This window comes from Pseudomonas sp. GW821-FHT01D09, from assembly GCF_059422465.1.
In genome coordinates this window covers 1-57,671 of record NZ_JBWKWY010000008.1, presented here as the reverse complement: position 1 = coordinate 57,671, position 57,671 = coordinate 1, and the positions used below count along the sequence as shown (strand labels likewise).

General features: G+C 55.5%; 51 protein-coding genes (1 of these 51 running past the window's edge). 12 read left to right on the top strand and 39 right to left on the bottom strand.

Going from position 1 to position 57,671, the window contains the following annotated elements:
- From AC07W7_RS10835 to AC07W7_RS10825, 3 genes are all read right to left on the bottom strand, one after another.
- Positions 1-318: the beginning of an acyl-CoA thioesterase gene (locus AC07W7_RS10835; RefSeq protein WP_495039300.1), read on the bottom strand. 480 nt of this gene lie to the left of the window's left edge; 318 of the gene's 798 nt are visible here — the first part of the coding sequence; the start codon lies at positions 316-318; its stop codon lies off the left edge, out of view.
- A 102-nt stretch (positions 319-420) separates the two neighbouring features.
- Positions 421-1,182 carry a CHAD domain-containing protein gene (locus tag AC07W7_RS10830; protein ID WP_495039299.1) on the bottom strand — a complete coding sequence of 254 codons (762 nt, stop codon included), beginning with the start codon at positions 1,180-1,182 and terminating at the stop codon, positions 421-423.
- A gap of 95 nt (positions 1,183-1,277) precedes the next feature.
- On the bottom strand, positions 1,278-1,556 hold the full coding sequence (locus AC07W7_RS10825; protein WP_065942600.1) for a hypothetical protein: 279 nt from the start codon (positions 1,554-1,556) through the stop codon (positions 1,278-1,280).
- A 216-nt stretch (positions 1,557-1,772) separates the two neighbouring features.
- On the opposite strand from AC07W7_RS10825, the gene AC07W7_RS10820 reads away from it, so the two are divergent.
- A complete protein-coding gene (locus tag AC07W7_RS10820; RefSeq protein WP_099169495.1) occupies positions 1,773-2,810 on the top strand; it encodes a patatin-like phospholipase family protein in 1,038 nt (345 codons plus the stop codon).
- 124 nt (positions 2,811-2,934) lie between these two features.
- On the opposite strand, the gene AC07W7_RS10815 is transcribed toward AC07W7_RS10820, so the two are convergent.
- The 6 genes from AC07W7_RS10815 to kdpF are packed head-to-tail and all read right to left on the bottom strand — an operon-like array spanning position 2,935 to position 10,846.
- Positions 2,935-3,630: a response regulator gene (locus tag AC07W7_RS10815; RefSeq protein ID WP_495039298.1), complete on the bottom strand. Its 696-nt coding sequence runs from the start codon at positions 3,628-3,630 to the stop codon at positions 2,935-2,937.
- A gap of 49 nt (positions 3,631-3,679) precedes the next feature.
- Positions 3,680-6,331, bottom strand: coding sequence for a DUF4118 domain-containing protein (locus AC07W7_RS10810; protein WP_495039297.1), 2,652 nt, complete (start codon positions 6,329-6,331; stop codon positions 3,680-3,682).
- A gap of 52 nt (positions 6,332-6,383) precedes the next feature.
- Entirely contained in the window at positions 6,384-6,929 is a 546-nt protein-coding gene (kdpC, locus tag AC07W7_RS10805) for a potassium-transporting ATPase subunit KdpC (RefSeq protein ID WP_099169492.1), read from the bottom strand.
- 55 nt (positions 6,930-6,984) lie between these two features.
- On the bottom strand, positions 6,985-9,048 hold the full coding sequence (gene kdpB, locus AC07W7_RS10800; RefSeq protein WP_495039296.1) for a potassium-transporting ATPase subunit KdpB: 2,064 nt from the start codon (positions 9,046-9,048) through the stop codon (positions 6,985-6,987).
- A gap of 5 nt (positions 9,049-9,053) precedes the next feature.
- On the bottom strand, positions 9,054-10,748 hold the full coding sequence (gene kdpA, locus AC07W7_RS10795) for a potassium-transporting ATPase subunit KdpA (protein WP_495039295.1): 1,695 nt from the start codon (positions 10,746-10,748) through the stop codon (positions 9,054-9,056).
- 8 nt (positions 10,749-10,756) lie between these two features.
- A complete protein-coding gene (gene kdpF, locus AC07W7_RS10790) occupies positions 10,757-10,846 on the bottom strand; it encodes a K(+)-transporting ATPase subunit F (RefSeq protein ID WP_032863112.1) in 90 nt (29 codons plus the stop codon).
- 400 nt (positions 10,847-11,246) lie between these two features.
- Between kdpF and eat the strand changes: the two genes are divergently transcribed.
- The 3 genes from eat to AC07W7_RS10775 all read left to right on the top strand — a co-directional run bounded on the left by eat (position 11,247) and on the right by AC07W7_RS10775 (position 13,615).
- The gene (eat, locus tag AC07W7_RS10785; protein ID WP_495039294.1) at positions 11,247-12,611 is read left to right on the top strand and encodes an ethanolamine permease; all 1,365 of its coding nucleotides are present in this window, start codon (positions 11,247-11,249) and stop codon (positions 12,609-12,611) included.
- A 111-nt stretch (positions 12,612-12,722) separates the two neighbouring features.
- Positions 12,723-12,890 carry a DUF2897 family protein gene (locus AC07W7_RS10780; RefSeq protein WP_003172675.1) on the top strand — a complete coding sequence of 56 codons (168 nt, stop codon included), beginning with the start codon at positions 12,723-12,725 and terminating at the stop codon, positions 12,888-12,890.
- Positions 12,891-13,024: 134 nt separating this feature from the next.
- Positions 13,025-13,615, top strand: coding sequence for a TetR/AcrR family transcriptional regulator (locus tag AC07W7_RS10775; RefSeq protein WP_099169105.1), 591 nt, complete (start codon positions 13,025-13,027; stop codon positions 13,613-13,615).
- A 17-nt stretch (positions 13,616-13,632) separates the two neighbouring features.
- Here AC07W7_RS10775 and AC07W7_RS10770 read toward each other — a convergent pair whose 3' ends face one another.
- The 21 genes from AC07W7_RS10770 to rfaH form a co-directional block, all read right to left on the bottom strand.
- Positions 13,633-13,968, bottom strand: coding sequence for a ComEA family DNA-binding protein (locus AC07W7_RS10770; RefSeq protein WP_170042796.1), 336 nt, complete (start codon positions 13,966-13,968; stop codon positions 13,633-13,635).
- Between the two features lie 107 nt (positions 13,969-14,075).
- A complete protein-coding gene (locus AC07W7_RS10765; RefSeq protein ID WP_495039293.1) occupies positions 14,076-16,070 on the bottom strand; it encodes a polysaccharide biosynthesis protein in 1,995 nt (664 codons plus the stop codon).
- Between the two features lie 85 nt (positions 16,071-16,155).
- A complete protein-coding gene (locus AC07W7_RS10760) occupies positions 16,156-17,184 on the bottom strand; it encodes an MraY family glycosyltransferase (protein ID WP_495039292.1) in 1,029 nt (342 codons plus the stop codon).
- Positions 17,185-17,200: 16 nt separating this feature from the next.
- Positions 17,201-18,172, bottom strand: a complete 972-nt coding sequence (locus AC07W7_RS10755) for an NAD-dependent epimerase/dehydratase family protein (protein ID WP_495039291.1) — start codon at positions 18,170-18,172, stop codon at positions 17,201-17,203.
- On the bottom strand, positions 18,169-18,918 hold the full coding sequence (locus AC07W7_RS10750; protein ID WP_495039290.1) for a glycosyltransferase family 2 protein: 750 nt from the start codon (positions 18,916-18,918) through the stop codon (positions 18,169-18,171). Before AC07W7_RS10750 ends, AC07W7_RS10755 begins: the two co-directional genes overlap by 4 nt.
- A gap of 4 nt (positions 18,919-18,922) precedes the next feature.
- Positions 18,923-20,338, bottom strand: coding sequence for a mannose-1-phosphate guanylyltransferase/mannose-6-phosphate isomerase (locus AC07W7_RS10745; protein WP_495039289.1), 1,416 nt, complete (start codon positions 20,336-20,338; stop codon positions 18,923-18,925).
- Between the two features lie 242 nt (positions 20,339-20,580).
- Positions 20,581-21,555 carry a GDP-L-fucose synthase gene (gene fcl, locus AC07W7_RS10740; RefSeq protein WP_495039288.1) on the bottom strand — a complete coding sequence of 325 codons (975 nt, stop codon included), beginning with the start codon at positions 21,553-21,555 and terminating at the stop codon, positions 20,581-20,583.
- Positions 21,556-21,558: 3 nt separating this feature from the next.
- Complete coding sequence (gene gmd / locus AC07W7_RS10735) at positions 21,559-22,677, bottom strand: GDP-mannose 4,6-dehydratase (RefSeq protein WP_271044236.1); 1,119 nt, start codon at positions 22,675-22,677, stop codon at positions 21,559-21,561.
- Positions 22,678-22,691: 14 nt separating this feature from the next.
- Positions 22,692-23,123 carry a glycosyltransferase gene (locus AC07W7_RS10730; protein ID WP_495039287.1) on the bottom strand — a complete coding sequence of 144 codons (432 nt, stop codon included), beginning with the start codon at positions 23,121-23,123 and terminating at the stop codon, positions 22,692-22,694.
- Complete coding sequence (locus AC07W7_RS10725) at positions 23,036-23,845, bottom strand: glycosyltransferase (protein ID WP_495039286.1); 810 nt, start codon at positions 23,843-23,845, stop codon at positions 23,036-23,038. The genes AC07W7_RS10730 and AC07W7_RS10725 overlap by 88 nt, the downstream gene beginning before the upstream one ends.
- Positions 23,842-25,116, bottom strand: coding sequence for a hypothetical protein (locus tag AC07W7_RS10720; protein WP_495039285.1), 1,275 nt, complete (start codon positions 25,114-25,116; stop codon positions 23,842-23,844). Before AC07W7_RS10720 ends, AC07W7_RS10725 begins: the two co-directional genes overlap by 4 nt.
- Before the next feature lie 93 nt (positions 25,117-25,209).
- On the bottom strand, positions 25,210-26,067 hold the full coding sequence (locus tag AC07W7_RS10715) for a glycosyltransferase family 2 protein (RefSeq protein ID WP_495039284.1): 858 nt from the start codon (positions 26,065-26,067) through the stop codon (positions 25,210-25,212).
- A 52-nt stretch (positions 26,068-26,119) separates the two neighbouring features.
- Positions 26,120-27,061 carry a glycosyltransferase family 2 protein gene (locus AC07W7_RS10710; protein ID WP_495039283.1) on the bottom strand — a complete coding sequence of 314 codons (942 nt, stop codon included), beginning with the start codon at positions 27,059-27,061 and terminating at the stop codon, positions 26,120-26,122.
- Between the two features lie 61 nt (positions 27,062-27,122).
- Positions 27,123-28,454, bottom strand: coding sequence for an oligosaccharide flippase family protein (locus AC07W7_RS10705; RefSeq protein WP_495039282.1), 1,332 nt, complete (start codon positions 28,452-28,454; stop codon positions 27,123-27,125).
- Positions 28,454-29,473, bottom strand: a complete 1,020-nt coding sequence (locus AC07W7_RS10700) for a GDP-mannose 4,6-dehydratase (protein ID WP_495039281.1) — start codon at positions 29,471-29,473, stop codon at positions 28,454-28,456. The genes AC07W7_RS10705 and AC07W7_RS10700 overlap by 1 nt, the downstream gene beginning before the upstream one ends.
- Positions 29,470-30,354 (bottom strand): NAD-dependent epimerase/dehydratase family protein, encoded by an 885-nt coding sequence (locus AC07W7_RS10695; protein ID WP_495039280.1) that lies wholly within the window; start codon positions 30,352-30,354, stop codon positions 29,470-29,472. Before AC07W7_RS10695 ends, AC07W7_RS10700 begins: the two co-directional genes overlap by 4 nt.
- A 2-nt stretch (positions 30,355-30,356) precedes the next feature.
- Positions 30,357-31,670 (bottom strand): lipopolysaccharide biosynthesis protein RfbH, encoded by a 1,314-nt coding sequence (rfbH, locus tag AC07W7_RS10690; RefSeq protein WP_065942619.1) that lies wholly within the window; start codon positions 31,668-31,670, stop codon positions 30,357-30,359.
- A 26-nt stretch (positions 31,671-31,696) separates the two neighbouring features.
- Positions 31,697-32,782 carry a CDP-glucose 4,6-dehydratase gene (rfbG, locus tag AC07W7_RS10685; RefSeq protein WP_495039279.1) on the bottom strand — a complete coding sequence of 362 codons (1,086 nt, stop codon included), beginning with the start codon at positions 32,780-32,782 and terminating at the stop codon, positions 31,697-31,699.
- Positions 32,783-32,784: 2 nt separating this feature from the next.
- Positions 32,785-33,558: a glucose-1-phosphate cytidylyltransferase gene (rfbF, locus tag AC07W7_RS10680; protein WP_495039278.1), complete on the bottom strand. Its 774-nt coding sequence runs from the start codon at positions 33,556-33,558 to the stop codon at positions 32,785-32,787.
- 13 nt (positions 33,559-33,571) lie between these two features.
- Positions 33,572-34,615, bottom strand: a complete 1,044-nt coding sequence (locus AC07W7_RS10675; RefSeq protein ID WP_495039277.1) for an FAD-binding oxidoreductase — start codon at positions 34,613-34,615, stop codon at positions 33,572-33,574.
- Positions 34,616-34,698: 83 nt separating this feature from the next.
- Positions 34,699-35,175, bottom strand: coding sequence for a transcription/translation regulatory transformer protein RfaH (rfaH, locus tag AC07W7_RS10670; RefSeq protein WP_495039330.1), 477 nt, complete (start codon positions 35,173-35,175; stop codon positions 34,699-34,701).
- Between the two features lie 495 nt (positions 35,176-35,670).
- On the opposite strand from rfaH, the gene AC07W7_RS10665 reads away from it, so the two are divergent.
- From AC07W7_RS10665 to AC07W7_RS10630, 8 genes are all read left to right on the top strand, one after another.
- The gene (locus AC07W7_RS10665) at positions 35,671-37,764 is read left to right on the top strand and encodes a sulfatase-like hydrolase/transferase (protein WP_495039276.1); all 2,094 of its coding nucleotides are present in this window, start codon (positions 35,671-35,673) and stop codon (positions 37,762-37,764) included.
- A gap of 73 nt (positions 37,765-37,837) precedes the next feature.
- Positions 37,838-40,897 carry a PEP/pyruvate-binding domain-containing protein gene (locus AC07W7_RS10660; RefSeq protein ID WP_495039275.1) on the top strand — a complete coding sequence of 1,020 codons (3,060 nt, stop codon included), beginning with the start codon at positions 37,838-37,840 and terminating at the stop codon, positions 40,895-40,897.
- Positions 40,897-41,547 carry a gamma-glutamyl-gamma-aminobutyrate hydrolase family protein gene (locus AC07W7_RS10655; protein WP_495039274.1) on the top strand — a complete coding sequence of 217 codons (651 nt, stop codon included), beginning with the start codon at positions 40,897-40,899 and terminating at the stop codon, positions 41,545-41,547. Before AC07W7_RS10660 ends, AC07W7_RS10655 begins: the two co-directional genes overlap by 1 nt.
- Positions 41,538-42,317 (top strand): phosphocholine cytidylyltransferase family protein, encoded by a 780-nt coding sequence (locus AC07W7_RS10650; RefSeq protein ID WP_495039273.1) that lies wholly within the window; start codon positions 41,538-41,540, stop codon positions 42,315-42,317. Before AC07W7_RS10655 ends, AC07W7_RS10650 begins: the two co-directional genes overlap by 10 nt.
- 2 nt (positions 42,318-42,319) lie before the next feature.
- Complete coding sequence (locus AC07W7_RS10645) at positions 42,320-43,465, top strand: CDP-glycerol glycerophosphotransferase family protein (protein ID WP_495039272.1); 1,146 nt, start codon at positions 42,320-42,322, stop codon at positions 43,463-43,465.
- A 17-nt stretch (positions 43,466-43,482) separates the two neighbouring features.
- Positions 43,483-43,710, top strand: a complete 228-nt coding sequence (locus AC07W7_RS10640) for a hypothetical protein (protein WP_495039271.1) — start codon at positions 43,483-43,485, stop codon at positions 43,708-43,710.
- A gap of 132 nt (positions 43,711-43,842) precedes the next feature.
- On the top strand, positions 43,843-45,435 hold the full coding sequence (gene yidC / locus AC07W7_RS10635) for a membrane protein insertase YidC (protein ID WP_495039270.1): 1,593 nt from the start codon (positions 43,843-43,845) through the stop codon (positions 45,433-45,435).
- A 5-nt stretch (positions 45,436-45,440) separates the two neighbouring features.
- Positions 45,441-46,808: a formyl transferase gene (locus tag AC07W7_RS10630; protein WP_495039269.1), complete on the top strand. Its 1,368-nt coding sequence runs from the start codon at positions 45,441-45,443 to the stop codon at positions 46,806-46,808.
- An 87-nt stretch (positions 46,809-46,895) separates the two neighbouring features.
- Here AC07W7_RS10630 and AC07W7_RS10625 read toward each other — a convergent pair whose 3' ends face one another.
- From AC07W7_RS10625 to serC, 9 genes are all read right to left on the bottom strand, one after another.
- Complete coding sequence (locus AC07W7_RS10625) at positions 46,896-48,248, bottom strand: Wzz/FepE/Etk N-terminal domain-containing protein (RefSeq protein ID WP_495039268.1); 1,353 nt, start codon at positions 48,246-48,248, stop codon at positions 46,896-46,898.
- A 368-nt stretch (positions 48,249-48,616) separates the two neighbouring features.
- On the bottom strand, positions 48,617-48,850 hold the full coding sequence (locus AC07W7_RS10620; protein WP_169898643.1) for a lipopolysaccharide assembly protein LapA domain-containing protein: 234 nt from the start codon (positions 48,848-48,850) through the stop codon (positions 48,617-48,619).
- Between the two features lie 24 nt (positions 48,851-48,874).
- Entirely contained in the window at positions 48,875-49,171 is a 297-nt protein-coding gene (ihfB, locus tag AC07W7_RS10615; protein WP_032888918.1) for an integration host factor subunit beta, read from the bottom strand.
- 329 nt (positions 49,172-49,500) lie between these two features.
- The gene (rpsA, locus tag AC07W7_RS10610) at positions 49,501-51,195 is read right to left on the bottom strand and encodes a 30S ribosomal protein S1 (RefSeq protein WP_029298694.1); all 1,695 of its coding nucleotides are present in this window, start codon (positions 51,193-51,195) and stop codon (positions 49,501-49,503) included.
- A gap of 122 nt (positions 51,196-51,317) precedes the next feature.
- Positions 51,318-52,007, bottom strand: coding sequence for a (d)CMP kinase (gene cmk, locus AC07W7_RS10605; protein ID WP_029298696.1), 690 nt, complete (start codon positions 52,005-52,007; stop codon positions 51,318-51,320).
- Complete coding sequence (locus tag AC07W7_RS10600; RefSeq protein WP_338124433.1) at positions 52,004-54,214, bottom strand: bifunctional prephenate dehydrogenase/3-phosphoshikimate 1-carboxyvinyltransferase; 2,211 nt, start codon at positions 54,212-54,214, stop codon at positions 52,004-52,006. The genes cmk and AC07W7_RS10600 overlap by 4 nt, the downstream gene beginning before the upstream one ends.
- 28 nt (positions 54,215-54,242) lie before the next feature.
- Positions 54,243-55,355, bottom strand: a complete 1,113-nt coding sequence (gene hisC / locus AC07W7_RS10595; RefSeq protein WP_099169124.1) for a histidinol-phosphate transaminase — start codon at positions 55,353-55,355, stop codon at positions 54,243-54,245.
- Between the two features lie 9 nt (positions 55,356-55,364).
- Complete coding sequence (gene pheA / locus AC07W7_RS10590) at positions 55,365-56,459, bottom strand: prephenate dehydratase (protein ID WP_099169125.1); 1,095 nt, start codon at positions 56,457-56,459, stop codon at positions 55,365-55,367.
- On the bottom strand, positions 56,459-57,544 hold the full coding sequence (serC, locus tag AC07W7_RS10585) for a 3-phosphoserine/phosphohydroxythreonine transaminase (protein ID WP_099169153.1): 1,086 nt from the start codon (positions 57,542-57,544) through the stop codon (positions 56,459-56,461). The genes pheA and serC overlap by 1 nt, the downstream gene beginning before the upstream one ends.
- Between the last annotated feature and the right edge of the window lie 127 nt (positions 57,545-57,671).

The window sequence follows — 57,671 nt, the reverse complement described above, 5'->3', positions numbered from 1 at the left end:
CGAAGCACCGAAGCTGGCCTGTGCCAAGGTCATCACTTCGCCACCTTGCACCACCCGCCCCAGCAACTGGCTGACCGCCTTGCCTTCGCGCAGCACTTCAACGTGATAGCTGGCCGATACGTCCGGCGCCACTGGCCCGACAAACGTGACAGCCAACGAACGCAATGGGCGCTCAGCCGGCACCTGAGCGCGCAACGCTTCGTATTGCAGGGCGGCGACCAGGCCGCCAAACGTGGCGCGGCCCTGGGCCCATTCAGCCGGGACAGACACGTCCAATGGGTTGTTTCGGGCAGCGTCGAGCAAATCACAAAAGCGCATGGCGACCTCACATCAAGAAAACCGATCGTGCGATCTTAACCAGCGGGCCAGCACGGCACAGCGCTTATTCCGGCCAAATACCCAGACAGATAAGCCGCAGCCTCAGAAACACTCCGCCGCCAGCTTGTCGAGTACCCGGTCCGCCTTGCCTTCGGCCTGGGCCATGGTGCGATGCCAGACCGCGACACAGGGCTGCAAGTCCGCCTGATGCTGGGCTTGCGCCAACCATTGCCAACAGTCATGCCAATCCCCCAGCGCGCCCTGGGCAGCCTTGAGCCGGGACAAGGCCTTGGCTGGCACCTGGCCCAGCTGCGGATAGGCCTCGGCCGCGTAGCGCACGCGCTTGATCAACAAGCGCAGGCGATGGCGGTCATGGTCGGGATCGTGCAACGCCACCTCAAGTGCCTGCCATTGCTTGGCCAGGCGCTTTTCAATGCGGGTGCGCAGGCCCTTGAGCAACTTTTGCTGCTGGGACGCGCGGATAAATCGTGGAAAGGCGGCCATGACGCGCAGCAGTTGCGCCAACTCAGGGCTTTGCGCCACCTGTTGATAGGTCTGCGGCTGCAGGCGCAGACGCCGCGCCGCCGCGGCGTGATAGCCGTGCTGCTGCAGATACGCCGCCAGCACCTCGCGGTCGCGCAGCGGTGTGGTCAATTGGCCGACCGCACTGGCAGCCGCTTCCAGTTGCTCGACGCCGGGCAGCCCGCGCAAGGGCCGCAGCAGGCTGCGCAGGCGCCGTACGGTGGTGCGCAGGTCGTGCAGCGCCTCGTCATCGGTCACCGCCGCCAGACGCGCCTGGCAACTCAACACTGCGACTTCCAGGCCGATGACCTGGGCGACTAACTGATCCACCAACGCCGACATGCTGCTTCCCCTGTTAAACAACGTCCATACGCCTGCGCAAAACAGGCGTCTGGAACCACCTTAACCACTCCAACAGCGTGTTGCGCTGACTCGGATCAACGCCCGGCGCGCGACTCACGAATATAGAAACGGGCTTTTTCGGCTTTACTGGCACAGCCCTCGAACGCTTCAAATTGCTGCTGGGTCTTGGCCCCCGTCAGCAACGACAAAGCCTTGGAATAGCTGACCGTGCCGGCAAAACCTTCGGCCTTGGCCAAGTCCAACTCACGCCAGGCAGAATCCAACTGACTGCCGCAGCTATCGCGATAAGCCGTTTTACCAGCACAACCGGCCAGGGCCAGCACGATCACAGGCAAACACATCCAGGCTTTCATCAATGACACCTCAAGAAAAGAAAACAGTCGTGGGATGTAGACGTTACCTACATCGAAAAGTGCCTTATCACACAGCCTGAAATGCCCAGCGCCGATAGCCAAAGCATACCCGAGCAAATAGCTCGGCTTACGAAAATAATCACTCGGGTCCGTTAGGATTGAAGCAGCCCCCCGGTTGGGTGCATTGTGGACAGCTGTTTTGCGAAGGATTCGATCATGAAAAAACGTGTTGCATTGGTCCTGGGCTCCGGCGGAGCAAGGGGTTATGCCCATATCGGGGTGATTGAAGAAATCGAAAAACGCGGCTATGACATCGCCTGCATCGCTGGCTGCTCCATGGGCGCGGTGGTGGGTGGGATCTATGCGGCGGGCAAGCTTAAGGACTACCGGAACTGGATCGAAAGCCTGGACTATCTGGATGTGCTGCGCCTGGTGGATGTGAGCTTTCGCCTGGGCGCGATACGCGGCGAAAAAGTCTTCGGGCAGATCCGCAAGATCGTCGGCGAGATCAATATCGAAGACCTGCGCATCCCCTACACCGCCGTGGCCACCGACCTGACCAACCAGCAGGAAATCTGGTTCCAGGAAGGCTGCCTGCACCAGGCCATGCGCGCCTCGGCGGCGATCCCCAGCCTGTTCACCCCGGTGATGCAAGGCAATCGCATGCTGGTGGACGGCGGCCTGCTCAACCCGCTGCCGATCGTGCCGGTGGTGTCGAGCCATTGCGACCTGATCATTGCGGTCAACCTCAACGCCACCAACCAGAAACATTACAAGTTGCCGGTGATCCAGCGCCCCCCCGCGTTCAAGAGCCGCTTCGACAACCTGGTGCGTTCACTGGGCTCGCACCTGCCGTTTCGGCGCAAGCAGGCCGAGCAATTATTGTTGCTGGAACAGGAAGCGCTGCAGGCCCAGGCCGCCGATATCAACCCCTGGCTCGAAGGCGCCGAACCAGAATCCCAGCAACCGGCCGCAGCCCCGGAAACGGCTGGCGCGCCCAGGTCCGCGACCGGTTCGTTCATCATCGATAACGTGGGCCCGGCCTCGCTGCTGGACCTGATCAACCAGAGTTTCGAGGTGATGCAAACGTCGTTGGCCCAATACAAGATCGCCGGCTACCCACCGGATGTGCTGATCAACGTGCCCAAGCGGGTGTGCCGGTTCTTTGAGTTCTACAAGGCGCCTGAGTTGATCGCGCTGGGGCGGGAGATTGCCAGTGATACGTTGGATCGGTATGAGAGTGAGCAGAGTTGAGATCTGCGGCGAGGCTTATGGCCCTATCGCGGGCAAGCCCGCTCCCACATTTAGATTTGTGAATACATTCAAAAGGTGGGAGCGGGCTTGTCCGCGATAGGGCCGGTACAGCCACCACAACCTCTCAACCCTCAGCCCCCAACAACCGATACCCCACCCCCGCCTCGGTCACGATAAAGCGCGGCTGGGTCGGGTCATCCGCCAGTTTCTGGCGCAAGTGCCCCACCACAATCCGCAGGTAGTGGCTGTCTTCGGTATGGGTCGGGCCCCAGATATCCTTGAGCAGCTGCTGCTGGGTAATCACCCGGCCAGGGTGGCGCGCCAGTTGCGCCAGCACCGCGTACTCCTTGCGGGTCAGGGCCACGTCGATACCGTCCAGCAGCACCCGCCGATAAGCCAGGTCGATCATCAGCGGGCCAAAGTTCAGCGCGGCTTGCTGGGCCTCACCGGTGGGCGCCTGGCGCAGTAGGGCGCGGACCCGGGCGAGAAACTCTTGGATGCCAAACGGCTTGGTCACGTAGTCATTGGCCCCACCGTCCAGCGCCTGGACCTTCTGCCCTTCGCTGGCACGTACCGACAGCACCAGCACCGGGGCGCTCGACCATTCGCGCAACTCGCGCAGTACCTGTTGGCCGTCCATGTCCGGCAGGCCCAGGTCCAGCACCAGCAGGTCCGGCTTGCTCACGGCCGCCTGGGCCAGGCCTTCGGCGCCGGTCCCGGCCTCGATGACCTTGTAGCCCTGGGAGGCCAGGCTGATACGCAAGAACTTGCGGATCTGCGGCTCGTCATCGATGACCAAAATCGTCGCAGTCTGGCTCATGGTGTTCCATCACAATCGCTGAAAAAAGATAAGAGTAGCGCAGCGGGTCTCACGCTTCACTGTCCAGGCTCGGCTGCGTCTGCAACGGCAGGAACAACGTGATGCTCGTGCCCCGCCCGTCAATACCCTCGGCCACGCCGATATGCCCGCCATGGGCACCGACCATGCCCTGGCAGATGGCCAGGCCCAGCCCGGTGCCCTGCCCGCCACGGTCGCCGCGTGCGGCGGTGTAGAACATATCGAAAATCTTCGCCCGCTCCTCCTCGGGAATCCCCGGGCCTTCGTCGCTGACCGAGAAAAACAAATCCTTGCCCATCACACCGGCGCGCAGTTGCAAGCGGCCATGGGGCGGCGAGAAACGCGCAGCGTTTTCCAGCACATTGACCAACGCCTGCTCGATCAAAGCCGCATGCACATACAGCAGCGGCAACTCGGGCGGCACTTCGGTGCTCACCTGCAACGGCGCCAGCACCGCACGCAGACGGCCGAGGGAACTGCCGACGATATCGCCGGGCGACACCCAGTCCCGTGCCAGCTTTAATGCGCCATGGCCCAGGCGGGTCATGTCCAGCAGGTTCTGGATATAACGGTCCAGGCGCTCAGCTTCGTCACGGGTGCCTTCCAGCAGCTCGCGGCGATCTTCCAGGGGAATGGCTTCGCCCAGGGCCAGCAGGCTGTCGATGCTGCCGCGCATGGAGGTCAACGGCGTGCGCAAGTCATGGGACACCGAGGCCAGCAAGGCACTGCGCAGTTGTTCGGTCTCGCCGTGCAAACGGGCCGCCTCCAGGTGCTGCGCCAGCTGGGCACGGGCCAGTGCCTGGGCCAACGGCTGGCTCAAGGCCGTGAGCAGGCGTCGGCGTTGGCCACTGAGTTCCAGGCCGGCCTTGGGGCTCACGCCGAGCAGGCCCAGCGGACCATTTTCGGCAGACAACGGCCACCACCACCACCGCCCAAACGGCAAGGTGCCAGTGCCCATGCCCGCCGGCTGGTCGTGCTGCCAGGCCCAGTCGGCGGCGGCGCGTTCGGCCTCGGTAAAGGTGATCGGCCCGCCAGTCTCGACCTTCCAGTCACTGGGCCCGTCGCGGTTGACCAGGCACAGCTGCAAGTCGCTCCAGCCCTCCAGATGGTGGGCCGCCGCGCTGATCACCGCCTGGCGGTCGGTGGCGGCGGTGAGTTTGCGCGACAGGTCGAGCAGTTCACTGGTTTCTTCCTGGGTATCGCGCAGGGCCTGCAATTGCCGGCGCTGGCGAGCGGCCAGGTTACCGGTCAGTGCCGCCATCAGCAGGAAGAACAGCAGCGTCAGCACGTCCTCTTCACGTTGGATGGCAAACGAGAAATTCGGCGGGATAAACAAAAAGTCATAGGTCAGGAACGACAGCGCCGCGCAGGCCAATGCCGGACCCAGGCTGCTGCGCACCGCCACCAGCAGCACCGCTGCGAGGAACACCAGGGAGATGTTGGGCAGCGGCAGCAGGCTCGACACCCCCCACGCCAAGGCACTGGCCAGCACGGTCGCCAGCAGCGCCAGGGCGTAGTCGAACCACACCAGGCCACGCACATCGGGCAACCGCGGGGCGGCCGGTGCTCCATCGCTGTCGAGGACGTTGATTTCCAGGCCCCGGGCATTGCGCAACAAGCGCGCCGCCAAGCCGCCGCCCAATAGCCTGCGCCACCAGCGCGGGCGCGACTGCCCCACCAGCACCAGGCTGGCACGGCGTTCGGCCGCGTGCTGGATCAGGGTCTTGGCCACCTCGCCGGCCCGCAGCAACACCACTTCCCCCCCCAGGCGCTCGGCCAGTTGCTGGGCGTTTTGCAGGCGCAGCCGCGACTGCTCGTCGCGCACCCGGCCGTTGTCCACATGCACCAGGCTCCAGGGCAAATGCCGGCGCTGGGCCACACGGCTGGCGTGGCGCACCAGGCGTTCGGCTTCGGCATCGCCATCGACCCCCACCAATAGACGCCCGCGCACCGTCGGCGCGGCCTGGCCCAGTTGCCGGTAGCCCTGGGCCAGATCGTCATCGACGTGCGCGGCGGCAGTCTGCATTGCCAGTTCGCGCAGGGCCATGAGGTTGGTCTGGGTAAAGAATGCATCGATGGCCGCGCGCGCCTGTTCCGGCACGTAGACCTTGCCGTCGCGCAAGCGCTCCAGCAGCTCGCGGGACGGCAGGTCGATCAACAGTAATTCATCGGCCTCCTGCAACACCCAGTCCGGCAGGGTTTCGCGCACCTGTACCCCAGTGATGCCGCGCACCTGGTCGTTGAGGCTTTCCAGGTGCTGGACGTTGACCGTGGTGAACACGTTGATGCCGGCGGAAAGCAGTTCCTGAATATCCTGCCAGCGCTTTTCATGGCGACTGCCCGGGGCGTTGCTGTGGGCCAGTTCGTCCACCAGCACCAGCTTGGGCTTGATGGCGAGCAAGCCGTCGAGGTCCATCTCTTCGAGCATCACCCCACGGTAGTCCGAGCGCAGCAGCGGCTGCTGGGGCAAGCCACTGAGCAAAGCCTCGGTCTCGGCGCGGCCATGGGTCTCGACCACCCCGGCTATCACTTTGACGCCCTGGCGCAGCTGGGTATGGGCGGCCTGGAGCATGGCGTAGGTCTTGCCCACGCCAGGGGCGGCACCGAGGAATACTTTAAGCCGGCCACGGCCGTGCTTGGGTAGGTCGGCTAGCAGGGCATCGGCGCGGCCGGAGTCACTCATGGGGCAGTCTTCTTTCAGTTAGGGATGTTGGGAACAGGTTGGCGCCATCGCTCTACAACTTTTCCAGCGCCATGTTCAGCGCCAATACATTCACCACCGGCGGCCCCACCAACGGCTGCTCGATATGCTCGTCCAGCAAGCGCTCCAGGGTCGACACCGGCAGCTGACGCGCTGCTGCCACCCGCGCCAGTTGATAGGCAATTGCCTGCGGTGGCAAGTGTGGATCAAGACCGCTGCCAGAGGTCGTCAGCAACGCCAGGGGCACCGGGCCCTGGCCGGGGCCCTGGATTTTAGCGGCGTCGTCAAACACTCGCGTGGCCAGCGCCGGGTTGCTCGGGCCGAGGTTGCTGGCACTGCTGGACACGGTGGCAAACGCACCGGCGGATGGTCGCGAGTGGAACCAGCGTTCACCGGTAAATTCCTGGGCAATCAGGCTGGAACCGCGCACCTTGCCTTGGTCGTCACGCACCAGGCTGCCATTGGCCTGGTCGGGAAAGGCCACCTGGGCGACACCGGTCACTACCAACGGATAGGCCACGCCCGTGATCAGGGTCATCAATACCAACAGGCTCAAGGCCGGACGGATCATGCTGGACATTTCATCTTCCTCAATTGATTCGTGACCTGTAGGAGCCGGCTCCTACAGGATTGGGTCAGACCAGGTGCAGCGCGGTCAGCAGCATGTCGATCGCCTTGATCCCGGCGAACGGCACCAAAAGCCCGCCCACGCCATAGATCAACAGGTTGCGCCGCAGCAACGCCGCCGCACTCGCCGCCTGCACCCGCACACCGCGCAGGGCCAGGGGGATGAGCACCACGATGATCAACGCGTTGAACACAATCGCCGACAGAATCGCGCTCTGCGGGCTGTTCAGGTGCATCACGTTAAGCACACCCAGTTGCGGGTAGATCGAGGCGAACAGCGCCGGCAGGATGGCAAAGTACTTGGCCACGTCGTTGGCAATCGAAAAGGTGGTCAGCGCCCCCCGGGTCACCAGCAACTCCTTGCCCACTTGCACCACATCCAGCAGCTTGGTCGGGTCGCTGTCGAGGTCGACCATGTTTGCCGCCTCGCGCGCCGCCTGGGTGCCGTCATTCATGGCCATGCCCACATCCGCCTGGGCCAGGGCCGGGGCGTCGTTGGCGCCGTCGCCACACATGGCCACCAGGCGCCCGTCATTCTGCTCGTGGCGGATGCGCGCCAGTTTCTTCTCCGGGGTGGCTTCCGCCAGCACATCATCCACGCCGGCTTCGGCGGCGATGGCGGCGGCGGTCAAGGGGTTGTCGCCGGTCACCATCACCGTGCGGATCCCCAGCTTGCGCAGCTCGGCAAAACGCTCGCGAATGCCGGGCTTGACCACGTCCTTGAGGTGGATCGCGCCGAGCAATTTACCGTCGGCACACACCAGCAACGGGGTGCCGCCGCTCTGGGCGATCTTGTCGATTTCCCGGGACAGCGCCGGCAACAGGTCCTGGCGTTGCAGACCGATAAACGCCAGCAGCGAATCGACCGCGCCTTTACGGTAGACGCGACCTTGATAGTCCACACCGGACAGGCGCGTTTCGGCACTGAACGGCACGCCGGTCAGCTCTTGCACGGGCGGCTCGGTGTACGGATGCAGGGCACGCAGGTATTCGACGATGGATTTGCCCTCTGCCGTCTCGTCGGCCAGGGAGGCCAGCAGCGCGCCTTCGGCCAATTCCTTGCCGTTGACCCCAGGCGCGGCATAAATGCCTGCACAGCGCCGGTTACCGAAGGTGATGGTGCCGGTCTTGTCCAGCAACAGCACATGCACATCCCCCGCCGCTTCCACGGAGCGCCCGGACTTGGCGATCACATTGAGGCGTACCAGGCGGTCCATGCCGGCAATGCCGATGGCCGATAACAGGCCACCAATGGTGGTGGGAATCAGCGTGACCAGCAGCGCCACCAAAAACACCAGGGGTAGGCTGCCGTTGGCGAAATGGGCGAAGGGCTGCAAGGTCACGACCACCAGCAGAAAGATCAGGGTCAGGCCGATCAGCAGGATATCCAACGCCACTTCGTTGGGGGTTTTCTGGCGTTTGGCGCCTTCCACCAGGGCGATCATGCGGTCCAGGGTCGACTCACCGGGGTTGGCGGTGATGCGGATCACCAGCCAGTCCGAGACCAGCCGGGTATTGCCGGTGACGGCCGAGCGGTCGCCGCCGGATTCGCGGATCACTGGTGCGGATTCACCGGTAATCGCCGCTTCATTGACCGCCGCAATACCCTTGATGACTTCGCCGTCTCCAGGGATCATTTCCCCGGCCGCAACCCGCACCACATCGCCTTTGCGCAGGCTGGTGGCGGGCACCACCTTGAAGCTGCCATCGGCCTCCTGGCGCCGCGCGCTCAGGCCCTCGCTGCCGGCCTTGAGGCTATCGGCGCGGGCCTTGCCACGGCCCTCGGCCAAGGCTTCGGCAAAGTTGGCGAACAGCACGGTGAACCACAGCCACACGGCAATCTGCACCGCGACAAAGGTCGGCACGCTGCTGTCCGGCACCAGGCACAGCACGGTGGTAAGGATCGCGGTCAGCTCGACCACCAGCATCACCGGCGAACGCTTCAACTGGCGCGGGTCCAGCTTGACGAAGGCCTGGATCAGCGCCGGACGCCACAGGGCCGAGATCGCAGTCTTGGCCGACTCCTGGGTTTTGACCGCAGCGGTATTGTTTACAGGCATATTCATGTTCATACCCCTTAGAAGCCCATGCTCAGGTGTTCAGCGATAGGGCCCAGTGCCAGCGTCGGCAGGAACGTCAGGCCGCCCACCAGCAAAATGGTCACGGTCAGCAACGTCACGAACAACGGGCCGTGGGTCGGGAAACTGTTCTGGCCAATCGGTGCGCTTTTCTTCATCGCCAGGCTGCCGGCCAGGGCCAGGACCGGGAGGATGTAGCCGAAACGCCCGATCAACATGCCCAGGCCCAGCATCAGGTTGTGAAACGGGGTATTGGCGCCCAGGCCACCAAAGGCCGAACCGTTGTTGGCACTGGCCGAGGTGTAGGCGTAGAGCAACTGGCTGAAGCCGTGGGGGCCGGGGTTGCTGATGGTTGCGGCAGTGGCCGGCACGCTGGCGGCAATCGCGCCCAGCACCAGCACGCCTACGGGCATCACCAGCAGGGTCACCACCAGCAGTTGCACTTCCCGGGCCTGGAGTTTCTTGCCCAGGTATTCCGGGGTACGGCCGATCATCAGGCCGGCGAGGAAAACCGCGATCAGCACGTTAAGCAACATCCCGTACATACCGGCACCGACGCCGCCGAAGATCACTTCGCCGACCATCATATTGACCAGCGCCACCATCCCGCTCAGGGGGTTGAGGCTGTCCTGCATGCCATTGACCGAGCCGTTGGACGCCGCCGTGGTGGTCACCGACCACAACACCGTACCGGTGGTGCCAAAGCGTGTTTCCTTGCCTTCCAGCGGTGCAGTCTGCTCGACGGCCGGGTTGTCCAGGGTCGGGTTGGGCTGGTATTCGGACCACAGCGACACCGAGCCGCCAATCAGGAACAGCGCGAGCATGCAGCCGAGAATCGCCCGGCTCTGGCGCAGGTCCTTGACGTAGTGGCCAAAGGTGAACACCAATGCCACCGGAATCATGATGATCGCCGCCACTTCAAACAGGTTGGCCCAGGCGCTCGGGTCTTCAAATGGGTGCGCCGAGTTCACGCCGAAGAAGCCCCCGCCATTGGTGCCCAGTTGCTTGATCGCAATCTGGCTGGCGGCCGGGCCGAGTGGGATCACCTGATCGACGCCCTGCATCGTCAGCGCACTGACGTAGTGAGCAAAGGTTTGCGGCACGCCCTGCCAAACCAGCAACAACGCCAGCACCAGGCACAATGGCAGCAAGCCATAGAGGGTGGCGCGGGTCATATCCACCCAGAAATTGCCCAGGGTGCTGGCAGACTTGCGACCAATCCCACGGCAAAGGGCGACAAGTACCGCCAGGCCGGTGGCGGCACTGACAAAGTTCTGCACGGTCAGGCCCACCATCTGGCTCAGGTAGCTGAGGGTTGCTTCACCGCTGTAGGACTGCCAGTTGGTGTTGGTCATGAAACTGACCGCGGTGTTGAACGCCTGCGTCCACTCCTGACCCGGCAATTGCTGCGGGTTGAGCGGCAAGTAGTCCTGGAAGAGCAGGATCGCAAAGAGTAGTAAAAAACCGGCGAGGTTGAAGGCCAGCAGGGCCAACGTGTACTTCTGCCAACTGTGCTCTTGTTGCGCATCGACCCCGGCCACGCGATAACACACGCGCTCCACCGGCCCGAGCACCGGCGTCAGCCAGGTGCGCTGCCCTTCCATCACCTTGTAGTAGAACCGCCCCAGAAATGGCGCCGGAACCAGCACCACGGCGAAGAAGGCGATGATCAGCCAATAGTCATAACTGTGCATAGCCGCTCCTAGCCCCGGTCCGCGCGCAACAGCGCAACCAGCAGATAAATGAACAGCGCCACGGCCAGTAGCAGTGACACCCCGTCCAGAACACTCATGGAAGTTTCTCCGTCAAACGGCGACTGCCGCGTATGGGGGCATTGTCCGCAGGAGGGGCGTAAAGGAACGAGGGCGAGGGGGGGATGGGGGCGTAAAGATGGCGTAAAGAGTGGCTTGGGCGTGAGGTTTGTGCGGCTGTTGAGACCGCTATCGCGGGCAAGCCCGGCTCCCACAGTTGACCGGGTACATTCTTTGGAATGCGGCCAAATGTGGGAGCCGGGCTTGCCCGCGATAGCATCAGCCTATTCACCACCGCCCTACCCTGGTGCACGAAATAACAATCTCAAACAACAAACTATCTCCCAGACGACAGTTCCAGCCCTTTACGACGCCCTTTTCCAGGCTGGCATGGCCGCTGCAATGCCCTGAAACATTCCAAACCGTTCAGGGAGCAGCACAATGAACACACAACTCAAGCCCACCTTGGGCACCTTGCACCTGTGGGGCATCGCCGTGGGGCTGGTGATCTCCGGCGAGTACTTTGGCTGGAGCTATGGCTGGGGCGTGGCCGGGACACTGGGCTTTTTGGTGACGTCATTGATGGTCGCCGCCATGTACACCTGCTTCATCTTCAGCTTCACCGAACTGACCACCGCGATTCCCCATGCAGGCGGGCCGTTTGCCTACAGCCGCCGGGCGTTCGGCGAGAAAGGTGGGTTGGTTGCCGGGCTGGCGACCTTGATCGAATTCGTCTTCGCGCCCCCAGCCATCGCTTTGGCCATTGGCGCGTACCTGAATGTGCAATTCCCGGCACTCGACCCGAAACACGCGGCGGTCGGAGCTTACTTCGTGTTCATGGGCTTGAATATTCTGGGAGTGAAATTGGCCGCGACCTTTGAATTAGTGGTGTGTGTGCTGGCCGTGGCCGAGTTGCTGGTCTTTATGGGCGTGGTGGCACCGGCGTTTAGTTTCAGCAACTTCGCCCTCAACGGCTGGGCAGGCGCCGACACCTTTGGCGCGCCGGCGGTTGCCGGGATCTTTGCGGCGATCCCTTTCGCCATCTGGTTCTTCCTCGCCATCGAAGGCGCCGCCATGGCCGCCGAAGAAGCCAAGGACCCCAAACGCACGATTCCCAAGGCCTATATCAGCGGCATCCTGACCCTGGTATTTTTGGCCATGGGCGTGATGTTCTTTGCTGGCGGCGTGGGCGACTGGCGCACCCTGTCGAACATCAACGACCCCTTGCCCCAGGCAATGAAAACCGTGGTGGGCGAAAGCTCCGGCTGGCTGCATATGCTGGTGTGGATCGGCTTGTTCGGCCTGGTCGCCAGCTTCCACGGTATCATCCTTGGCTACTCGCGCCAGTTCTTCGCCCTGGCCCGAGCCGGCTACCTGCCCTCCTCCCTGGCCAAACTGTCCCGCTTCCAGACACCCCATCGGGCCATCATCGCCGGCGGCGTGGTGGGCATCGCCGCCATCTACAGCGATGGCCTAATCAACCTTGGCGGCATGACCCTGACCGCCGCGATGATCACCATGGCCGTGTTCGGCGCCATCGTCATGTACATCATGAGCATGCTCAGCCTGTTCAAGCTGCGTAAGAGCGAACCACTGCTGGAACGCACCTTCCGCGCGCCGGGCTACCCCATCGTGCCAGCCATTGCGTTGATCCTGGCGCTGGTGTGCCTGGTGGCCATGGCGTGGTTCAACCCCCTGATCGGCCTGATCTTCCTCGGGTTCATGGCCGCAGGCTTCATCTACTTCCAACTGACCGCCCAAGACCGCGCCGATGCACCGGCAGATGCAATGTTGACCGGGCTCTAAACCCGCGCGGCAGAACGGGCCTACAATGGAACGACTGACGAACGCCGTCACTCAAAGCTGATAGTGCCGTGGGGAATGTTCCCCATGGCAGTCGGCCTCAAGGAGAGCCCTATGCCCTGGTATGCCTGGTTGATCATGGTAGTCGCCATCGGTTCGATCGTTGGTGGCTTGATGATGCTGCGTGACAGCGCCAACAAAGTGGAACTGACCGACGAACAACGCAAACGCGTGGCCGAGCGCAATGCTCAGGCCGACGCCAAGGATGCGCAGGATCGCTGAAGCCAACGCCCCGTGCTGACCGTCATCGGCAGCACGCCAGGCGAACCGATCCAGATTTGAGCAAATTTGTAATCGGCCCGAGAAACCTCCCCGAACCTTGGTTAATATGGCGCGATGTTTCAGAGGGCCCTCTTATGCGCTACTCGCACAATCACAAAGCTCAAACCCACCAGCGCATCATTAAAGAGGCATCGGTGCGATTTCGCCGCGACGGCATCGGCGCCACCGGTCTGCAGCCCCTGATGAAAGCCCTGAACCTGACCCATGGCGGGTTCTACGCCCACTTCAAATCCAAGGACGAACTGGTGGAAAAGGCCCTGCAAGCGGCCTCCGCCGAACTGGACGCGCATTGCGCGATGCTCTTCAGCCAGGAGCGACCGCTGGAAGCCTTTATCGACAGCTACTTGTCAAAGTGGCATCACACCTCCCCCGACCAAGGCTGCCCGCTGCCCACCATGTCCTCGGAACTGGGGCAACGTGGGCAACAAAGCCCCACCACCGACACCGTCCTCGACGCCCGCCTCAAGCAAATCGAAACCGCCTTGGGCAGCCCCAATGCTGACGAGCAGAGCCTGGTGATGATGTCGACACTGGTAGGCGCATTGGTGCTAGCGCGCAGTGTCGAAAACCCGGAGCTGGCGGCACGCATACTCGACGTCGTGCGGCAAAGCCTGAAAACCGAGGTCAATACCGCCACTGCCAACGCAAAAAAGGCCGGTCAATGACCGGCCTCCTGCCCTGATTACTTGACCTCCAGCCTGTCGCGATTCTTCTCCAGCAGCGACTTGCCAATCCCCTTCACCTCCAGCAACTCATCCACCGCCGTGAACGATCCATTGGACTCGCGATAAGCGATGATCGCCTTGGCCTTGGCGGCGCCAATGCCGAACAGATCACGGCGCAGGGTTTCAGCGTCGGCAGCGTTGAGGTTGACCTTGGGGGTTGCTTGTTCGCTTGCACTCAACTGGGCCGCGAGCGGTACAGGCGCCTCGGGTTTGGACGATGGGGCGGCGATGGCCGTGATGGAAAGGCTGGTGAGGATGGCAAAAAACAGGGAGGAAAAAACCGATCTACGCATTGGAGACGCTCCATGACATCAGTGGGAAAAGCAGCTTTGCGAAGCTGCTTTTCAAACTTAGGTGATGGGCGGGGATAGTCAAAGATGGGTGAGTTACAGGGTGTGAATCAGGGTTCCAGACGACGTTGCTGGTAGATCCAGTCGACGATCTCACCGTCCGGGGCATAGCCGCTGACAGTATCGCGCAGGAGTTGGCGGACGCGGTTGTAATCGTCCGCATCCACTGCGGCGAGCAATTGAGTCAACTTGTCCTTCAGTACATCCCATGGCAGGTGATCTTCGTTGGCGCTCATGATCATCGGGTGCTGGGTCGCGACAACATTGTCACCGATAAGCAACTCCTCGTAGAGCTTCTCTCCAGGGCGCAGGCCGGAAAACTCAATGGCAATATCACCATGGGGATTTTTGTCTGAGCGTACGCTAAGGCCCGACAAGTGGATCATTTTCTCAGCCAGTTCGACGATTTTCACCGGCTCGCCCATATCCAGCACAAATACATCACCACCCTGCCCCATGGAGCCGGCCTGAATGACCAACTGCGCAGCTTCAGGGATAGTCATGAAATAGCGCGTGATTTTCGGGTGAGTCACGGTCAGGGGCCCGCCGGACTTGATTTGCTTGTGAAACAGCGGAATCACCGACCCAGAAGAACCCAGAACATTACCGAAACGAACCATGGTGAAACGGGTTTTATTGACTCGCGAGATATTGGATTTGTCACCAAACAACACCGGCGCCAATTCCCGACTCAGGGCTTGCAATGTCAGCTCGGCCAAACGCTTGGTACTGCCCATGACATTGGTGGGCCGCACAGCCTTGTCCGTGGAGATCAGCACAAAGTTGGCCACCCCTGACTGCAGCGCAGCCTGGGCTGTATTCAGGGTGCCGATCACATTGTTCAACACACCTTCAGCAATATTGTGCTCGACCATCGGGACATGTTTGTAGGCGGCGGCATGGTAGACCGTATCTACATGCCAGGTTTTCATCACATCCAGCAGCTTGGACTGATTACGCACCGAGCCCAGGATAGGTAGTAGCTTGACTGGCAGTGACTCGCGAACGATCCGTTGCTCAAGTTCCGAGAGAATACTGTAAAGGTTGAATTCACTGTGTTCAAACAACAGCAGAGTCGTGGGGCGCAGAGACAGGATCTGCCGGCACAGCTCAGAACCAATGGAGCCACCTGCCCCCGTCACCAAGACACTCTGCCCCTTGATGCAATGCTCCAGCAACTCGCCTTGGGCGGGAACAGTATCGCGTCCCAACAGATCCGCGATGTCGACCTCCTGGATATCATCGACCTTGACTCGACCACTGGCCAGATCCATGAATCCAGGGACACTTCTTACGTGCAGCGGATAGCCTTCCAGGAAGCCGAGGATTTCACGACGGCGACCACGATTGGAAGAAGGGATCGCCAAGAGAATTTCCTCTGCCCCCGTTGCATCAATCATGCGCTGGATATGTTTGGGCTTGTAGACTTGAAGGCCCGAGATAATACGATCGGAAATGCTCGTGTCATCGTCAATAAATGCCACCGGGCGCATTACCCGGCCCATGCGCAACGCCGCAACCAATTGGTTGCCAGCAGCCCCTGCGCCATAAATGGCTACTTTGGTCAGGCCATTGTCACGACTGGTGAACGGAACATGCTGCGCGGCGGTGAACCAATCGCCAAGAAAGTACTGACGCATCGCCAGGCGCAACCCGCCAATCATGATCATGCTCAACCACCAGTAGTTGAAGATGATTGAGCGAGGCACCACGTTCTGGTGGTTGCTATACCAATACACCACCACCGCGAGTACCAACGATGAAAGGCTGACGGCCTTGATAATGGCGATCAGCGCATCGTTGCCAAAGTAGCGCATCACGGCGCGATACATGCCAAAGCGGATGAACAACGGAATGGCAACAACAGGTGCTGCGATAAACAGCCAGAAGTGCATTCTGACGGGGTTGATCATTTCGTCGATGCCAAGGCGCACCACAAACGCCGCCCAGAGAGCGATCCAGACCAGAAAAACATCGGTCAATACCTGGATGGATCTTTTGTATCGGCGAGGCAAACCCAACAAATAGGTCCGCAACATCTCCATAAAAACCTCCGAACGGGTGCAACATTACAAAAAATTCAACTACCAGGATCATTGAAGGTGTCGCCTAGTTTCAACCTTCAACAAACTACTGTGCACCTACTACCTTTTCAACAGCGCCAGCCTGAAACTTCCAGGCCAAAATCATTAATGGAACATAGGCCACTATTACACCTAAAGCACCATCCAACCCCAGCAGCGCAACACAAAGGGCAATTGGTAGCAACCAACCGACATTCACCAGCCCGACGGCCAGTGTGACGGGCAAGTGACGACCAAACTGGCGTGACGCGTATTGATAGGCGTGGCTGCGGTGGGCTTCATATACCTTATCTCCACGCACCAGACGCCGAATAAGGGTGAAGGTTGCATCAACTATAAACACCCCCATCAGAATCAGCCAAACCCACAGCAGTGACGGAGAAGCCCAGGCGGCCTGCAATGAAAAGATACCGAGTGTGATACCCAAAAAGCCACTACCCGCGTCGCCCATAAAGATCTTGGCTGGTGGGAAATTCCAATACAGGAACCCGGCAACCGTAAAGGACAGCAAAAGCGGAGCCCAGGCCAACACGCTAAAACCGGCCAGTACGTAGATCAACGAGGCGCTAAGGCAGACACAGATAGCCTCCACACTGGCGAGGCCGTCGATACCATCCATGAAGTTGTACAGATTGAGCATCCAGACCAAATACAAGGCTGCCAGGACAAGCCCCACCCAGCCCATGTCCAGAGACATACCAAACAGCGCTATCGGCGGCATTCCGCCTAGCCAGAAAAGCGCCCAGATTGCCCCCGCAAAATGCCCCAGCAACCGCCAGCGCGCCGCGATATGCCCGTGATCATCCAGAAAGCCCAGTACAGCAATACCCGCACCAGCCCCCATCAATGCCCAGGCGGAACTCCACGGCAACAGTGAGACCACCGGCAGGAACAACAGCAAAAGAAGGAAACTCAAGACAATGGCAACACCGCCGCCCCGGGGCGTAGGGACAGTATGGGAGCTACGGGCATTAGGAATGTCCATGAGGCTTTTAGATAACGCGTAACGACGCAGGTATGAAGTCAACAACAAAGAAAGACCGCCAGCGGCAACCAGAAAAATCCAAACCATCATTCAAGCTCCAGACGCTTTATGAATCGACGTGTCCATCAATAAACTTCTTACCCGCCGACACCATCGCTTTTTCAGGCGAAACAGGCGGCGTCCATCCAAGCAGTTGGCTAGCCTTGGAAGAGTCAATCTGCAAGGATCCGCAGAGTTGGGTATAAATCCCCTGCTTGCCTGCAAGCTTTGCCAGCGCTCTTAACAGCGCGACAGGGACTGGAAGCAATATGGCTCGGCGCCCCATCCCTTTGGCCAGAAACTTGATCATTTGCGAAGTGGAAAGATCTTCACCGTCCGATGCAAGAAACACCTGGTTAGCCGCCGCCGGATGATCAATACACACAATGATCAGATCCACCAGGTTCTCAAGGGCAACCATGCTGCGCCTGTTCTCTACCCGCCCGAATGGCAAAGGCAGCCCCGTGCCGACGAGTTTCAACAAGCGCCGAAAGTTACCGGGGGCATGAGCAGCGTAGACCAAGGGGGGCCGGATGATAACGACCTCCATATCCGTCGACTCCGCCAGTTGCAATAATCCGACTTCAGCCTCGAGCTTAGAGACCGCATAGTCTGCATGGGGAGCGGGAACGGAGCTTTCACAGAACGGCATATCACCGGTAGACGCGCCGTTTACGCCAATGGAGCTGATAAACACGAACCGCTTCACCCCGGCGGCGGCGGCCTGCGTGGCAAGGTTGAGGGTAGCCCGAGTATTGGCCTCCCTGAACAGTTCCAACGCATCAGCCTCTTGCTGCAGAACGTGGGCACGCCCTGCGGTATGGATCACACAGTCAACATCAATCAACGCATCATGCCATAACGTCTGCGGGCCAAAATCACCCAACGCGAACACTGGGTACTGGCCCTCAAAAGCCGGGAGTTCGGAGCGACTGGCTATAGCGATCGAATGCCTGGCGCGCGAAGACAACTGCTCAAAAAGCGCTGAGCCGACAAATCCGGTGCTACCCGTTAGCAGAACCTTGTTTATCAGGCTCATTTAAAAAAATAACTGGCGATTTTGAACGGTATCTTCATGGCAATCATAAAGATATTGGTATAGATACCATTTTCCCTACAGGCCCGGACGATTTCCATATTTTGGTGAATCTTCCACCAGAAACCGGTCGTACTGATGCCTCCCTGGCGCATTTTGACCATATTCGCATCATGCCTGGCGAGCTTGATGCCGTAGGTGATAAAACGCGCCATCAGTTCAAAATCTGCCGATACGCGATAACCCAACTTATAGTAGCCGTGCTGTTCAAACAGACTTCGACGGGCATAGAAAGTCGGATGAGGCAGCATGAATCCAAAACGGATTTTCCATGGCGAAAAACCGGCAGACGAGTATTTTCGCGTAACCGCTTCGGTGTTGTCACGCTGTACAAATACCAGATTTGCGTAAGACGCATCACAATCCGGGTTCATCTGCAAAAACGTCACCAACTCCTGAATTGTCGACGTGCTGGAAAACACGTCATCCGAATTCAGAATACCAACATAATCACCTGTTGCCAGCTTGATACCCTTGTTCATGGCGTCGTAAATGCCTTTGTCAGGCTCGCTCAAGACAGTCGATATACGCCCTTCATAGTCCGAAATAATCTCGAGCGTAGAATCCTTGGAGGCACCGTCTACAACTATGTATTCAATATTTTCATACGTCTGCGACAAGACAGACTCCAGCGTATCGCGAATAGTCGAGGCGCTGTTGTAGCAAACGGTGACAATCGAAATCTTCAAAATATCAACCCTTTACACGACCGTAGATATCTTCAAAACGAACGATATCGTCCTCCCCCAGATAAGACCCCGACTGAACTTCGATCAGTTCCAAGGGAATCATTCCCGGGTTTTCCAGGGCGTGGATCTGGCCAATCGGGATATAGGTCGACTGGTTTTCGGTCACCAGGTAGGTTTTTTCACCATTGGTCACACGCGCTGTACCGCTCACGACGATCCAGTGTTCGGCACGATGGTGATGCATCTGTACCGAAAGCTTCTCGCCGGGTTTGACGGTAATACGCTTGACCTGATAACGCTCGCCGTTATCGATGGAGTCGTAGACACCCCACGGCCGGTAGACTTCGCGATGGTTGGTGTGCTCGTGGCGCTTACAGCTCTTGAGCTGGTCAACGATCTTCTTCACGTCCTGTACATGGTCCTTATGCGCGACCAGCACCGCATCCTTGGTTTCCACGATAATCAGGTTTTCCACACCAACGGTGGTCACCAGGCGGTGTGTTGCGTGTACATAACTGCCTGAGGTGTTTTCGGACAGAACATCGCCCTTGAATAGGTTGCCTTGTTCGTTCTTCTCGCCCGAATCCCAGATAGCCGACCAGGAACCGATATCACTCCAGCCTGCATTCAACGGCACCATCACCGCGTCGGAAGTCTTCTCCATCACCGCGTAGTCAATCGAATCATCGGGGCTGCTGGAAAAAATAGCGCTGTCGACCCGGGTAAAGTGCATATCCTGCGCGCCCTTGGCCAACGCTTCACGGCACACCGAAACGATTGTTGGCTGGAAGTGTTCCAGCTCCTCGATGTAACGGCTGGCACGGAACATGAACATGCCGCTATTCCAGAAGTAACTGCCTTGAGCAAGATAGTCTTGTGCGGTAGCCAAGTCGGGTTTTTCGACAAAACGGCTGACTTCAAAACCACCCTCGCCTGCGGGCGCGCCCATCTGCAGGTAGCCGTAGCCCGTTTCAGGATGAGTTGGCGTGATAGCAAAGGTCACCAGCTTGCCCGACTCGGCAAGCACCAAGGCTTTGGCAATACTCTGGTGGAACGCATTTACATCCTGAATCAGATGGTCAGCGGCCAATACCAGCATGATCGGATCGGTCTGCTCGGACAGGGCCTGCAAGGCAGCCAGGGCAATGGCCGGCGCCGTATTACGACCTACCGGTTCCAGGATGATATTGGCCTCTTCCAGGCCCAGTTGCCGCAGTTGCTCAGCAGCGAGAAAACGATGATTTTCGTTACAAATCAATCGTGGTGTTGCGTGCTCAAGGCCATCAAGACGTTGGATCGTCGCCTGGAGCATGGTCAAGTCGGGATCCACCAGAGGCAGGAACTGCTTGGGGTTCAGTTGACGAGACAAAGGCCATAAGCGAGTGCCGGAGCCACCCGCCATGATTACTGGAAGAAACATTCAATCATCCTTTGATTCTTACTAAATCAACGCGGCTGGATGCGCGCGGGTGTTATGACACATGGGTGAGCGACCCGAAGTTGCTCATCATACACTTCGTGTCAGGTTGTCTGCTGCTCAATAAAGAGGCCCACAGAGGTAGAACCTGCCACACGTCGTGCGAAAAGAACTTCGTCTGGCGCTGTATGAATATAAAACGAGGAGCGGTGCTGCCCGTTAAGACCTCACCGCCCGCAAACCGTTCAGCTTCGAGCATCCAGGCGGTTAGCGACAAACCATTGATAGGCATCCCGCAAGCCGTCTTCGAGTTCGATACTCGCTTTCCATCCCATGGACTCGAGTCTCGATACGTCCATCAGCTTACGCGCCGTGCCATCCGGCTTGCTCGCATCAAAGCTCAAGGTGCCTTTGAATCCGGTGACCTTGGCGATGGTTTCAGCAAGCTCACGGATCGTGCAGTCGATCCCTGTTCCCACATTGATATGCGAAAGCATAGGCTGCGTGTTGGCTTTGTACACCTCACCATCGAGCTCCATCACATGGACGCTGGCAGCAGCCATATCGTCAACGTGCAGGAACTCACGCATTGGCTTGCCGCTACCCCAGATGGCGACTTCTTCAACAGACTGCTCTACCGCATCATGGAAACGACGCAGCAACGCCGGGATAACGTGACTGTTATCCGGATGGTAGTTGTCGTGAGGACCATACAGGTTGGTCGGCATCACACTTCGATAGTCACGGCCATGTTGACGGTTGTAGCTCTCGCACAACTTGATGCCCGCAATCTTGGCAATCGCGTAGGGCTCGTTCGTCGACTCGAGCGTACCGGTCAACAGAGCCTCTTCCTTCATCGGCTGCTCGGCGAGCTTCGGATAAATGCATGAAGAACCCAAGAACAGCAGCTTTTGTACGCCCGCACGATGAGCTGCTTCAATCACGTTCGCCTGGATCATCAGGTTGTCGTAGATGAAGTCGGCAGGGTAAGTGTTATTGGCGTGAATCCCACCCACCCGCGCGGCAGCCAGGTACACCTGACTGACCTGATGAGTGTCGAAATACGCTCGCACCGCTTTCTGGTCCAGCAGGTCGACGTCCTCACGGCCCAGGGTCAGGATGTTCTGATAACCCTGCCCGGACAGGCGCCGCACAATGGCCGAGCCGACCATACCGCGGTGCCCTACGACCAACACTGCTTCATTAAGATTGCGCGCCACCGATCAGTTCTCCGTTGCTACAGGAATCTCATGACCGTGCTGCTTAAGCAAGGCATGACGCTGCGCTACTTTCAGGTCTTCGCGAACCATCTCGGCGCACATTTCCTGTACGGTAATTTCCGGCGTCCAGCCCAACTTGGTCTTGGCTTTGGTTGGGTCGCCCAGCAAGGTTTCCACTTCGGCAGGACGGAAATAACGCGGATCAACACGCACGACCACATCACCCACGTTCAGAGCAGGCGCCTTATCACCTTCGATGGACTCGACGACTGCCACTTCATCAACGCCAGTGCCTTCAAAACGCAGGTTGATACCCAGCTCAGCTGCGGACCAACGCACGAACTCACGCACCGAATACTGAACCCCGGTGGCGATCACGAAGTCTTCAGGCTCGTCCTGTTGCAGCATCATCCACTGCATGCGCACGTAGTCTTTGGCATGACCCCAGTCACGCAGCGCGTCCATGTTGCCAAGGAATACGCACTTCTCCAGGCCTTGGGAAATATTGGCCAGGGCGCGAGTGATCTTGCGGGTCACGAAGGTTTCGCCACGACGTGGGGATTCGTGGTTGAACAGAATACCGTTGCAGGCATACATGCCGTAGGCCTCACGGTAGTTGACCGTGATCCAGTAGGCATACATTTTTGCAACGGCATACGGCGAGCGCGGATAGAAAGGCGTGGTTTCTTTCTGCGGAATTTCCTGCACCAGGCCGTACAACTCGGAGGTAGATGCTTGATAGAACTTGGTCTTTTTCTCGAGACCCAGCAAACGAATGGCTTCCAGAATACGCAAGGTACCCATGGCATCGACGTCAGCCGTGTACTCAGGCGACTCGAAGCTTACGGCAACGTGGGACTGTGCACCGAGGTTGTAGACCTCGTCCGGCTGCACTTCCTGGATGATGCGCGTGAGGTTGGACGAGTCGGTCAGGTCGCCGTAGTGCAGGACGAACTTCTGGTTGTCGACGTGTGGATCCTGGTAAATATGGTCCACGCGCTGGGTGTTGAAGGACGAAGCACGACGCTTGATGCCGTGGACTTCGTAGCCTTTTTCCAGAAGAAATTCTGCGAGGTACGAGCCATCTTGGCCAGTAATCCCGGTGATAAGTGCCTTTTTCATACTGTTTCCGTCCTTCAAACTAATTTTTTTCCGAGAACTTGCTCGTATAATGCCATAGTTTTTTTGTATGTAATATCCCAGCTAAACTTCTTGGCCTGTACAAATCCTTTACTTATGAGTGACTGCCTATAATCGTCACGCATCAACGCGCCGATGCCTGCTTCGATCTCCTCGACGGCGCCGCGTTCAATCAAATGCGCAGCGTCTCCCGCGACTTCCGGTATGGATGAGGCGTCAACAGCAATTACGGGGCAACCTGCGCTCATTGCTTCCAAAACCGGAATCCCGAAGCCCTCATAAAGAGAGGGGTAAATCAAACACATCGCCTTATTGTATTCGATATTCAATTCAGAATTGGTTAAAAATCCTGCATGCCTATACCGGCCAGGTAAGGACTTCTCAAGAAAGACGAGCTCCTTTTTGTCGAAGCCCCCCCCCCAACACAAACAAGCACCAGTTCTTTGAATAAAGAGACAGCCTTTACAACCGATTCAAAATTCTTATATCCCTGCCTCGCCCCAACAAAAATAGCTTGTGGAATATCCGAAAGCGCTATATCCGGATTTGGAAAGTAATCTACAGAAACACCATTAGGAATGACTTCAATACGATCTTCGCTGACACCCGAAAACTCCAAGGCATCATTCTTTGTACTTTCCGAGACACAAATAATTTTATCGGACTGACTTATGGCTTTATTTTTTTGCCAAGAATGAACCTGCCTTTTAATCCCACCAATATAACGCTCGTAAGTATAGTCGTGCACAGTTGTAATTACTTTTGTCGAGCGACGACTCGACGAAGTCGGAAGCCGGTAGTATGTAGAGTGAAATATATCAACATCCTCAAAACCAACATCTCTATATCGCTCAAACAATCGCGGGGCACGAACAATATTTTCCTTACATGGAAAATTCATGGCGCCGCCATACGAAATCACAGAGTAACTGCATGAGACTTCTAGAAGCCGAGAAAACAGCTCATTATAAAGAACCGAAATCCCACCATTTCGCTGTAGAGAATAGATAATACCATCGTACAGAATCATAGATCCCTCAAACCAGTTAAATACTTTTGAATACCAAAGCCTTTCGCCAAAAGCGATCGCCACCAAAAAAATAGCTAGACAAAAAAAACTCAAAAAACCAACACCTGACTTCCCGCTCATGACCTTATCGCTGGCAGTACAACCCTACGCCGGGAAAAGTACATATAAAAACTCCAGAGAAAGAACACCAAAACTTTTGTAGTCGCATTAAAAAACAACATAAAATCCGGAAAAAACAAAAAAACAAGAAGCAAATAAACTCTCGCATCAACTTTAACATCATTACCCACAGAGGTGAATTTGAAACGATACACCAAATTATAACTCAAGAAAGCAAAGCAAATAACTGCCGGATTTAACAGAGCACCAAATATAACACCTGGCATACCAAAATCCGCATAGAACTCAGTAGGCCCACCGAATGCTGGAGTATTAGTCGCCTCTGCCGCACCAGGGAAAAAGTATTCATTCACGTACAGAAAACCATAAACAAAAGGTTTTTCTGGATAGAAGAACCGAGGCACAAAAGTCCAAAACTGACTGGTAAATATCTTACCCCAATAAAAACTCAACCCACCCTCATCAAAAGCTTTATAAAACATTGCACTATTATTATAATAATCAAAATAAGAAAGCACCCGACTAAGATCCAACTCACCATACGCCTGCGACAAATTATAAATCATTACAGGAAAAACAATCGAGGGAACCAAAATCAAACAAAGATAAAACCCTTTCGCCCTGTAAAACCACAATGCAACCAAACCAAAAACAGCAAAGTCTAAAATCATTCCTTTACTGCCAAAGAAATAGGCCATTCCAACATAAAAAATGATCCCCCAGTACAACCAATATGTAGTCCGCACAAAGGAAAACATATAACTGCCAAAGGACAACGATAAAAACGAGATGCTCAAGGCATAAAACATACCCACACCCACCCTATGCAACTGATAGGCTTCTCGGGTATTGAAAATCCACTTCAATCCACCACCACCTAGCACCATGGTCGCTACAAAAAATAAAACATACATCAGCAGAAAGCCGTAGGCGCTACGCCGCAAGCTTTTCTTTGTTATCATGAAGTCTACGCCCTCGTAGACTCTGAAAAAAGGTAACTTTACCTTTCCAAAAAAGACCAACCACAATACTAATGAAAAAAATGCCACTGCCAGAAAAAATAAGTTAATGCCGATAGCCTCAAGATAGTAGGGGTCATCACTTAGACCATTATAAAACGGGGCAATCAAAACCTTAGTTAACTCGAACGGCAAAACCGTAAATAGGAGGATCGAGAAAGCGTTGAAAAAGGGAAGCCGATAGAACCAGCACAAAAAAAACAAAAGGGTCAATATTAAAAATAAATAACCAAAGCTAAGACTTATAAACACAAGACCCCCTCTACACCAAAGCGACTCTAAACAACACCAAGTGCCTGCACTCTAAACGAATCGCATCCCCAAAAGCAGTTAACGCACATATGGCTATCTCTTTTTTTGCAAGAAACTCACCCAGACACGAGGAAGTAATTTTTTAACAAAGTCAATCACTCGAATCTTTAAGTTCTCTTTAATAAAAAAAACCTTATCGCGCATAGTCAAACCAACTGAATTTTCTATGATTTGCGCTCGCTGCGTAAGACTTTTCAAACGTTGAACATCAGAAACACCGCCACTGCTTACACTACTAACCACAAAGTCCACGCTGCTAAATTTACAACCTTTTACCCAAGACAAAAATATGAAATTGTAATCTGCCGCAGTACGATACGAAAGATCAAATCCAAACAACTCCAAAATAGAACGACGAGCAAATAAAGATTGATGACTGAACTGCATACCAGCTTTCAGCAAGCTCACTGTTCCCGACTTCCTTACTTTCTTAAAGTGCCCATAATCAACTTCAACATCGCCATAAATTAAATCACCTTGGCATACTTCGGAGTTTAAAAAAACAGACTCAACAGTCGTACTTTCAAAAAAAACATCTCCTGAGTTCATGAAATTTATCCATGTACCCGAAGCATGACGAATGCCCTTGTTCATCGCATCGTAGATTCCGGCATCCTTTTCACTGAGCCAGTAAGCAATAGAAGAGTTGTCCCGGATTATATCAAGCGTTCCATCCGTGCTCCCCCCATCAATAACAATGTGCTCTATATTTTTGTACGTTTGCGAAGCAACACTATCGATCGTGCGCTGAAGATTTTTTTCATCATTGAACACCACAGTAATAACCGTGACCAGCACCGCGTCTTCCGAATGCAGCAGACCACCTACGCCAAGCCTGGCCCCTCCCTCAAGACGCTCTGATACAGTTGTTTTTATTTGCGTAGTGTTCAAGACAATCTCCAAAAAGCACAAATTTAACACGGTATATAAAAGCAAAAGAACGTCAAGAAAATTTACGTAAAACTCTACGCGCAATCGCCATACCAATATAAAAAACACTTACGTTGAGTTTTTTATTCGTCACGTAAAAATCAGACAGACTTTCAAGACCAAATTTTTTGGCATCCGAATACTTTTTCAGATCAAAAAACAACTTAACATTTAATAAATCAATCAAATCAGGCCTGTATGTCTCTGCAAAATACGCCCGAGCCATATCATAATGTAATGGCAGCTTCCCATCCGCTGATTCGATACTGATAGAGCCAGCGTGCGATCTAAAATAAGATAAGACATTTGATACGAACGCCATTTTTTTATACTGATTAGCTGTCAGCAAAAATAACAAAAGATCGTTACCGATGGCATGCATAGAGAAATCACTGCCAGTTCCGTTTGGAACCTGCAACATCAAATTACCTTTTACATCTTTGAGATAAAATACAGCACACCCTGGGGATAGCGGATAGCCCTTCGACTTAAAGTCGCCCTGAATAAAAGTCTCAGCCTCATAGATTCCAGTTTTGCCGTTGGCATAAGAAAGCACACCCGACTCAGGCTCTTCAGTGAAAATCTTTGTTGCAGTATAGACAAAGCCAACTTGTGGATCATCAAAATACGGAATTGTTTTTTCCAGATAGTCAGGTGAAATCAAATCATCAGACCATAATATCTTTGCAAAAACGCCAGTTGCACATTCCACACAGCGCAACCAATTACGGACAGGCCCCAGATTGCTTTCGTTTTTAAAAACCTTCAGACGCGAGTCACGTTTTGCAAAATCGCTTATGATTGCCCATGTCCCATCAGTACTGGCATTGTCAACGACGATCACTTCTATATTTTCATATGTTTGAGAGAGCGCAGCGCTTAGCGTTTCCGAAATGATACCTTCGCGGTTGTACACGGGAACGAGAATACTTACCAACGGTTTTGTAGACACCATGCCAGCTCATCATCCATATCTATTAACGACTAAAAGACTTCCATTCAGCACAAACGTGTGCTTAAGCCATTGAAATATCCGGCGACTCGGCGCGAGTAAGCCTAAACACCTGTAAAGGCAGTAATACCGCAGAGAACAACAGACTCAGGGTCGCGGCTAGCACGATCCCTTCCACTCCCATTCCAAAAACCTTAACCATAAGCACAGCTAGGGGTATATTTAGGATCATTGCTAAGAGCGCGGTATATAGCTGAACATTTACGGCGCCGGCGCCATTAAGCATGATTGCAAAGATATTGTTCCATGTGGTGATGGCAACAAACAGAGCAACAAATACAACCAAACTCGGCGATACTGTAAAATCATGACCGATCCATATCCCGACAATAAATCGGGTTAGAAAAACCAGACAAACTATCCCAACAATGACAACCGCATAGAGCTTCAACTGATTACCCAACATCCTTACAATCCAGGCATTATCCTTACGATGAAAGGCGTCCGTATATGCAGACCATAAAGGAGATGAAATCAGCGTATGTAAAAATGTAATAATACTGAACAACTTGAAGATCACCTCATACTCAGTGACATGCTCCGGGCCGAAAAGCTGAGTAATTAGTATTTTATCAGTAGTGAATACGACGAGCACGGCAAGCTGAATGATGAAAAAACGAATTCCGACAGAAAGCAGAGGTGTTAAATGTTTCCGTTGAAATGACAGCCTGGGGACTAAATATTTATATTTACGGTAGAACCAGGCTGTCAGCAGGAGATTCCCACCCACTAGCCCAGCGCCGTACATCCAAGCGAGTTTGTCAATACTGCCCGCGGTAAAGTAGTACAGAAGGTAGGTAACTAATAGCGCAAATGCGTTTGTAAATAGCTGACCCAGCGATATCAAAGCACTTTTCTGGACTGCCCCCAACAATGCAGTAATCAAACCTACCCAAAAATTCACCAACACAAAGCTGGCCGCAACCTGGACGGCATACCTAAGGTCTTCCTCAGCCAAGGCAGCAGTATTAAATACGCTCCGCCAGGAAACACTATACGATATGAAAAAAAATCCCACCCAGAGCCCGATTGCAATAAGACCGATCAGGCTGTAGGCGGAAGAGATATAGCTGCGAGCTTCATCGGGCTGATCCTTGGCAAGAGACTCCGCAACTTTATTACGTAGTCCATTGCCAACACCCAGATCAAAAAAAACAACCCAAGACATAATCGTGAGCAAAGTCGACCAAACACCAAACTGTACAACCCCCAAATATGAAATCATAATAGGAATTACCAGAAAAGACGCCGCTACAGCGGCACCTTTATAGATAACAGATCCCCTGACCTGCCTCAGATAGTTATTTGTTCGCTCAACGGTTACATTCTCGGACATTACTGCTGACTCACCCATTCCACCATCTGAGTCACGCCATCACGTGAGGAAACTGCTGGTTTCCAACCTAACAACTGATGGGCCCTGGCAATATCAGCTACAAATACCCGCTGATCACTCTCACGAACTGGAAGCTTGGTATATAGCAGTTCGATATCATTGATTTCATTCAATAACCTAAACAACTCAAGCAACGAAAGGCTGTTATCTATCCCTCCCCCGACGTTGAATGCCTGCCCCTTGGCTTTCTCGATGTTACTCACTGCGCTCATGTACAGCGTTTTCATGTCATCGGCGTGCAGAACATCACGCACCTGCTTGCCAGTGCCAGAAATAGTAAATGGGCCGCTGGATGCGCCTGTCTTCAGTTCAATCGCTTTCTGGCAGAACCAACCGACCCAGCCTTGATCATAGGTTGCAAACTGGCGTCCCCCGTACATTGATGAGTGTCGGAACACCACGGTGTTCAGGCCAAAAATACGTGCATAGTCCAACATGTACTGGTCTGCGGCGCCTTTGGAGCAACCGTAGGGAGAGTGGAAATCGAGTTGAGTGGTTTCGTCAAAGCCCTTTGGCTTATCTATACACTCGTACCGCGATGTGGTTTCACGGTACGCAAATTGCTCAAGGTCGCCATACACCTTGTTGGTCGAAGAATACACAACCGTCGCATCGGGGGCATACAGCCTTACCGCTTCCAGAAGATTATGCGTTCCCATCACATTGACCTCAAAGTCCATTCGCGGGTTCGCAATAGAAGTGGTCATTGCAACTTGGCCTGCCAAGTGGAAAATCACATCAGGCTTATATGACTGAACGACTCGAGTAATATCGTTTTGATTTCGAATATCGCCGTGCTCGAACGTGAATCCCCCCTGGCTTTGCAGCCAACCTAGGTTCTCCCGTGAGCCACTGCGGTACAAGCTGTCGAAAATAACAACCTCATCACCGCGCTGAATGGCGTCGGACGCCAAGTTGCTGCCAAGAAATCCACAACCGCCCGTAATGAGCAACTTCATCGAATAATATCCTTGTCTATCGTTTTTTGTATCCCCTCTTCTAGAGAGGTACGTGGCTCCCAACCGAGTGTACGAAGCCGGCGGGTATCTGCCTGAAAGAGCATTGCTTCATTTGCACGATACGGCACAGCGCCAAAATTCAACTGCGTACGTGATGAAGTCATGGCGTGCGCCAATTCTACGAAATGGCGTACCGGCCACGCATCACCTGATCCGACTTCAATCTCTTGGGCACCGGTAATACTCGACATACGTGAAAGGATCACATCGTAGGCACTGACAACATCATCAATAAACACAAAATCCCGTTTTTGGACCCCGGATGTCAGATTCAGTGCCTCGACATTCGTCAGACACGAACCAATTACATAAGTTGTGAATTTGCTGCTGTCATCACCAGGGCCATACATATGCTGCAGGGCGACATTGACGAACTTGACCGACGAGCCACTTTGCCCCGCCTGAAGGGCGCCGAAGGCACTGAAAGTGTGTTTCGACATGGCATAACTGCTGACGGCAGGATCGAGTATGGTGCCCGTATTCACGAAAGCAACATCCTTACCCAGTTGCTTGGCCGCCTCTAGTAGCAGGAGTCCGAAACGCACATTCGTATCGAATATATCAACGAAGCTCTCCCCACCACGCCCATAGGCACATGCGGTATGCACAATATAGTCTGGAGCAACCGTAGCAACCGCCGAGGACACATCTTCGTCACTGACGCAGGTGTATAACTGAAGATCCGTGAGTAGATCTTCAATCCTGATGAACGACGAGGTCGGGCGAACCAAGGCCGAGACCTGATACCCTTCCCGGACCCAATGGCGAGCAAGTGCGCTACCCAAAAAACCGGTAGCGCCCGTCAGCAGTATATTTTTCATACTTAGAAGTTAATACCAAAAAACTCTTCAAGCTTCTCGCCAATAAAATCGAACTGCGCCTGGCCCAAGCCGGGATAAATCCCCAGCCAGAATGTCTGGTTCATCGTGCGATCCGTGTTGGTCAGCTCTCCGACTACACGGTATTCGATACCCTGGAAGTACGGCTGACGTGTTAGGTTCCCAGCGAACAACAGACGTGAGCCGATGTTGTTCTGATCCAGGAACTTCAGCAGGTCAACGCGCTGTACACCCGAGCTTTCTTTGAGTGTCACCGGGAAACCAAACCACGAAGGATCGCTGTTTGGCGTAGGTTCAGCGATTTCCAGGAAGTCGGACAAGCTGCTCAGACGCTCTTTGAGCAGCACGTAGTTGCGCTTGCGCGTGTCAATGAACTCTTGCGCACGGTCCAGTTGGGCCAGGCCGCAGGCCGCTTGCATATCGGTGATCTTAAGGTTGTAGCCCAAGTGCGCATATACGTACTTGTGGTCGTAGCCCTGTGGCAGGCTGCCGAATTGCTGGCCGAAGCGGTCGCCACAGGTGTTGTCGCAACCTGGTGCGCAGTAGCAATCGCGACCCCAGTCGCGGAAAGACTCAGCGATCACTTTCAACTGTGGGCTGTTGGTGAAAACCGCACCGCCCTCACCCATGGTGATGTGGTGAGCCGGATAGAAGCTCAAGGTGCAGATATCACCGAAGGTACCTACCAGCTTACCGTCGTAGGTGGCACCCAACGCGTCGCAGCAGTCTTCGATCAGCCACAGGTTGTACTTGTCGCAGATGGCTTTGACTGCACCCAGGTTGAACGGGTTACCCAGGGTGTGGGCAAGCATGATGGCCTTGGTCTTGGGCGTAATCGCCGCTTCAATCAAGTTGGTGTCAATGTTATGAGTGACCATATCGACATCGACGAACACCGGGATGGCGCCGAACTGGACGATTGGGTTGACCGTAGTCGGAAAGCCGGCGGCAACGCCGATTACTTCGTCACCTTTTTTGATCGCACGATCACCCAACTTCGGGGAGGTCAGTGTACTGAAGGCAACCAGGTTGGCCGAAGAACCAGAGTTGACCGACAGGGCATATTTGACGCCCAGGAACTCAGCCAACTTCTGTTCAAACTGTGCATTGAAACGCCCAGTGGTCAGCCAGCCATCCAGAGAGGCCTCAACCATTAATTGCAGCTCACGAGCCCCAATAACCTTGCCGGAAGGCGGAATAACGCTTTCCCCGGCAACAAAAGGTTTGGGCGCCAGGGCGGCTTGAGCGTACTGCTCAACGAGTTTACTGATTTCCTGGCGAAGCATATCGGGTGTCATGGCGTTTCCTGCTTGAAAAATTTGGGTTACTTGCCGCATGAAGACATGGCGGCCATATAGGCATCGATTTCCTGCAGACACAGGGAGTGAACATCATCCCCGGCCAACCAGGCTCTGTGCCAATTGACGATGTAGGCCAATGTTGTCTCCAGGGACCACGTCGGCGACCAGTGCAAGTGAGCGCGGGCCTTTGATACATCAAGTTTCAGGTAGCGTGCCTCATGGGGCTGGGGGTTTTGATCCAGGGCCCAACTCGCGCCCTCTCCCCACGTCTGGACCATATGGTCCAGGATCCAGTCGACCGGCCGGGCATCTTCATCTTTCGGACCAAAGTTCCAGCCCTGAGCCACCGCCTGACCACGCTCCCACAGATTCTCAGCCAGTACCAGATAGCCACTGAGTGGCTCCAACACATGCTGCCATGGTCGTGTCGCCTGAGGATTGCGAATAACTACCGGGTGTTGCTTTTCAAAGGCTGCGAGTATATCTGGAATCAACCGATCTTCGGCCCAATCGCCGCCGCCGATTACATTGCCAGCGCGCGCAGATGCAAGGGCAGTGGGTTGTCCACTGCCGAAGAACGAGTTGCGATAGGCTGATGTTACGAGCTCGACGCAGCCTTTGCTGTTGCTATAGGGATCATGCCCCCCCATAGGCTCATCTTCTCTATAACCCCACTCCCACTCGCGGTTTTCGTAGCACTTGTCTGTGGTGACGTTGACGATTGCGCGCAGGCCAGGGCATTGACGTGCCGCCTCAAGTACATGCACGGTCCCCATCACGTTGGTGGCATAGGTTTCGACCGGCTGCTTATAAGACAGACGCACCAGCGGCTGGGCTGCCATATGAATCAGGATATCCGGGCCAAAACTGACCATACTCTGAGTCACGGCCTGTAGATCCCGGATATCACCGATTTGCGACTGCATTCCCCCCTCGACTCGCGCCTCATCGAAAAGCGCCGGAGTGGTAGGCGGAGCCAAGGCATAACCCTTGACCTCAGCCCCCATGCTTTGCAACCACAGGGACAGCCAACTTCCCTTGAAACCAGTATGGCCCGTCAGGAATACCTTTTTGCCTTTCCAGAAGGCCGGAGTGACAGAAGCTTTCATTTTCACTCCCAGCTTCTCCATGGTGCCTTGCCCGATGTCCAAAGCTCTTCAAGCAAGTGTTTGTCTCGCAAGGTATCCATCGGCTGCCAGAAGCCTTGATGCTCGTATGCCATCAGTTGATTATCGGCTGCGAGGGTCATCAAAGGCTCCTGCTCCCATACACTGCTGTCGTCAGAGATGTAGTCGAGCACCTGAGGTTTCAGGACAAAAAAGCCACCATTGATCATGGCGCCGTCACCCTTGGGCTTTTCCTTGAAGTTGAGGACCTGCCCTTGGCGAATGTCCAGCGCGCCGAAACGACCTGGTGGGTAGGTCGCAGTCAACGTAGCGGCCTTGCCGTGCTTTTTGTGAAATTCGATCGTCGCGCTGATATCAATGTCACCGACACCATCACCATAGGTGAAGCAAAAAGACTCTTCATTTTTTACGTATTCGGCGACGCGGCGCAGACGGCCGCCGGTCATCGACTCATCGCCGGTATCGACCAACGTGACATTCCAGGCTTCTGCACGCTTGTCATGCACTTCCATGGTGTTATCACGCATGTTAAAAGTGACATCTGACATATGGAGGAAGTAGTTGGCGAAGTACTCTTTGATGACATAGCCTTTGTAGCCACAGCAGATAATGAAGTCATTAATGCCATGTGCAGAATACATTTTCATGATGTGCCACAAGATTGGCTTCCCGCCAATTTCCACCATTGGCTTGGGCCGGGTACTGGTTTCTTCACTCAACCTTGTGCCTAGCCCGCCTGCCAAAATCACAGCTTTCATCTTTTATCCTTAATTAATTCGAGCTTACAAAAGCGTCGGAGTAGAAATTCTTGTGTGGTAGGCCAAGGGCCAGGAGTTTCTCTTTGGCGCTATGGATCATGCTCTCTGAGCCACAAGCATAAACAACTGCGTCTGCAAGTTCGACAGCATCGTTCTCGACAATATCCTGCACATAACCAACCGGACCACTCCAACCGTCGCCTGGACGCGACAGCACCGGGATAAACGTGGCCGGAAGCGAGCCCAGCTCCGGCTGCCAATAGAGGTCAGCCTCACGACGCCCACCCCAGTAAATCCGGATATTTTTACCCACTACCTGAGCAGGATCTGCAATCAACTGCTCAAGAATGGCTTTGACCGGGGCAATGCCCGTGCCTGTCGCCAGGAATATCAGGTTGGTTGGCGACGTATTGCGCAGCGCAAAAGTACCTTGGGGGCCTTCGAGCCGAAGCAGGTCATTCGCAGCAATTTCTTCAAACCAGTATTGGCTCATTACGCCATCAGCAACTTGCCGGATCTGCAACTCCAGCTTTCCATCCGAACGAGGAGCGTTGGCCACCGAGTAGCTTCTTCTCACACCATTTTTGCCGATGACATCAACGTACTGACCGGGAAGATACTTGAGCGGATTGTTCGGTGGCAGCCTGAGAACGACTTCCACCACGTCATCTGCGAGCCGCCTGACCCCGTCAACTCGACAAGGCAGCGTCTTGCTCTGGATGTCCGCGAACAGGCTGAGATCTTCAATGTCGAGGCGCACATCGGCCACAGCAGTCCGGCAGCATGTCAGGATAAAGCCGGCCGCCAGTTCTTCCGGGGTCAGCACGGACTCATCATGATGAATGACCTGGGTCTCCCCGACAGCGTGGGACCGACAGACGCCGCAGCGCCCCGAACGACAGCTGTACTCCAGCACTACACCATGCTTTTTTGCACTGTCCAGGAGCGTTACGCCCGGCTCACAGATAAATGTCTTTTCATTAGACAGGGTTACAGTTGACATGGTGATTGCAGTTCGTTCTTGAAAAGTTTGATTAAAAGACAGAAAAGAGTACATGAACCAGACACGCTACCGCCCCAAGGTTTGTCGTCATAGCCTCGAGGACGCACAGCCTACGATGTCAACATCCCTCTTCGACCTCAATATGAAGCGACGCTTTTGAGTGGCAGCGTCAGTTCCTGTGCACGATTGAGTAGCTTTATAAGCAGCACAACACGCTCGTCACCGGTTGCAGCCTTGAAAATGGCCTCGACTCCAGCAAAGCCGTCGTCTAGGATTCGAACCTTGTCGCCTTCCCGAAAGACTATGGACAACGCACCATCACGGTTTTGAAACTGGCTCACGAGCCGATCATTCACTGCAAGCGGCTTTCCACCGAACTTCACCACGTGGCTCACGCCGCGAGTAGAACGCAAGGGAGACCAGCTTGCGTCATCCGTTATCTGTATGAACAGGTAGCCAGGAAACAAAGACTCCGATAGAACCTGGCGACGACCACGTATGATCTTTTCCCGATCATACATTGGGCGACAGCACATATAGCCCTGACGGGTGAGATTCTCCTCGGCACGCTCATCCTGCCGCGGCTTACATTGCACAAGGTACCAGGCGAACATCCGGGAGACGTCGGAAGCGGCCGAGCCGTCACTGCACCTTAGCACCATGTATTTATCACCGAAAATCCTCAAGGCCTCGACCAGCCTCCTTACCCCATTGATATCCAAAACAGTCGCGCGCGCCCAGCCGTAAGCATGCATGGCACTATGCTTCTATTTAGCGCGACAATGCTCAAGTGACCGATTATACGGCCATTGGAGATTTTCAGTAACCTTTGGCCTTTTTTAGGTGCGGACCGCACTACCCAAGAGCCAGAGACGCCGATTAAAGCAACATCCCCCCACACCCACCGAGAAGGCGCAACCCAGGCCTTATGTATCTTTTTTGTTTCGCTGCTCGTTGCGGCGTAGCCGCGCTAGATCCCAGGCGCGAGAAGACAACAAAATGACAAAATAGTTCAAAAAAGATGAACCCATAGAGCATTTCCTATAAAATGCCAGCTCTCGTTACAAAAATTACACATTTTTATTTTTCCGTAGGGGCCTGGAAACAACATGCCAGCTTATTTTAAACGCTTGACTCTTAGCTTTTTTGCTGCGTCCACTCTATTTTTATGGATACCACTCTATGCTCTTTACTTATCCCTTGCAGATATAAACTTCAGTATCAGTGGGTTCTTTATTTTTTCATTAGCATCTACAGTACTTTTTGCTTTTTTATTTTTTCTCACAGACCTCCTACTCATATTTTTACGCCTAAAATGGCTCGCTTCCGGCGCGCTCTACTTTTTGATATTCTGGGCATCTCTCGCAGGCCTATTATTACCGCTGGCAGGTCAAGCGGGAATGGTCTCCCCAGAGGACTTGCCAACCAATTATAAAAATCTCATTCTCGTGGCAGGACTCTCACTCGCTCTTACCCTGCTTACTTATACAAAATTCAAGCCTGCTGCACAGGCCTTCGTAATCATTCTAATTTCCACTTCACTAGGTTCAGCTGCATACGCACTCTATAATACAGGCGCCTCCATGAGTCGCTTTTCCGGGCTATCCAGTTCTGACAACGTAATCATTCTGAGTTTTGACGGCACTGCAGGCAATGTAGCCAAACAAGTCATCGCTGACAGCCCTGAACTTAAACAAGCATTCAAAGACTTCATCTTTTATGACAATGCCGTATCCCTTGCCCCTGCGACGCTTGCGTCTCTGCGATCGGAGATTTATGGAAACATAAACTTTAGAGAGCTAAGCGAACTCTCAAGTGAACTTCCATCAAAAATGATCAACAACCAGAATTCAATAAAGCGCGAACAGGTGATAGGCTCAGATATCATGACCTATGGTCCTTACAGTGCCTTCAATGAAAGTCGTTCTGACATTATTATTCCAGGCACGCTAACAGATAGTAACTTTACCGAACGCTCGTCGATTGCGCTCAGTTTTTATCCACATATTGCAGCGCGAATCGGCACTCCAGAACTTGCTAAATTCGCTGATACAAAACTTCGCAACCTCCAAAAAAACTATCTCCACGACCACAAAGCAGAACGCGCGCTTGTGCATCAAGGTGCGGCTTGGGATGCTTTAAGCACTCTTCAAAACGAAGAGGTGACGGCACTCATCCGAAACATCCACTTGACTGATAGCAAACGAACCGTCCGATATATGCACTTTCTGCACACACACTTCCCGGTTGACTTCGATGAAAAGTGCAATTACAGAAGCGACAGTAAAGAATGGTTCGATGCGAATCAGAACTACCAAGGCCTCATAAACGAAACTCACTGTGCCTTGCAACAAACTGCTGACTTTATTCAAAAGCTCAAAGAGTTAAAAATTTACGATAAAACAACGTTTATCGTGAAGAGCGACCATGGCGCAATTGCTCCCAACTTTGACTACGACCCGGACGGCATCGCCTTTAACGGCCAGCCGCTCTGGGGCTACAATCGCTATCGCCCGCTACTGATGCTCAAACCCCGAGCAAGCGAGCAAGACTCATTGATCTATAATAATGCGTTGGTGAGTTTGAGCGATCTGGCTAAGACGCTGTGCCTTCAGTCACCAGAAAACCAAAAATGCGGCGACTTCAAGGGCTTGGACCTGCTAAACACAGAAGCCGAAGACACTAGCCCACAGCTTTACTTCGATATTGTTAAAGACTCAGCGTCTTCTCATGACTACGACACCCAAATGACCGTCGTTGTCCCAAGAGAACGTGATTTTCTGGCAGCCCTTAAAAACACCGGCAGAGTCACGTTCAAAGCGTCTGAAATGACCCTATATCTTCAGCGCAAGCGCGACCTTGAAGAGATTCGGAGCGCCCTGGAAAAGTATCGTGAAGCCAAAGGCAGCTACCCGCCAAGCCAAGGCTTCGACGGACTCTATAGCATCTGGGGAAACGCCGCCCAGAACTGGATTCCCAATCTCGCGCCGACTTTTCTTCTATCACTACCGCGAGATCCCGAACTCAGCACAGAAGCAACGCCTCAGTACATTTATCGCTCCAACGGCGCAGCCTACAAGCTGATTTCTCACGGAGCTAACGCTTCATGCAAAATTGCCTTAAGAACTGACCCAGAGTTGGTTGACCCTCGGCGCAACTGCTTCGGCTTCGGCTTCTGGAGCCCCGGCGCTGAAGGCTGGTAAGCCCTAGCACCGTAGGCTACTAATCAGATGACTCACCCGCTACACCGATCCACGGATTAACGAGAAGACCACCATGCAGTCAGCAGTAATTTTTCTCGGGGCAGGCAAGCCCTTTCAGGGCGACGAGCACGCCGCCCTGCGCAGCGCCTCTGGCCATACACGCGTCATCGACTGGCTGCTGCACGCCACGACATCACGCATGTCCGACGTTCACTTCGTCGGCGGCTACAAGATTGACTCGGTCAAGCGGCGTTACCCCGATTTCAACTATTACATCAACGCTGACTGGCAGGTGACGCAATCCGCCTATTCGTTCCTGCAGGTCGACCTGACCGACAAGAACAGAAGCCTGGCCTCTTACTCCGATATCCTTTTCCGTCGCAGCCTGGTTGACGCCATGGCTGAATCGCAAGCAGACGTCAGCGTGGCCGTGGATAGCCAATGGCGCACCCGCTATGCCGGCCGTACACGCTCGGACTTGCAGCGCTGTGAAAAGGTGTGTCTCTATGGTGATTCGGTTACGCGATTAGGGCCGGATATTCCATCCAGCCTCGCTTCGGCCGAGTTTGTTGGCTGCGTACACTTCGGCCCCCGCGCCGTTCAGTACCTGCAGGAGTTCAGGACCGATCTGCAACAGCGCTTTCAGAAAGGCCATCTATCCGACCTGGTAGAGGCATTACGCTGCCAGGGCATGAACGTCCAAGCGATCGATGTGCAAGGCGACTGGGCTGAATTGAATGAGCCCCAGGACCTCGCGCACTTTGTTCTAGGGACCAAGGCGCAGACACTGAGGCGCTTGCGCCGCATGGTCCGGCTAAGTCGAATTGAAGATCAGGTGAGCTTTACCGTCGCCCAATGGCGAGAAATTCCTGAGTCATTGATTGGCACCATCCAACAAAGCTTCCCTGATCAGCGGTTGGTCATCCGCAGCAGCGCGCTGTCCGAGGATGGCTTCGTCAACTCCAATGCCGGCGCCTATACCAGCCTGCTTAACATCAATGGCGACAATACCAACCACCTGCGCGAGTCAATCGAGCACGTTATCGCTTCTTACAGCGACGCCAACCCTGAGAACCAGGTACTGGTGCAACCGATGCTGGAGAAGGTCCTCGCCAGCGGCGTGGTGTTTACCCGCAGCCTGAGCAGCGGCGCGCCCTACTACATTGTCAATTACGACGACGTCAGTGGTAGCACCGAGTCGATCACCAGTGGCAGCAGCCAGGATCACAAAACCCTGATGATCCGGCGCAATGCAAGTGCCCAAAGCGCAAACATTCCGGATCGCTTGCAGGGTTTGCTACCCGCATTGCGTGAGATTGAGTCATTACTGGGTTACGACTCACTGGACGTCGAGTTCGCCATCACCGCCGACGCCGGCCTGCATATCCTCCAGGTACGCCCCATTGCCGTCGATCACTCCAAGTGGGACGGCAGTGACGAGGACATCATGGCGCGCCTGGACAGTGCTCGCGACCTGTTCAAGAAGCTGCAACAACCGGCCCCCTTTATTGCGGGTCAGCGCGCGCTATTCGGCATTATGCCCGACTGGAATCCGGCAGAGATCATCGGCACCAAACCCACTCCTCTGTCCGTCAGCCTCTATCGTCATTTGATCATGGACGAAACCTGGGCTACCCAGCGCGCTGAATACGGGTATCGGGACGTACGCCCTCAACCCCTGCTGGCCAGCTTTGCCGGCCACCCTTATGTGGATATCCGTGCCAGCTTTAACTCATTCGTGCCCAAGTCAATCGATGAGGCCCTGGCTGGCCGCCTGGTTGAATTCTATCTGGCATGGCTGGAGCGCAATCCGCACCTGCACGACAAAGTCGAGTTTGACGTAGTACCGACCTGTTTTGCCTTGGACTTTGAGCGCTGGCATGACCGCCTGACCCTGGAAGGAGGCTTTTCGTCACAGGAAGTCGAGCAATTGCGTATTGCGCTTCGTGAGATCAGTGCAAACGCGATCAAACGTAATAGCCATGATCTGGCAGTAATTGACGAGCTGGAACGACGCTTCGAGCAACTAGCCGCTACCCCCATGGCCCCACTGGAAAAAGTGTGGACGCTCCTTCTCGACTGCCGGCGCTATGGCGCACTGCCATTTGCACATTTGGCGCGCAGTGCTTTTGTGGCCATCACCCTTCTGCGCTCTGCCGTGAGCACTGGGGCCTTGACCGAAGCTGAGATGGAGGACTTCCTGGGCTCCATCCGCACTGTCAGTCATATGCTGACCCATGACGCCCATGACTGCGCACGCGATGAGATGCCCTGGGAAACTTTCGTTCATAAATATGGGCACCTGCGCCCAGGAACCTACGACATCAACTCATTGAGCTATCGCGCAGACCCCGATCGCTACCTCAAGCCAATTGTTGAAAGTGCAAAGGCCCTACCTGCGCCACTTATGGCCAATGGCGTTCTTTGGCATCAAGCCCGCGAGCGCTTTACGCAAGCACTGGCTGAGCAAGGTATTGTTTGTGATGTCGACGAACTGGAACTCTTTTTGCGGCAAGCCATTGAAGGTCGCGAGTACGCGAAGTTCGCCTTTACCCGCAACCTTTCCCTTGCCCTGGATATCCTGGTGGAGTGGGCCGAACCGCTGGGTATTTCACGCGAAGATCTGGCTTACCTCGATATCCAGACACTGTTGGCGTTACGAACCGAAACACCAGCCATGGATGCTGAAGAAACAGGCAAGAAACTGCTGCTTAAAGCACAACAAAGCAAGAGCACGCACGAACAGATCCAAGTCATTGAACTCCCCCCTCTGTTGTGCACAGAAGAAGACTTCAATGTGTTCCTGTATCCAGCCACTCAACCCAACTTTGTAGGCACCGGCAGAGTACGCGGGGCTTGCGTGGATTTGAGCCAGAGCAAAGGCGAACAGAACCTTGCCGGGAAAATCGCCCTGATTCCTCAGGCCGATCCTGGTTACGACTGGCTGTTTGGCCGACAGATTGCCGGCCTGATCACCATGTACGGAGGAGCCAACTCCCACATGGCCATCCGGGCTGCAGAGTTCGGCCTGCCGGCAGCACTGGGCGTAGGAGAAACCGAATACCGCACGCTTGCCTCGGCACACACCCTGGAACTGGATGCCAGCAACCGGATGATTCGGGTGATTCGTTAATGCGTATTGCAATTACACAACGGGTCGAGCAAGTACCCGGCTATGAAGAGCGCCGGGACTGCCTTGACCAGCGCTGGACATCATTGATGGAAGGGCTGGGAATTGATCTGGTACCAGTCCCCAATGGGCTGCAATCTCCCGCCTCCTGGCTAGAGCGCCAAGCCGTGGCAGGGCTGATCTTGAGTGGCGGCAATGACCTTTGCCACCTACCCAATGCCACCAATACTTCGCCCGAGCGCGACTTCACCGAACGCTCGCTGCTAACCAAGGCCACAGAGCTGAGCCTGCCAGTGATGGGGGTTTGCCGCGGCATGCAAGCACTCAACCATTTCCTGGGCGGCAATCTTGCACCCGTTTCGGGCCATGTAAATTGCCTGCACGCGGTTCATAGCAGCCCCGAGACGCAGGAGCAGTTCCTCGCCTACAGCAGCGTCAATAGTTTTCACAGCTGGGGCGTCCGCCCTGTAGACCTGGCAGATAATTTGCTTGCTCAGGCTTGGGCCGACGACGGAACAGTCGAAGCCTTTGTGCACACCCAATTACCCTGGATGGCCATCATGTGGCACCCCGAGCGACCATCCAGCAACACCTTTTATGACGCCCAGCTCATTCGTCAGTTTTTCTTCGGTAAGGACACACCATGCGCGTAATTATTCTAGCTGCGGGCCAAGGCACACGCCTACGCCCCTTCACTGACGACCGGCCTAAATGCCTGGTCGAACTGAATGGGCGCGCCCTGTTGCACCGCCAACTGGATGTGCTGCGAGCTGCAGGTCTGACAGATATCGCGCTGGTAGGTGGATACCGTGCCGATTGCCTCGAAGGCCAGGGCGTCGAGGTACTGCACAACCCACGCTTTGCCGAAACCAATATGGTGTCCACACTGTTTTGCGCAGAAGAGTGGATGGTCGAGGGTGAGGATCTGCTGATTGCCTACGGCGATATCATCTACACACCTTCGGTGCTTGAAAGCCTGCTGGGCACTGAGGCCCCACTGGCCATATCGATTGACCGGGAGTGGCGCAGATTCTGGGCTATTCGCATGGACAATCCTTTGTCCGATGCAGAAACATTAAAGCTCGATGATGACAATTGCATTACCGAACTGGGGAAAAAGCCCAAGGACTATAGCGAAGTCCAAGGCCAATACATGGGGCTGATAAAAGTCCGGGGCGACCAGATAAAGGCATTTCGTGAGGCCTGGCATAACCTCGATCGTACGATCCTGCGCGATGGCAAAGACTTCGATAACATGTATATGACCACGTATCTACAGCACCTTATAGATACCGGCTGGACCGCACGCGCCGCCTTCACGGACAACGGCTGGCTTGAAGTCGACACCGTGGACGACCTCAACCAGTATCACGAGATGTTTAAAAACGGTCAGCTGGATACCTTCATCCGGCTTGAGGATTGAGCATGCTTGCCGGACTACGCAAGATGCTCAGGGAATGGCGCGGCATGCAAGCGTTTAAAAGCGTGCCCCGTAGTGAACGCCAGATAGTGTTCTACTCGGAAGGCCGAGGCTACTGGTCGTACTTCGAGCCTGTCTTCGCCGCACTGCAAAGCCGTCATGAAACGCCGGTGCTTTACGTCACGTCAGCCGAGAACGATCCGCTTCTGCAAAGCCCGCCGATAGGCATGCGATCCTTCTATATCGGCGAAGGCAGCGTGCGTACATTGTTCTTCGCTTCACTGGATGCCGACGTCCTGCTGATGACCATGCCGGACCTGCAGAGTTTTCATATCAAGCGCTCTCCGTTCTCGGTGCATTACGTCTACCTGCACCACTCGATCGTCAGCACCCACATGATCTACCGTGCAGCAGCGTTCGATCATTTCGACTCAATCCTATGTGTAGGCCCCCACCACGTTGCCGAGACCAGAGCCCGGGAGCAGGCGCTCGGCTTGCCTGCCAAGACACTGGTTGAACACGGATACGGTCGGCTGGATACCATCATGCAAACCGGTCGCCAAGGGCCGCCCTCACGCAGTGATGCCCCGGCACAGATCCTTGTGGCTCCTACGTGGGGCGGAAATGGCCTGATAGAGCGGCATGGGATCGATGCAATCAAACCCCTTATCGATGCGGGGCTAAGGGTCATTTTGCGTCCGCACCCACGTACTCGTAAACTGGCTCCACGAGCCCTTGATGAAATCTGTGCCTATTTTCGCGATGAGCCACGCTTTCAGATGGACGAAGACAGTGATGGCACCACGTCATTACGTGATTCAGATATCATGCTCAGCGATTGGTCCGGCGCAGCATTGGAATTCGCATTCGGGCTGGAACGGCCGATTATCTTTGCCGACGTTCCCCGCAAAGTGCTGAACCCGGAATATACCAAAATCGGCATTGAGCCTATTGAGGTACAGATACGCGATAAAGTTGGTGTTGTTGTATCAACGGATGAACTGTCGAAGTTAGGTGACATTGCACAAACAATGGCAACTGACTCGCACAAGTGGCAAATAATGCTGCACCAGACACGTCAACGCTGGGTTTATAACAGCGGTCGAAGCGGCGATACAGCCGCCGACTACTTGGTTTCTTTAATTAAATAATGATGGGGCGCTTTATCATGAAAAAATCCAATTTCTCCGTATTTGCTCTGCTTTGCCTGGTATTGCTGCCAATCAACGCATTTGCATACCTTGATCCAGGCACTGGTAGTGCCATGCTTCAGGGTATCCTGGGGGCGTTGGCAGCCATTGCTATGGTGCTGAAACTCTACTGGCACCGCCTCCTGCGCATGCTTGGCCTGCGTAAAGACGTGATGAAGAAAGAGTCCGACACCGACAAAAAGTAAGACCGCCGGTTTCTAGAGTCCAGTCTGCCAGACCCAATGTTTGTCGCAGGCTGGCATACGCATTCGCTCATCCATGAGTTGAGACACCCACTCAAGTTCTGCCTTCACCGAACGCTGCCAAAAGTCACTCTTATGCAAAAGTCAAAAAAACTCTATCAGTGCAATTGGCTCGGCTGGTTATTCCTGCTATTTATTAATATTGCAAGCGCCTCCGATCTACCACCCATTACACTAAGCAATTCAAGTTTACACTTGGAGTTTAACTTAGAGTCAGGCACCGTTCGGCATTGGTCGCTACTACAACTTCATGGCCCTCAGGGGAATACCCAAGACATGGCGGCCCCCAGAGGTCAACTGTTTTTGTTACGTGGAGAATTAGCAGGCAAGAGTCTCAGGGACTGGGAAAAACTGGCCGGCGGCTGGAAAGTCCTGACCCAGGGGCATGACACCCTGGTACTCGGCCTCGAAAGCAACGACCTACCATTCAGCCTCAAGAAAACCTGGCATTTGCTCGACCATCACTGGCGCACAGACTTCACTCTGGACCTGGACTTTAAACAGCTTGAACTGAACAAAGCCGATCGTCTTGACCTAGTGGTAGGCCCTGGCATCGGAGAAGTCCCAGCGGTTGGCCTGGGAATGGGGCAAAGTATCTATTCATTTACCGAACTGGCTTACGGTACACCTGACGGTGTGATGACCCTGCGCCTGAACAATCAGGATATGCCACAGGGCTATAGCTCGCAGGAAGCCGGAAAATGGAACTGGATAGGTCTGCAAAGTCGCTATCTGGCCCTGATCCTGACCCCGGCCAACGACCCGGCCAGACGCTCGTCCTGGCTTGCCAGCACCCCGGCAGAACCAGACGGTGACGCTGACCACGCGGCCTTCGAAACCTCCATTGATATCTCCCTGCCGCTCTCCGACAGCGCCAACGGCCAACAGCAAAACTATCAGTGGAGTGTGTTCGGTGGCGGCAAAGCCTACAAAGCGTTGACCGCCCAGGATCCTGATCTGGGAGGGCTACTGTTCTCAGGACTTTGGGATTGGATGCGCGGGCTGAGCCTGGGGATTATGCACATACTGCACTTCATCCAGCAGTGGGTAGGGAGTTGGGGAATCGCTATTATCGTGCTGGCCTTCTTGGTACGCCTGGCCGTCTATCCCATTGCCAAAAATGCGATCTCCGCACAGAAAAAATTTGCAGCCATTCAAGCACGCATTCAGCCCGAGCTGCAGGAAATCCGTAAAAACTTTAAAGGCGGCGAACAAAGTGAACGCATCCTGCAACTTTATGAAAGTCATAAAGTAAGCCCTTTGGCAGGACTTAAACCTCTTTTGATCGTACTGATTCAAGTACCTATCTTTGTTGCGCTTTATCACCTGCTGGGCCAGACATTCGAACTGCGCGATGCATCGTTCCTGTGGATGAAGACACTGGCTGAGCCAGATCAATTGTTCTCGCTGGGCATCGACTTGCCGCTATTCGGCTCCTATTTCAACCTGCTGCCAGTATTGATGTCACTGACCACCCTGCTGAGCATCAAGCTCAACCCTTCCCCTACTTCGGATGGCAAGTCTTCGCTTCGTCAAAGCTTGACAACCGGGTTGATGGGCCTGGGGTTCTTCTTGCTGTTTTACTCCTTCCCTTCAGGGATGGTGCTGTACTGGACCGTCGCCAACATTTTGCAGGTTGTCCATCAAAAATTAGCCAAGGCAGGGTGATCAGGATGATGCTCGAACGCTATATCGATAACTATTTGCCAGCAACTACCACCGCTACCAATCCGAGCATCTACTTTGATACCGCCTCCCGACTTGCCGCCTGCGCAAGCATGCACGACTGGGCGGATGCAGAGTTCCAGACCATCGAATTTCTGTCCAAACGGATCGAAATCTCCCGCTGCGTCTACGACAGCTATCTTGAGAATGGCGCACGCACGTCCAGCACACCGCTAGCCGCTGAGCTACTGCCTCTTGCCTTGCTGCTGCTATTCAAGGACTTCCAGCGCCTATCTACCGCCGGAAACGTCAGCAGCGCCATAAAGCGGCTAAACGCTATACTCCGACTGCTCGATTATCTGAGCGCCAACAAAGTCGTGCTGACCGAAGAACTGCTCTCCCTTATCAACACAGAGGCCGAGAAGTTCCTTCAGACGTTGCAACATGCTAATACGCCACCAACCGAAGACCTTGTTAAACCAGAGGTGATGCCCCCAGGCGCCCTTCCCCTGACCGTGCTGTTTTGGGAAGGTCCCATTGCACGAGCCTATCTGGCAACACTGAAAAGCATGGATCTCAAGCCTGAAAAAATTATCCATCTAGTAGCCAGGAACGATCTATCGACCAAAAAGCCTGTAGGGCGTTTCCTTCCAGGCTTGATGAAATTGGCTTATGCGCAATCCAAGCAAAAAAACAGCATCCACCATTGGTCAGCAACACTGCAGAAAACCGAAACCGTCCTGTATCAGCGCGTAAGGAGCACCATTGAAAGCGGCCTGGTCTTTTCAAAGGAAGTGATCGACGACGCTTTGGCACTTGGTGATTTAGGGGAGTATTGCGCCGATGTCGAAACACTGATGATTGATAATCTGGCGGACGAAGCGCTCTACACTCGATTGACCGCCCTTCCCCAAACACAAATTCTGTTCACCGGCGGGGGTATCGTCCCCAAAAAGCTGCTGGAAATCAGCTCGCTCAAGTTCATTCATATACATCCCGGCTACCTGCCAGATGTACGTGGAGCAGATTGTGCACTGTGGTCACACCTCATGACAGGCCGAACTTCGGCTACGTGCTTTTATATGGCACCCGGTATTGACGACGGTGACGTTATTTTCGCGGCCTACTTACCCACCCTGGATTTTGCTAGCGCAACGACCGAAACAGAACTGAAAACGCTCTACAGGGCCACTTACGCCTTCTTTGATCCATGGATCCGCGCTTGCGTACTACGACGCTCACTTGTCTTGACTGAAGGTTTTACAAGCGTTGCAGCCTACCCTCAAAGTGAAGCGTCCAGCGTGACATATCACTTTATGCACGAGCGGATTCAAAGAGCTGCATTTGATCGGATATTCCCTATGGCTCGACCCTAATCCAGCTGAAATAAAACAGCCCACTCGCAGTGGGCTGTTTTATGTTCATCTTCCGTATCAGTAACTGCTTACCTCACCCAACCACAGTCAGCTTTTGGAAAGCTCGCGCTGAGCACCTTCAGGTACATTTAGTAAAGACGCCTGTGCCAAACTCACCGACTGCACACCTTTATTGTCCGCGCTACGGAAAGCATGGCGGGCCAAGGCAACAAACACCGCTATGATCGCACCCAGGAACAACCCGATCAGCACCACCAAAGGTCGATTTGGTTTAGCGGGCGACAGTGGCTCCAGCGCCTGCTGGTCGATGGTCACGAGCTTCAATCGGCTCATGTCGATGTTCAAATTACTCAGGCGAGTCATTTCGGCCCGGATCGGCTGCACACCGGCAAGGAAGATATCCTCATTTTCCCGACGGTTGAGCACTTCAATTTCGCGATTGGTCGCCAACATCTGAAGCTCCTTGGCAATCTGCGCAATGCGACCTTCCGTGAAATCATCAGTTTTGCGCTGCTGCAGAGCCATCAGCTCAGCCTTGAGCGCCTCTACCCCCATAAAATAAAGCGGGATTTGCTGATTGTTGATCTCGGTGCGCATGACGCTTGAAGCACCTGAGCGCATCGACTCACCCAGGGAAGATGGTGTCGTCGGCTTTTGAATGCCCAAGGACCTGGCGATACCGATGGCTTCGTTCAATTGGGCCATCCGATCACCACGCTGGGTCTTCAGCTGAGCGCGCAATGCTTTCAATTCGTCCTGCAATTGCGCACGCCGAGTCGCATCGGCCTCCTTCAAAGAAGCAATTTTTGCTTCTTTTTCAATATCGTAGTTCTTGCGTGCGGAATCGTACTTTCCTTCAAGCTCATTCAGACGGTTTTTTACAATCACCTGCAAATCCGCAGCTATTTGCTCCCGCTCATTGGCAATTGCGTAATCGACAAAACCATTGAGAATCGAAACCCCATCAATTCCTTTCGGGTAATTCATTTCAAGCTTGATATACGCACTCAAGGAATCTTTCTTGCTGGCGTCCGGCAAAACCAACTTGATCGAGTTGCGATTGAACTCCTCAAAACTCTGCTCCAAGGTCCGCCCTGGTCGTTCAAACTCTTTGAACAGATTTTGATTAGCCCTGAAAAAAGCCAGGCGGGTATCGTACGACTCAAGGGATGCTCCCACCTTAAGTAGCGCGTCTGGAGGAGGAAGTTTATAAATCTCGGAGCGATTCAACGCATCCAGCTCATTGAGCGCAGCCGGGCGAAGTACGGTGCTGACCCTGTACTCAGGCGTCGCTAAAAAAGCATAGGCGACAGCAATCAAGCCAACACCAGCAGTTACAGCCGCAAGGAGCTTCTTCTGCCGCCATACGATATTAAACAACGCAACGAGATCAATCTCGCCAGACGAGGGAACGGGGGGCACACGGAAGCTACTACTCACAACAAAAACCTGCCTTCAAAGAGAAACTGCGGGCTCGTTATGCAGACGATTTTGTGGTTTTTTTATATTTATAAGGGTCGGCCAAAACGCCCGGCGTCGCTGCCAGGCTCTGGACACACAAAATGACTGGAATCGAGAACAGGTTGCATTTTGCCATCTCGCTGTAACATTGCAAGACTTGACATGTCTATCAGGTAATTCCTAATTATCGAAGAGATTGCAGGGAAAATGATTCAGACAAGTCCTAAAGTCACTATTTCCTGAGGACAGAGAAGCGCTTTGTACCTCCCAACCAGGGGAGCCAACGTCAAAAGGAGGGCTTAAACCTGTAACACAGGCGACAAACGGTCTACTCCACCAGATCAGCCCTACACTACGGGTTTCTGGCGCCTCTTGCGCTGGGCCAGCAACCCCAGGAGCGGCCCCACCAACATCCCGACAATCAACGCCAACGTCACAAACACCGAGACCGGCAGCTGTGGTGTAGACCACCCCAAGAACGCCAGGGCGACGTCTTGCTGGTTTTCCAGTACGAAGGCCAGGATCGCCAAGGCGACGATCAGCACAATCAGTACCAGGGCGACGCGCTTAACACCGCGCATAAACTTCTCCTATCCCAAAAAAACTCAGACGCCGTCTTCTTCATCTTCGTTCACTCGATCCCGCAATTCCTTGCCCGGCTTGAAATGGGGCACGAATTTGCCGTCGAGGCTGACGGACTGGCCGGTTTTTGGGTTACGGCCCACGCGTGGGGCGCGGTAGTGCAGCGAGAAGCTGCCAAAGCCGCGGATTTCTATTCGATCACCAGTGGCCAGGCACTGGGACATTTGCTCAAGCATGGTCTTGATGGCCAGCTCCACATCCTTGGATGAAAGCAGCCCTTGATGGGTGACAATTCGTTCGATCAACTCCGACTTCGTCATATTTTTCCCTTCTTTTTCAAGCAGCTAGGAAAAGCGCTCCGAAGGTTTTAGCATGACCAGATGAATTTGAACAGCCTGTAGCTTGACTTATCTTGCACAAATCATGGCAACCCTCACATGACCCGCGAGAACAGTAGCTCGGCCCCGTGAGCGCACAGGAGACGTTTTACCCATAAAGCGCTGGCAGTGCCGAAACCAGCAACCCGCCGCCCGCACGCAGCCTCAGGGCAGCCCTGCCCCATACCCCCATCACACCCATGGGCAAAACCCAAATTCCAGACACAAAAAAGGGCGACCGAAGTCGCCCTTTTTCTATGGTCTGACAGAACTTAGTTCTGTTTTTCCATTTGTGCACGCAACAGGTCGCCCAGAGTGGTCGGACCCGAAGCAATGTCAGAGGTCGCTGGCTTGTCGCGCAGGCTCTGGATTGCTTCTTTCTCTTCGATCTCGTCCTTGGACTTGATGGAGAGTTGGATTACGCGGCTCTTGCGGTCAACGCTGATGATCTTGGCTTCTACTTCCTGGCCTTCTTTCAGAACGTTACGCGCGTCTTCAACGCGATCACGGCTGATTTCGGAGGCTTTCAGAGTCGCTTCGATATCGTCACCCAAAGTGATGATGGCGCCTTTAGCGTCAACTTCCTTCACGATGCCTTTAACGATTGCACCCTTGTCGTTCTCTTGAACGTACTCGGAGAACGGATCGCTTTCCAGTTGCTTGATACCCAGGGAGATACGCTCGCGCTCTGGGTCAACCGACAGGATAACGGTGTCCAGCTCGTCGCCCTTCTTGAAACGACGAACAGCTTCTTCGCCCACTTCGTTCCAGGAGATGTCGGACAGGTGAACCAGGCCGTCGATGCCGCCGTCCAGACCAATGAAGATACCGAAATCGGTGATCGACTTGATGGTGCCGGAGATTTTATCGCCCTTGTTGAACTGGCCAGAGAAATCTTCCCATGGGTTAGATTTGCACTGCTTGATGCCCAGGGAGATACGACGACGCTCTTCGTCGATGTCCAGAACCATAACTTCCACTTCGTCGCCGACTTGTACGACTTTCGAAGGGTGGATGTTCTTGTTGGTCCAGTCCATTTCGGAAACGTGTACCAGGCCTTCCACGCCTTCTTCCAGCTCTGCGAAGCAGCCGTAGTCGGTCAGGTTGGTAACACGCGCGGTAACGCGAGTGCTTTCTGGGTAACGGGCTTTGATAGCAACCCATGGATCTTCACCCAGTTGCTTCAGGCCCAGGGAAACACGGTTGCGCTCGCGATCGTATTTCAGAACCTTGACATCGATCTCATCGCCAACGTTGACGATTTCGGAAGGATGCTTGATACGCTTCCAAGCCATGTCGGTAATGTGCAGCAGGCCATCGACGCCACCCAGATCGACGAATGCGCCGTAATCGGTGAGGTTCTTGACGATACCTTTGACTTGTTGGCCTTCCTGCAGGGATTCCAGCAGAGCTTCACGCTCGGCGGAGTTCTCTGCTTCCAGGACGCTACGACGGGAAACGACAACGTTGTTGCGCTTCTGGTCGAGCTTGATGACCTTGAACTCGAGCTCTTTGCCTTCCAGGTGCGTGGTGTCGCGCACTGGACGAACGTCGACCAAAGAACCTGGCAGGAACGCACGGATGCCGTTAACGTCGACAGTGAAGCCGCCTTTAACCTTACCGTTGATAACGCCCTTGACCACTTCTTCAGCTGCGAAGGCTGCTTCCAGAACAATCCAGCATTCAGCGCGCTTGGCTTTTTCACGGGAGAGCTTGGTTTCACCGAAGCCGTCTTCAACCGAGTCCAGAGCAACGTGAACTTCGTCACCGACATTGATAGTCAGGTCGCCAGCGTCGTTGTAGAACTGCTCAAGCGGGATGAGTGCTTCAGACTTCAGACCAGCGTGAACGGTTACCCAGCGAGCTTGGTAATCGATATCAACGATAACACCGGTGATGATGGAGCCAGCCTGAAGGTTCAGGGTTTTTAGGCTTTCTTCAAAGAGTTCCGCAAAGCTTTCGCTCATTTTAATTCCTGTTGATAAGGGCGAAGAATACGCCCATCTGCCACACCCCAGACGGTGTGGGTTACGTTCATAATAAGAGAAGAAGCGCAGGTCTAGGACTGGTCCCCTGCACTGCCTCTGAGTCATCCGGCGATATCGCGCAGGGCGATTTCACTCAAGATGCGTTCCAGCACCTGCTCGATGGACAATTCCGTGGAATCCAGCTGTATGGCGTCAGCCGCCGGTTTGAGCGGGGCTACCGCACGCTGGGTGTCACGCTCATCGCGCGCACGAATCTCATCTAGCAGACTCGACAGACTAACACCATCCACCTTGCCCTTCAACTGCAAGTAACGGCGGCGCGCCCGCTCCTCGGCACTGGCCGTCAGGAAAATCTTCAACGGCGCCTCGGGAAACACCACAGTGCCCATGTCGCGGCCATCGGCCACCAGGCCCGGCGGCTCCTGGAACGCCCGCTGGCGCTGCAGCAAGGCATCACGCACGGCCGGCAATGCGGCAACCTGGGACGCCCAGGAGCCGACCTGCTCGTTACGCAGGTCATCGGTCACATCATCGCCTTCGAGGATGATGCGCAGCGAGTGACCTTCGGTCGCGCCGACGAACTGCACGTCAAGGTGCGCCGCCAGCAGCACCAGCGAGGCTTCATTGGTCAGGTCGACGCCATGATTACGCGCCGCAAAAGCCAGCAGGCGATACAACGCCCCGGAATCCAGCAGGCACCAACCCAGGCGCTTGGCCAACAGGCCCGCGACAGTGCCTTTGCCAGAACCGCTTGGCCCGTCGATGGTAATCACCGGTGCTTTGATATTCACAATTGAGCCTCTTGGGCAACACGCATGCCGACTTGGGCACACAGTGTAAGAAAATTCGGAAAAGATGTAGCTACGTTGGCACAGTCATGGATACGAATCGGCGCAGTGGCACGCAGGGCCGCGACGCTGAACGCCATGGCGATCCGATGATCACCGTGGGCATGCACCTCACCACCGGCCATGCCGCCGCCGTCAATAATAATCCCATCAGGCGTCGGCACACACTTCACACCCAACGCCAGCAGACCGTCGGCCATGACCTGGATGCGGTCAGACTCCTTGACCCGCAATTCTTCGGCGCCACGCAATACCGTGCGCCCTTCGGCGCAGGCGGCAGCGACAAACAGCACCGGGAATTCGTCGATCGCCAGGGGCACCAGGGCCTCGGGAATCTCGATGCCCTTGAGCGGCGCCGCGCGCACACGCAGGTCTGCAACCGGCTCGCCACCCACTTCACGAGGGTTCTCCAGGATGATATCCGCCCCCATCAGGCGCAGGATATCGATCACCCCGGTACGGGTCGGATTGATCCCTACATGTTCCAGCAACAACTCGGAACCCTCGGCGATCGAGGCCGCCACCAGAAAGAATGCCGAGGAGGAGATATCACCCGGCACTTCGATACGGGTAGCCACCAGCCCATGACCCGACTCAACCGTCGCCGTCGCCCCATTGACCTGCACCGGGCAACCAAAACCGCGCAGCATCCGCTCGGTATGGTCACGGGTAGGCGCAGGCTCGGTCACGGCCGTCCGACCTTCGGCGTATAGGCCAGCCAACAACAGGCTGGATTTGACCTGGGCACTGGCCATCGGCAACGTGTAGTCCACCCCCTTGAGCGCCTGCCCGCCACGAATGGTCAGGGGCGGCCGCCCTTCGGGGCCGGTCTCGATCACCGCCCCCATCGCCCGCAACGGCTTGGCCACGCGATTCATCGGGCGCTTGGACAACGAAGCATCACCGGTCAGGACACTGTCAAAACGCTGCGCCGCCAGCAAACCCGACAACAGGCGCATGGACGTGCCCGAATTGCCGAGATAGATCGGGCCCGGCGCCGGCTTCAAGCCATGCAGGCCGACACCATGGATGGTCACCCGCCCATGGTGCGGGCCTTCGATCACCACGCCCATGTCGCGGAACGCCTGCAGGGTCGCCAAGGCATCTTCACCTTCGAGAAACCCTTCGACTTCGGTAATACCGTCCGCCAGCGACCCGAGCATGATCGAGCGATGGGAAATGGACTTGTCGCCCGGCACCCGCACCCTGCCGCTCAGGCAACCGCCCGGGCTGGCCGTAAAGACCACATCATCCGTGCTTGCGGCGGCTTCCATATAGGCCCGGCGCGCGAGGATCTTGCTGAAATGCTCGCGCGCCACCCGTGCCCGGGTAAAGACGCCCAGCAACTGGTGGCCATCCCCCGCATCGACCGCGTCGCGCAAGGCATCCAGGTCACTGCGGAAGGTGTCCAGGGTGCGCAGCACCGCCTCGCGGTTGGCGAGAAAAATGTCGTGCCACATTACCGGGTCGCTCCCGGCAATCCGCGTGAAATCGCGAAAACCGCCGGCGGCGTAACGGAAAATCTCCAGGTTTTCGTTGCGCTTGGCCAGGGAGTCGACCAGGCCAAAGGCCAGCAGATGCGGCAAATGGCTGGTCGCCGCCAGCACTTCGTCATGGCGCTCGACCTGCATATGCTCCACATCCGCGCCCAGCTCGCGCCACAGGCGGTCCACCACGGCCAAGGCCGCCGGGTCGGTTTCTGCCAGCGGCGTGAGGATCACCTTGTGTCGACGGAACAGCTGGGAATTGGACGCCTCCACCCCACTCTGCTCGGAGCCGGCAATCGGGTGCCCTGGCACGAAGCGCGGCGGCATGCCGCCAAACGCCAGGCGCGCCGCGCGCACTACATTGCCCTTGGCGCTGCCGACATCCGTGAGGATAGCCTGGCCCAGGTCCATGCCGGCCAACAGCGCCAGCAGCTTTTCCATGGCCAGGATCGGCACCGCCAACTGAATGACATCGGCGCCCTGGCAGGCAACGGCCAGGTCCGCCTCGCAGCGATCCACCACGCCCAGCTCAACCGCCAACCGGCGCGATTGCGGGTCCAGATCCACACCGACCACTTCGCTACACAGGCCGCTTTCACGCAGGCCCTTGGCAAAGGAGCCGCCAATCAATCCCAGACCGACCACCACCAGGCGACCGATCACAGGCACAGCAGGTTGCATTGCAATCACATCAACCACGGGCCATGACCTTGGCCAGCGCCTCAAGGAAGCGGCTGTTTTCAGCCGGCAAACCAATGGTGATACGCAGGTGGTTGGGCATGCCGTAGTTGGCCACCGGACGCACAATCACGCCCTCGCGCAGCAAGCCCTGGAATACCGGGGCGGCCTCTTGGCCCAGGTCCACGCAAACAAAGTTGCCCTTGGAGGGGATCCAGCCCAGGCCCAGCTCACGAAAGCCTTGCTGCAGTTGTTGCATGCCGCTTGCGTTGATCCGCCGCCCTTCTTCCAGGTACTCGGCATCCTTGAGCGCCGCACAGGCTGCCGCCAGCGCCAGGCTGTTGACGTTGAACGGCTGGCGCACGCGGTTCAGCACATCCGCGACCACGGCGGTGGATAACCCGTAGCCGACCCGCAACGACGCCAGGCCATAGGCCTTGGAGAAGGTGCGTGACACCAGCAGGTTCGGGTAGGCCGCGAGAAAGTCCAGGCCATCTGGCAAGTCGCTGCCTGCGGCGTATTCGATGTAGGCCTCGTCCAGCACCACCAGCACATGCCCAGGCACATCCTGCAGGAACTCGTTCAGCGCCTCGGCACCGAACCAGGTCCCGGTCGGGTTGTTCGGGTTGGCGATAAACACCACGCGGGTCTGGGCATCGATGGCCGCCAGCATGGCCGGCAGGTCATGCCCCCAGTCCCTGGCCGCAATCACCCGCGCCTCGGCGCCGACAACCTGGGTGACAATCGGATACACCGCAAATGCGTGCTCACTGAACACCGCATTCAGGCCCGGGGCCAGGTAGGCACGCGCCACCAGTTCCAGGATGTCGTTGGAACCATTGCCCAGGGTGACCTGGTTCAACTCAACCCCGCAGCTCTCGGCCAACAGGGACTTGAGGGCAAAGCCATTGCCATCAGGGTAACGGGTCAGGTCCGCCAACGCTTCACGGAGCGCCGTCAGCACTTTGGGGCTTGGGCCCAGGGGGTTTTCATTGCTGGCCAGCTTGACGATCTTTGCCGGGTCCAGATTCAACTCGCGCGCCAACTCGTCCACAGGCTTGCCTGGAACGTAAGGCGACAGTTGTTGCACGCCCGGCTGCGCCAGGGCGAGGAAGTTGCCACTCATGTCAAAGCCTCACAAAACCGCTTTCGGGTAGGAGCCCAGCACCTTGAGGGCCACGGCTTCCTGACTGATTTTTTCCAGCACACTCTTGACCAGCGGATCACGGTGATGGCCAACGAAGTCGATAAAGAACACATAGGTCCATTTACCGCTGCGCGAAGGACGCGTCTCGATGCGTGTCAGGTCGATCCCGTTGTCATGGAACGGCACCAGCAGCTCATGCAGCGCGCCAGGCTTGTTGCTCATGGAGACAATGATCGAGGTCTTGTCGTCGCCGGTCGGCGGCACTTCCTGGCTGCCGATCATCAAAAAGCGCGTGGAGTTGTCCGGGCGATCCTCGATTTTTTCGGCCAGGCGCGTCAGGCCGTACAGGCCCGCCGCCATATCCCCGGCAATCGCCGCCGAGTTCCACTCGCCCTTGACCCGCTTGGCCGCCTCGGCGTTGCTGGACACCGCCACGCGCTCGACATTCGGGTAATGGGCGTCCAGCCACTTGCGGCACTGGGCCAGGGACTGGGCATGGGAGTAAATGCGGCTGATGCTGTCGGTCTTGGTGTTTTCACCCACCAGCAAGTGGTGGTGGATCCGCAGCTCGACTTCGCCACAGATCACCATGTCGTGCTCAAGGAAGCTGTCGAGGGTGTGGTTGACCGCGCCTTCGGTGGAGTTTTCCACCGGCACCACGCCAAAGTTCACCGCACCGGCAGCCACTTCGCGAAACACCTCGTCGATGGCCGCCATGGGCTTGCTGATCACCGCGTGGCCGAAATGCTTCATGGCCGCGGCCTGGGTAAAAGTGCCCTCGGGGCCGAGGTAAGCCACTTTCAAGGGCTGCTCCAGGGCCAGGCACGAAGACATGATCTCGCGGAACAACCGCGCCATCTCTTCATTGCCCAACGGCCCCTGGTTGCGCTCCATCACGCGCTTGAGCACCTGGGCTTCGCGCTCTGGACGGTAGAACACCGGCACTTCGCCTTCGGCCAGGGAGGCCATCTTGACCCGCGCCACTTCCTGGGCACACCGCGCCCGCTCACTGATCAGCTCCAGGACTTTGGTGTCCAGGGCGTCAATGCGTACACGCAGGGCCTTGAGTTCTTGCTCAGACATTAGCCGTGTTCCTTCTCGAACTCTGCCATGTAGGCCACCAGCGCCTTGATGGCATTGATGTCGACGGCGTTGTAGATCGAGGCACGCATGCCGCCTACCGAACGGTGACCCTTGAGGTTCAGCAGGCCACGCGCGTCGGCACCCGCCAAAAACGGCTTGTCCAGGCGGTCGTCGGCCAGGCGGAACGGCACGTTCATCCACGAGCGATGGCTCAGGTTGATTGGGTTGTTGTACAGGCCACTGGCGTCGATAAAGTCGTACAGGGTGCGTTTCTTCTCTTCGTTGAGCTTGCCCATGGCCGCCACGCCGCCCTGCTCCTTGAGCCACTCGAACACCAGGCCCGAGAGGTACCAGGCAAAGGCCGGCGGGGTGTTGTACATCGAGCCGTTGTCGGCCGCGACCTTGTAGTTGAGCATGGTCGGGCACACCGAGCGGGCACGCCCGAGCAGGTCTTCGCGGATGATGCTGACCAGGATGCCGCTGGGGCCGATGTTCTTCTGCGCGCCGGCGTAGATCATGCCGTAGCGCGACACATCCATCGGCCGCGAGAGAATGTCCGAGGACATGTCGCACACCAACGGGACGTCACCGACTTCAGGCACCCAGTCGAATTCCAGGCCGCCGATGGTTTCGTTCTGCACGTAGTGAACGTAGGCCGCGTCCTTGGACAGCTGCCACTCGTTCTGACCCGGGATAGCGAAATAATCGTAGGGTTTGGCAGTACCGGCCACATTGATATTGCCGTAGCGCGAGGCCTCTTCAATGGCCTTCTGCCCCCAGATGCCGGTGTCGATATAGTCGGCAGTGCCGCCTTCCGGCAGCAGATTCAGCGGGATCTGGGCGAACTGCTGGCTGGCGCCGCCTTGCAGGAACAGCACCTTGTAGTCCGACGGGATGTCCAGCAGGTCACGCAGGTCCTGCTCGGCCTTGGTGGCAATGGACACGAACTCATCGCTGCGATGGCTCATCTCCATCACCGAGAGGCCTTTGCCGTGCCAATCGAGGAGTTCACCCTGCGCGCGCTGCAGGACGGCTTCAGGAAGTGCCGCGGGACCAGCACAGAAGTTATAGGCTCTCTTGCTCACATCCAATCTCGCTCTGATCTGGTGGTCACATAATTCGTGTTCGACGCATAACCCCTGTGGGAGCGGGCTTGCTCGCGAAGGCGGTGTCTCAGCCAGCACATGTATGGACTGACACGCCGCCTTCGCG

Bases quoted from the DNA above. Each gene is read 5' to 3' on its own strand.
- AC07W7_RS10830 (WP_495039299.1), bottom strand. From the start codon at position 1,182: ATGTCGGCGTTGGTGGATCAGTTAGTCGCCCAGGTCATCGGCCTGGAA.
- AC07W7_RS10825 (WP_065942600.1), bottom strand. From the start codon at position 1,556: ATGAAAGCCTGGATGTGTTTGCCTGTGATCGTGCTGGCCCTGGCCGGT.
- AC07W7_RS10820 (WP_099169495.1), top strand. From the start codon at position 1,773: ATGAAAAAACGTGTTGCATTGGTCCTGGGCTCCGGCGGAGCAAGGGGT.
- AC07W7_RS10815 (WP_495039298.1), bottom strand. From the start codon at position 3,630: ATGAGCCAGACTGCGACGATTTTGGTCATCGATGACGAGCCGCAGATC.
- AC07W7_RS10810 (WP_495039297.1), bottom strand. From the start codon at position 6,331: ATGAGTGACTCCGGCCGCGCCGATGCCCTGCTAGCCGACCTACCCAAG.
- kdpC (WP_099169492.1), bottom strand. From the start codon at position 6,929: ATGTCCAGCATGATCCGTCCGGCCTTGAGCCTGTTGGTATTGATGACC.
- kdpB (WP_495039296.1), bottom strand. From the start codon at position 9,048: ATGAACATGAATATGCCTGTAAACAATACCGCTGCGGTCAAAACCCAG.
- kdpA (WP_495039295.1), bottom strand. From the start codon at position 10,748: ATGCACAGTTATGACTATTGGCTGATCATCGCCTTCTTCGCCGTGGTG.
- kdpF (WP_032863112.1), bottom strand. From the start codon at position 10,846: ATGAGTGTTCTGGACGGGGTGTCACTGCTACTGGCCGTGGCGCTGTTC.
- eat (WP_495039294.1), top strand. From the start codon at position 11,247: ATGAACACACAACTCAAGCCCACCTTGGGCACCTTGCACCTGTGGGGC.
- AC07W7_RS10780 (WP_003172675.1), top strand. From the start codon at position 12,723: ATGCCCTGGTATGCCTGGTTGATCATGGTAGTCGCCATCGGTTCGATC.
- AC07W7_RS10775 (WP_099169105.1), top strand. From the start codon at position 13,025: ATGCGCTACTCGCACAATCACAAAGCTCAAACCCACCAGCGCATCATT.
- AC07W7_RS10770 (WP_170042796.1), bottom strand. From the start codon at position 13,968: ATGCGTAGATCGGTTTTTTCCTCCCTGTTTTTTGCCATCCTCACCAGC.
- AC07W7_RS10765 (WP_495039293.1), bottom strand. From the start codon at position 16,070: ATGGAGATGTTGCGGACCTATTTGTTGGGTTTGCCTCGCCGATACAAA.
- AC07W7_RS10760 (WP_495039292.1), bottom strand. From the start codon at position 17,184: ATGATGGTTTGGATTTTTCTGGTTGCCGCTGGCGGTCTTTCTTTGTTG.
- AC07W7_RS10755 (WP_495039291.1), bottom strand. From the start codon at position 18,172: ATGAGCCTGATAAACAAGGTTCTGCTAACGGGTAGCACCGGATTTGTC.
- AC07W7_RS10745 (WP_495039289.1), bottom strand. From the start codon at position 20,338: ATGTTTCTTCCAGTAATCATGGCGGGTGGCTCCGGCACTCGCTTATGG.
- gmd (WP_271044236.1), bottom strand. From the start codon at position 22,677: ATGAAAAAGGCACTTATCACCGGGATTACTGGCCAAGATGGCTCGTAC.
- AC07W7_RS10725 (WP_495039286.1), bottom strand. From the start codon at position 23,845: ATGAGCGGGAAGTCAGGTGTTGGTTTTTTGAGTTTTTTTTGTCTAGCT.
- AC07W7_RS10710 (WP_495039283.1), bottom strand. From the start codon at position 27,061: ATGGTGTCTACAAAACCGTTGGTAAGTATTCTCGTTCCCGTGTACAAC.
- AC07W7_RS10705 (WP_495039282.1), bottom strand. From the start codon at position 28,454: ATGTCCGAGAATGTAACCGTTGAGCGAACAAATAACTATCTGAGGCAG.
- AC07W7_RS10700 (WP_495039281.1), bottom strand. From the start codon at position 29,473: ATGAAGTTGCTCATTACGGGCGGTTGTGGATTTCTTGGCAGCAACTTG.
- AC07W7_RS10695 (WP_495039280.1), bottom strand. From the start codon at position 30,354: ATGAAAAATATACTGCTGACGGGCGCTACCGGTTTTTTGGGTAGCGCA.
- rfbH (WP_065942619.1), bottom strand. From the start codon at position 31,670: ATGACACCCGATATGCTTCGCCAGGAAATCAGTAAACTCGTTGAGCAG.
- rfbG (WP_495039279.1), bottom strand. From the start codon at position 32,782: ATGAAAGCTTCTGTCACTCCGGCCTTCTGGAAAGGCAAAAAGGTATTC.
- rfbF (WP_495039278.1), bottom strand. From the start codon at position 33,558: ATGAAAGCTGTGATTTTGGCAGGCGGGCTAGGCACAAGGTTGAGTGAA.
- AC07W7_RS10675 (WP_495039277.1), bottom strand. From the start codon at position 34,615: ATGTACTCTTTTCTGTCTTTTAATCAAACTTTTCAAGAACGAACTGCA.
- rfaH (WP_495039330.1), bottom strand. From the start codon at position 35,175: ATGTTCGCCTGGTACCTTGTGCAATGTAAGCCGCGGCAGGATGAGCGT.
- AC07W7_RS10665 (WP_495039276.1), top strand. From the start codon at position 35,671: ATGCCAGCTTATTTTAAACGCTTGACTCTTAGCTTTTTTGCTGCGTCC.
- AC07W7_RS10660 (WP_495039275.1), top strand. From the start codon at position 37,838: ATGCAGTCAGCAGTAATTTTTCTCGGGGCAGGCAAGCCCTTTCAGGGC.
- AC07W7_RS10655 (WP_495039274.1), top strand. From the start codon at position 40,897: ATGCGTATTGCAATTACACAACGGGTCGAGCAAGTACCCGGCTATGAA.
- AC07W7_RS10650 (WP_495039273.1), top strand. From the start codon at position 41,538: ATGCGCGTAATTATTCTAGCTGCGGGCCAAGGCACACGCCTACGCCCC.
- AC07W7_RS10645 (WP_495039272.1), top strand. From the start codon at position 42,320: ATGCTTGCCGGACTACGCAAGATGCTCAGGGAATGGCGCGGCATGCAA.
- AC07W7_RS10640 (WP_495039271.1), top strand. From the start codon at position 43,483: ATGAAAAAATCCAATTTCTCCGTATTTGCTCTGCTTTGCCTGGTATTG.
- yidC (WP_495039270.1), top strand. From the start codon at position 43,843: ATGCAAAAGTCAAAAAAACTCTATCAGTGCAATTGGCTCGGCTGGTTA.
- AC07W7_RS10630 (WP_495039269.1), top strand. From the start codon at position 45,441: ATGATGCTCGAACGCTATATCGATAACTATTTGCCAGCAACTACCACC.
- AC07W7_RS10620 (WP_169898643.1), bottom strand. From the start codon at position 48,850: ATGCGCGGTGTTAAGCGCGTCGCCCTGGTACTGATTGTGCTGATCGTC.
- ihfB (WP_032888918.1), bottom strand. From the start codon at position 49,171: ATGACGAAGTCGGAGTTGATCGAACGAATTGTCACCCATCAAGGGCTG.
- rpsA (WP_029298694.1), bottom strand. From the start codon at position 51,195: ATGAGCGAAAGCTTTGCGGAACTCTTTGAAGAAAGCCTAAAAACCCTG.
- hisC (WP_099169124.1), bottom strand. From the start codon at position 55,355: ATGAGTGGCAACTTCCTCGCCCTGGCGCAGCCGGGCGTGCAACAACTG.
- pheA (WP_099169125.1), bottom strand. From the start codon at position 56,459: ATGTCTGAGCAAGAACTCAAGGCCCTGCGTGTACGCATTGACGCCCTG.